Source organism: Sphingomonas sp. G-3-2-10 (genome assembly GCF_012927115.1).
Taxonomy (GTDB): domain Bacteria; phylum Pseudomonadota; class Alphaproteobacteria; order Sphingomonadales; family Sphingomonadaceae; genus Sphingomonas.
This window is the reverse complement of the sequence record NZ_JABBFY010000001.1, coordinates 1,802,935-1,859,735: the sequence shown is the minus strand read 5'-3', so window position 1 is coordinate 1,859,735 and position 56,801 is coordinate 1,802,935. Positions and strand designations below refer to the sequence as shown.

Sequence of the window (56,801 nt, the reverse complement as noted above, 5' to 3'; positions counted from 1 at the left end):
TGTCGAGGCGACCACCGTCAACAAGATGTGCGGCAGCGGCATGATGGCGGCGATGATGGCCGCCGATGCGATCGCAGCGGGTAGCAGCGACATCGTCGTCGCGGGCGGCATGGAGAGCATGTCGAACGCGCCGTATCTCTCGAAGAAGCACCGCAGCGGCGCGCGGATCGGGCACGACACCGTCTATGATCACATGATGATGGACGGTCTCGAGGATGCGTACGAGCCGGGCAAGGCGATGGGCGTGTTCGCCGAAGCGACCGCAGGCGAATATCAGCTGACCCGCGAAGCGCAGGACGATTATGCGATCGAATCGCTGACCCGCGCGCAGAAGGCGCAGTCCTCGGGCGCGTTCGACGGCGAGATCGTCGCGGTGCAGGTGAAGACCCGCAAGGGCTTCGAGACGGTCGACAAGGACGAGCAGCCGCTGAAGGGCGATCCGTCGAAGATCCCCAGCCTGAAGCCCGCCTTCGTCAAGGACGGCACGATCACCGCAGCCAACGCCTCGTCGATCTCGGACGGCGCGGCGGCGCTGGTGCTGGCGCGTGCTTCGGTGGCGGAGGCCAAGGGGCTGAAGCCGGTGGCGACGATCGTCGGTCACACCGCGCATGCCCGTCTGCCCGCGCACTTCACCACCGCGCCGGTCGGCGCGATCGAGAAGCTGCTCAAGCAGACCGGCTGGAGCGTCGGCGATGTCGACCTGTTCGAGATCAACGAAGCCTTTGCCTGCGTCACCATGTTCGCGATGCGCGACCTCGGCATTCCGCACGAGAAGGTCAACATCCACGGCGGTGCGACCGCGATGGGCCACCCGATCGGCGCATCGGGCGCGCGCATCCTCTCGACGCTGATCGCGGCGCTGCAGAAGACCGGTGGCAAGCGGGGAATCGCGGCGTTGTGCATCGGCGGCGGCGAGGCGACGGCGATGGCGGTGGAACTGGTCTGATGAAACTCGGCCGCCTGAACCATGTTGGCGTCGCGACGCCTTCGATCGCGGACTCGATCGCATTCTATCGCGACGTGATGGGCGCGTCGGTCGTCACCGAGCCGTTCGATCTGCCCGCGCAGGGCGTGAAGGTGTGCTTCGTCGATACGCCCAACAGCCAGATCGAACTGATCGAGCCGCTGGGCGAAGGCTCGCCGATCCACGGCTTTCTCGCCAAGAACCCCGCGGGAGGGCAGCATCACCTCTGCTACGAAGTGCCCGATATCCACGAAGCCAAGGCATGGTTCGAGGGCAAGGGCGCCAAGGTTCTCGGCGAGCCGCGCATCGGCGCGCATGGGACGCTGATCTTCTTCGTGCACCCGAAGGATATGGGCGGCGTGCTGACCGAGATCATGGAGACGCCCAAGGGAGAGGGGCATTGATCCTCTTTTCCGTCATCCCTGCGAAGGCAGGGATCCAGAGCCGGGAGCGGCTCGCCTGTGACTCTGGATCCCGGATCAAGTCCGGGATGACGATTGGATTTTGAGATGACCGACAAGCCCAGCCTCGACCAATGGTCCGCCGCTGCCGAGAAGGAAGTGAAGGGCAAGGACCTCACCTGGCGCACGCCGGAGGGGATCGACGTCAAGCCGCTCTACACGGCCGAGGATGTGGCGGGGATCGATCCCGGCCTGCCGGGCTTCGCGCCGTTCACCCGCGGGGTGCGCGCCTCGATGTATGCGGGGCGGCCCTGGACGATCCGGCAATATGCGGGCTTCTCGACCGCCGAGGAATCCAACGCCTTCTACCGGCGCAACCTTGCGGCGGGCCAGAAGGGGCTCAGCGTCGCCTTCGATCTGGCCACGCATCGCGGCTATGACAGCGATCATCCGCGCGTCACCGGCGATGTCGGCAAGGCCGGCGTGGCGATCGACACGATCGAGGACATGAAGATCCTGTTCGACGGGATTCCGCTCGATCAGATGTCGGTCAGCATGACGATGAACGGCGCGGTGATCCCGATCCTCGCCTTCTTCATCGTCGCGGGCGAGGAGCAGGGCGTCGACCGCAAGCTGCTCGACGGGACCATCCAGAACGACATCCTCAAGGAGTTCATGGTCCGCAACACGTATATCTACCCGCCCGAGCCCTCGATGCGGATCATCTCCGACATTTTCGGCTATACCAGCCGCGAGATGCCCAAGTTCAACAGCATCTCGATCAGCGGCTATCACATGCAGGAAGCCGGGGCGACGCAGGTCCAGGAACTGGCCTTCACCATCGCCGACGGCATGGAATATGTGAAATACGGCGTCGCCTCGGGCCTCGACATCGACAAGTTCGCCGGGCGTCTCAGCTTCTTCTTCGCGATCGGCATGAACTTCTTCATGGAGATCGCCAAGCTGCGCGCGGCGCGCGTGCTGTGGCATCGCGTGATGACCAAGCTGGGCGCGCAGGACGAGCGTTCGAAGATGCTGCGCACGCATTGCCAGACGTCGGGCGTCTCGCTGACCGAGCAGGATCCGTACAACAACGTCATGCGCACCACGATCGAGGCGATGGCGGCGATGCTGGGCGGCACCCAGTCGCTCCATACCAACGCGCTGGACGAAGCGATCGCGCTGCCCACCGACTTCTCCGCCCGCATCGCGCGCAATACGCAGATCGTGATCCAGGAAGAGACGGGGATGACCAAGGTCGTCGATCCCCTCGGCGGCTCTTACTATGTCGAGGCGCTGACCCAGGAACTGGTCGACAAGGCATGGGAGATCATCGAGCGCGTCGAGGCCGAAGGGGGCATGGCGAAGGCCGTCGCGGCGGGCTGGCCCAAGGCGATGATCGAGAGTGCCGCCGCCGCCACTGCCGCGCGGATCGACCGGGTCGATCAGGTGATCGTCGGCGTCAACAAGTACAAGCTGGCCAAGGAAGACCCGATCGACATCCTCGACGTGGACAACGTCGCGGTGCGGGAGGCGCAGATCGCGAGGATCAACCGAGTGAAGGCCGAGCGCGACGAAGCGGCCTGCCAGGCGGCGCTCGAAGCGTTGCGGACCGGCGCAGAAGGCAATGCCAATCTGCTCGAGCTGGCAGTGGAATGCGCCCGCAAGCGCGCGACCCTGGGCGAGATCAGCGCGGCGATGGAGGCAGGCTTTGGCCGCTACGGCACGCAGCCGACCCCGGTGCAGGGCATTTATGGCGGCGCCTATGCCGACGATGTGCGCTGGGAACGGCTGAAGGACGGCGTGACTGCCACCGAGCGCCGTCTGGGCCGCAAGCCGCGGATGCTGGTCGCCAAGATGGGGCAGGACGGGCATGACCGGGGCGCGAACCTTGTGTCGTCGGCGTTCGGCGATCTCGGCTTCGAAGTGGTGCCGGGCCCGCTGTTCCAGACGCCGGCCGAGGCCGCGGTGCTGGCGCTGGAGAAGGATGTCGACGTGGTCGGCGCATCGTCGCTGGCGGCAGGGCACAAGACGCTGATCCCCGAGCTGATCCGCGAGCTCAAGGAAGCGGGCAGGGCGGATATCAAGGTGATTGCGGGCGGCGTGATCCCGGCGCAGGATTATGAATTCCTGCGCGAAGCGGGCGTGCAGGCGATCTTCGGACCGGGTACGAACCTGGTGAAGGCGGCCGAGGAAGTGCTTCGGCTGCTGGGGCACAACATGCCCCCGATCGAGGAAGCCGCCGAATGAACGAGGAGGGGGATGGTCCGGCGAAGGGGAGCGAACTGCCGTTCGCCCGCGCCTATGACTATTTCAAACATCTGACCGGGATCGCGCTGATTTCGATCGGCGGCGTCTTCGCGCTGCTGGACGGGGCGGGCGCGAAGCTCGACGTCCGGCGTACCTTCATCGTGCTGGCCGCCCTCGGCGGATCGGGCGTGATCAGCCTGTTGATGGCGGGATCGCTCGCGTCGATCGAGGTCAAGCCGGTGGCGTACGAGAAGACGGCCAGGCAGGTTCGCTACGGCATGATCGCGGCGACCTTCTTCCTTGCCATCGGGCTCGGCTCGTTCATTCAGACCTTTTCATCGGCGATCCTCAAATGAGGACACACTGGACCCGCGACGCGATTGGCGCTCTGCTGGCGGCGGCGCGCCTCGACCCGGTGTATGAGGCGGCATCAACGGAGGCTGTCGAATGATTATCTCCATGTTTGTCGTGGCGTTGCTTGCGCCGCAGAATGCCGAGCAGATGCGTGTCCGCCCCTCGAGCGAAACCGATGCGGTTCGCGAGTTCGAGACGATCTGCGTCAAGGGCCTGAACGATCCCGGCGTGGTCGAGCGCGCGGTGGCGGCATCGTCGCGCGGCTATGTCGTCGATACGTCGCAGGCCGATAACCGCTTCCGCAGCTGGACCTCGCCCTACGGCACCGTCCATTATCTCCAGCGGTTGCCGGGCGAGCGCCGGGCGGCGACACCACAGTGCAGCTTCACGTCATTCACGGCCGCGCCGGTTCACTGGCGCACGCTGAACACCGAGCTCGGTGGCTCGGTGGATCGCGCGACCGACGCTCAGGTCGCCGAGACCAAGACCAGCAACAATATCTCGTGGCGCTGGCAGGGGCGCGATGGGCGCACGGTGATGCTCTATTCGGTGGTGAACCGGAAAACGCCGCAACAGATCACTCTTTCGATTCAGGCAGCAGACTAGAATATGATTCGTACCGACTGGACCCGCGAGGAAATCGCCGCGCTGTTCGACATGCCGTTCCTCGACCTTGTGTACGAGGCGGCGTCGATCCATCGCGCGCATCATCCGCGCAACGAAGTGCAACTCTCGACGCTGCTGTCGATCAAGACCGGCGGCTGCGTCGAGGATTGCGGCTATTGCAACCAGTCGGCCAGCGCGGAAACGGGCCTGAAGGCCACCAAGCTGATGGACGTTCGCGCGGTGCTGCAGGCAGCGGCGCAGGCGAAGGATAACGGATCCTCGCGCTTCTGCATGGGCGCCGCCTGGCGAAGCCCCAAGGACCGCGACATGCCCGCCATCGTCGAGATGGTGAAGGGCGTGCGCCAGATGGGGCTGGAGACCTGCATGACGCTGGGGATGCTCAGCGAGACGCAGGCCGCCCAGCTCGCCGAAGCGGGGCTCGACTACTACAACCACAATATCGATACCTCGCCGGAGAATTACGCGAACGTCATCACGACGCGGACCTTCGAGGATCGCATCGAGACGCTGGAGAATGTCCGCGGCGCGGGGATCAACGTCTGCTCGGGCGGGATCGTCGGCATGGGCGAGAAGCGCGAGGATCGCGTCGGCTTCCTCCATGCGCTGGCGACGATGCCGCATCCCGAAAGCGTGCCGATCAACGCGCTGGTGCCGGTGAAGGGCACAGTACTGGGCGACATGCTGGCGGATACGCCGCTGGCGAAGATCGACGAGATCGAATTCGTGCGGACCGTCGCGGTGGCGCGGATCGTGATGCCGCTGTCGATGGTGCGGCTCTCTGCCGGGCGCGAGAGCATGTCGGACGAGACGCAGGCTTTGTGCTTCATGGCCGGGGCGAATTCGATCTTCACCGGCGACAAGCTGCTGACCACCGGCAATGCGGGCGACGACAAGGACAGCGCGCTGTTTGCGCGGCTGGGCGTCAAGGCGATGGACGTGGCGCCGCACGCGCATCTGGAAGCGGCTGAGTGAAATTCCCCCTTCCGCTTGCGGGAGGGGTTAGAGGAGGGGCTGTCCCTCCGAACGATGACACCGCGCGAGGAAGACAGGCCCTCCCCCGGCCCAGCTTTGGGTGGAAAGCGTCCCACGCTTTCCAGTCTCTGCTGGGAGCAGAGAGGGCCCAAAGCTCGCAAGCGGAAGGGGAGTAGAAGGTTGATCACGAAAATCCTGGTCGCCAATCGCGGCGAGATCGCTTGCCGCGTGATGCGGACCGCCAAGAAGATGGGCATCAAGACCGTCGCGGTCTATTCCGACGCCGATGCGCGCAGCCCGCATGTGTTGATGGCCGACGAGAGCGTGCGGCTCGGGCCGGCGCCGGCGAGCGAATCCTACCTCAAGGCCGAGCTGATCCTGCTTGCCGCCAAGGAAACCGGGGCGGATGCGATCCATCCTGGCTATGGCTTCCTGTCCGAGCGCGAGAGCTTCGCGCGGGCGTGCGCCGAGGCGGGGATCGCCTTTGTCGGGCCGCCGCCGGGCGCGATCGCGGCAATGGGCGACAAGATCGAGTCCAAGAAGCTGGCCAAGGCCGCGGGCGTCAATGTGGTCCCCGGTTTCGTCGGGGTGATCGAGGATACCGAACATGCCGTGCGCATCTCGAACGAGATCGGCTATCCGGTGATGATGAAGGCATCGGCCGGCGGCGGCGGCAAGGGGATGCGCCTCGCTTACTCCGAGAAGGATGTCCGCGAAGGTTTCGAGGCGACCAAGCGCGAGGGTCTTGCCAGCTTCGGCGACGACCGCGTGTTCATCGAGAAGTTCATCGAGAGCCCGCGCCATATCGAGATCCAGGTGCTGGGCGACCAGCATGGCAACATCGTCTATCTGGGCGAGCGCGAATGCTCGATCCAGCGTCGTCACCAGAAGGTGGTCGAAGAAGCTCCGTCGCCCTTCGTCACGCCCGAGATGCGCAAGGCGATGGGCGAGCAGGCCGTCGCCCTTTCCCGCGCTGTAGGCTATTACAGCGCGGGCACGGTCGAACTGATCGTGTCGGGCGCCGACACGACCGGGCAGGGCTTCTACTTCCTCGAGATGAACACCCGGCTGCAGGTGGAGCATCCGGTGACCGAAGCGATCACCGGGCTCGATCTGGTCGAGCAGATGATCCGCGTCGCTTCGGGCGAACCTCTGGCCTTCAGCCAGGACGACGTCACGCTGACCGGCTGGGCGATCGAGAACCGCGTCTATGCCGAGGATCCGTATCGCGGCTTCCTGCCCTCCACGGGGCGGCTGACGCGCTATCATCCGCCGATGGAGACCGTGCCGGGCAGCCCCGGCGCCCATGCCCATGCCGGCTGCTGCGGCCCCGCGCCCGAGCAGACGGGCAAGGGCTATGTCCGCGTCGACGACGGCGTGCGCGAAGGCGGCGAAGTCAGCATGTTCTACGATCCGATGATCGCCAAGCTGATCACCTGGGGCGAGACGCGCGACGAAGCGGCGGACCTGCAGGTGACCGCGCTCGACAAGTTCCAGCTGGAAGGCGTGGGCAACAATCTCGATTTCCTGTCGGCGATCATGCAGCATCCGCGCTTCCGCGAGGGCGCGCTGACCACCGGCTTCATCGCCGAGGAATATCCCGACGGCTTCACCGGCGCACCGCCGGCCGAAGGGTTGACCGCGAAGCTCGCGGCGATCGGGGCGGTCGTCGCCTATCTCGATGCGTCGCGGGCCGGGCAGATCGGCGGGCAGCTGGGCGAACCGCCCGCGATCCCGCTCGAATGGAATGTCTCGATCGGCGAGCACCGGCATTCGGTGATCCTCGATCAGGTGATGGTGGTCGTCGACAACAAGGCGCTGCGGATGGAAATGAGCTACCTGCCGGGCCAGACGCTGGTGGATGCGAAGATCGACGGCGAGCCCCTGGCGGTGAAGGTCGAGCGCAAGCGCGGCCACTGGAAGTTCACTTCGCGCGGGGCCTCGCACAAGGTTCATGCCTATCGTCCCCGCGTGGCCGAGCTGGCGCGGCACATGATCGAGAAGGTGCCGCCCGACATGTCGCGCTTCCTGCTCGCGCCGATGCCGGGGCTGTTGACCCAGCTCCACGTCCAGCCGGGCGACAAGGTCGAGGCGGGCCAGCCGCTCGCGGTGGTCGAGGCGATGAAGATGGAGAATATCCTGCGCGCCGAGAAATCCGCGACCGTGAAGGCCGCGAACTTCGGCCCCGGCGACAGTCTGGCAGTTGACGCGGCGATCCTCGAATTCGAATAAGGGCGGATGATCCGCTTCCTTCCGCTCGTGGCGTTCGCCGCCATCGTTCCCAGCGCCGCACTGGCGCAGGACGAACCCGATGCCGTCACGCCGCAGGACGCGGCGTGGCACAACCGCCAGCAGCTCGCCATTTCGAGCCTGAAGGCAGCGGATGGCTGGGCCCCGCTGCCCGGCAACGGCCGCTGGCGGCGGGTGAAGGGCGACGGTTCGGGCCGGCGCCCGGTCGTGACCGACACGGTGACCCTCCACTATGCCGGGACGCTGATCGACGGCACCGAGTTCGACAGCTCGTTCAAGCGTGGCGAACCGGCCACCTTCCCGCTCAACCGGCTGGTCAAGGGCTGGCAGGTCGCGGTGCCGATGGCCGGGGTGGGCGACACGATCGAAATCGCGATTCCCGCCGACATGGCCTATGGCCCGGCGGGCCGCGGGCCGATCCCGGGCAACGCCACTTTGCTGTTCACGATCCAGCTGATCGACATCAAATAGGGGTTAGGGTCTGGTGCAGCTCCGCTGAACCGGACACTGGTGAAAACCGCTTGCGCTGGTAGCGGTAACACAACAGGATGCCGGCATGATCCGCTGGCTCCTTTCGCTCGCGCTGCTGACCGCCGCGCCCGCCTTCGCCCAGATTCCTCATGTCGAGAAGCGGGGGGAGGTGCGGCAATTGATCGTGGACGGGAAACCGTTCCTGATCCTGGGCGGCGAGCTGGGCAATTCCAGTGCATCCAGCCGCGCGTATCTCGCGCCGCGCTGGAAGCGGCTGAAGGAGATGCGGCTGAACACCGTGCTCGCGCCGATCAGCTGGGAATTGATCGAGCCGGTCGAGGGCAAGTTCGATTTCTCCTCGCTTGAGTGGCTCATCGAAGACGCCCGCGCCAATGATATGCGCCTCGTGCTGCTGTGGTTCGGCACGTGGAAGAATTCGATGTCGAGCTACGTGCCCGATTGGGTGAAGCGCGATGCGAAGCGTTTTCCGCGCACCGTGGACGCCGACGGCAAGTCGCAGGAAATCCTCTCGGCTTTCTCCCCGGCAGTGCGCGATGCCGATGCGCGGGCCTTTGGCGCGCTGATGGCACATCTGCGCAAGATCGACGGCGACCGGCACACGGTGATCATGGTGCAGGTGGAGAATGAGATCGGTTTCCTGCCCACCGTGCGGGAGCGCGGGGCGGTGGCCGATGCGGCCTATGCCAAGGCCGGGGGCAATGAGGAGGTGTTCACCGCCACGGCCTATGCCCGCTTCGTCGAGGTGGTCGCGGGCGCGGGCAAGAAAGCCTATCCGCTGCCGATGTTCGTCAACGGCGCGCAGGGGCGGCCGGGCAAGCTGCCGGGCGAATATCCCAGCGGCGGCCCGCTGGCGCATCTGATGCAGGCTTGGCGCGGCAATGCGCCGTCGATCGATTTCATTGCGCCCGATATCTATTTCCCGAACTTCTCGGGGATCATCGCGGGCTATGTCACGCCCGAAAACCCGCTGTTCGTGCCCGAAGCGAACAATGCCGGCGATCCGCGCGCGGCGGCGAATGCGATGCTGGTGATCGGCAAGCATCGCGGCATGGGGTTCAGCCCGTTCTCGATCGAGAATATCGGCGACGCCGGGGCGGAGCGGCTGGGCGGGCTGTACGCTTTGCTCGAGAGCATGACCCCGGTGATCCTCGACGCCCAGTCGAAGGGGCGGATCGCAGGCTTCGCGCCGCCGGTGACGTTCGACGGCGTCGTCGACGAAGCGCCGCAACGGATCGAATATGGCGGCTATCGCTTCACGGTGAGCTTCGTCGATCCGTGGACGCCGAAGGACAAGCAGCAGCCGTCCGAACATGGCGGGATGATCGTCTGGCTGGGCGGTGAGGAGTTCCTGATCGCCGGGCGCGGCGTGACGGTCACGGTCGAGCCGGCGGACGGCAAGGGCAAAGCGGGGCTGGACGCGGTCGACGAAGGCCGGTTCGAGGGCGGCAAGTGGATCGCCGGACGCCGCCTCAATGGGGACGAGACGCATCAGGGGCGCCATGTCCGCCTCGATCCGGGCCGGTTCCAGGTGCAGCGCGTGAAACTTTATCGCTATCCCTGAACCCCAATCGTTGCTTGAGCGTTCCGATGCCCATGCAACGTCTCTGGTTCATCACCAATCCCAATTCCGGCACCGCCACCCCCGCCAAATGCGAAGCGCTTGAAGCGGTTTTCAAGGAGCGCGGGCTGGAGCTTGCCGGGCGCACCGGCTTTCCCGACGAGCCCATTCCGGATGGGGATGCGCTGACCGCGAAGAAGGTCGATACCGTCGTGCTGTTCGCGGGCGACGGGACGATCAACGCCGCGCTCTGCGCGCTGGCCGAATGGGAAGGGTCGTTCCTGATCCTGCCCGGCGGGACGATGAATTTGCTCGCCAAGGCGCTGCACAGCGAGCTCGATCCGGCGAAGATCATCCACGCGGCGCATGACGAGACCACGCGCGTCAGCCTGCCCTATATCGAAGCGGGTGAGCATCGGGCGTTCGTGGGCCTGATCCTCGGTCCGGCGGCGTCATGGTTCCGCGCGCGCGAAGCGGTGCGCAAGGGGCGGATCGGGCGGCTGTTTCAGGCGGCGAGGGCGGCATGGGCCAACACCTTCGCCCGCAAGGGCATCCGCGTGCGCGGCGCACCGGGATTGCAGCGGCGCTATCAGGCGGTGTTCGTCTTCCCCGACAGCGATGGGCTGGAAGTCACCGGCGTCGATGCGCGCGACTGGAAATCGATCGCGCAGCTCGGCTGGGAATGGCTGACCGGGGACTGGGTCGCGGCCCATGCGGTGACCAAGACGAACACCCCCGAACTGCGGCTGAAGGGCAATCGCAAGGTGCTGGCGCTGTTCGACGGCGAGCCGGTGACGCTCGATCCCGCAACGCGCATCCGGAGCGGAACCAGTCTCAAGGCGTTCATATCCACCCGAGAGGAGTGAGATGATCCGCCTGTTCCATGTCAGCGACATTCATTTCGGCGCCGAAGACAGCGCCGCGCTGGGCTGGTTCGCGGGCGTGGTAAAGGCGGAGCAACCCGATGCGGTGATCGTCACCGGCGACCTGACGATGCGCGCCCGGGCGCGGGAGTTCGCCGCAGCGTCGAAATGGCTGGAAGAGCTGGGGCGGCCGGTGACGGTCGAGGTCGGCAATCACGATTTGCCTTACTTCAACCCGTGGGCGCGCTTCGTGACGCCGTACAAGCGCTATATCGCGCTGGAGCGGATGATCGAGCGGCCGCTGGATATTCCGGGCGTCAGCATCGTGCCGATGAAGACCACGGCGCGGTTCCAGTTCCGGCTCAACTGGTCGAAGGGCTATGTCGGTATCGGCGCGCTGCAACGGGCGCTGGCACTGGTCGAGGCGGCGCCGGCGGACGATCTGAAGTTCGTCGCCTGCCACCACCCGCTGATCGAGGGCGGCACGCGCATGTCGTCGAGCACCCGCGGCGGCAAGCGCGCGCTGGCCGCACTGGCGGCGGCGGGGGTGGATGCGGTGCTGACCGGCCATGTCCATGATCCGTTCGATCTGGTCCATGACGCGGGCGGCCGCGCGGTGCGGATGATCGGCGCGGGAACCTTGTCCGAGCGCATCCGCGCGCATCCGCCCTCTTTCAACGAGATCCGGGTGGAGGGCAGGGCGTTCCGCACCGTCGCGCGGGTGATGGAATAGGCGTCAGAATTTCCGCAGCGCGAAGGTGATGCGCTGCGCCGCCGCGCCATGATCGAACGCGGCGTCGGAGAATTTGGGTTTCACCAGCCCCTTCAGCGCGCCGTTGGAAAAGCCGACATCCTCGGTCGGCAGGCCGATCAGGTTGCGATCGGCTTTCCCATTGGCGTTGCGATCATGATAGGCCAGCGCCGCATATCGCCCGGCCGGTATGCCCGGCACCACCGCGATCGTCGTTCCCGCGCGCGCGGGCACGGTCACGCCGTAGCGGCAGGGCCTGAGGAATTCGCGCTCGGTACAGATCTCGACGCGCACCTGCCCTTCGGAGCTGCGCACCTGTGTGACGACGACGGTGACCGGCGCGGTCGACGGTGGTCTCTCGTCATGGGCCTCGCTCAGGAGCAGCAGCGACAACAGGGGAAATCGGAGCAATACAGGCGCCTCCGCCATTTACGATACATGATGTATCATAGATGGCGGACAGCGGATCAAGCCTCTCCCGCGTTACGGCTGAGCCCGACCGGCATAGATGCCGTAGGTCACGACCAGATAGGGCTGGCGGTTCTCGTGCGCGTGCCCGCCGCCGCCCTCGTCGATCAGTTCGGCGTGCATCGGTTCGGGATTGATCGGCGGCGCGATATAGGCCGTACCCAGCTGGTTGCCGGCGATGATCTGCGAAATCGTGCTGCCCGTTCTGGGCTCGTGATAGACCGAAGCGGGAGTGCCGGCCTGCACATGGGCTGAGTGACGGTGCAGCGGCATCTGATCGACGGTCAGCTTCACTTTCTCGTCGCCGAAATGCTCGCCGATAGAGCGCACGCTCAAGCCTGCTCCGGCACCCGAGCCGACGATTGTCCGCCCGCGCAGATCGGGAACCGCGAAGGACTGTCCGCTGCCGCCATAGGTATATTGGATCATCATATAGAGGCCGCGATAGCTGCGGATCAGCACTTCCTGCCCGTTACATTCCAGCCACTCGGCCGGTACGAACCCGAAGCTGAACGCGCGGATGTCTCCAACCATCGGCATCGCTCAATCCTCCCCGTTGGTGGTGGCGGACGGACTCTTGCCGGACCGCGCAATAATGTAGGTCATCACCAGCCCCGGCATCACATTGCTGTGCGGCACGCCGCCGCCGGTTCTGCTGATCGTGTTGTCCGGCAGTTTGATCATCGGACTGACCCCACCGTAGAAATTCATGTCTTCGCGATAGGGCGTCGCCGGCATCGCTCCGACGGGAGACGTCGTGGTCGCTCGCTTTTGCACGGCGTTCATCATGTGATCGTGGATCGGCAGTGCGGCGAGCGCCAGCGTGACCTTCTCGACGCCGCCGGTGTTACCCGGCATCCGGCGAGTCGTTTCCGGCGTCGCTTCGCCATGTCCGAGCTGGATACGGCCGCTCAGGTTGGGCACGCAGAAGCTGTTGACGCCGTCTCCGCCATAAGTGCCGCGAATGACTCCGAACAGTTCCGGATGATCGATCGAAAGCAGTTCGGAACCGTCGCACAGAAGCCAGCCATCGGGCACGGTCTTGCCGGCGATTGCCTTGATCTCGCCGATATAGGGTTGGTCCATCGTCTCACCTTTCCGTTTGGAGCGACAGGCCTCAGCCGCGCGAGGGATAGATTCCGCTGATGCAGATCCAGTAGCCGGTCGTCTGGAACGGCTGCATGTTTTCGTGCGGGCCCTGTCCGCCATCGCCTGTGCCGATGGTGTCTGCCTCAAGCTTCACCTGCGTGCCGCGATCGGGCGAGGCATAGAGCGGCGCGGGCGTTCCCCGGAAGCTGGCGTCGGCCAGATAATTGGCTCCCGCGGCCGGTCCCGGCGCATTCGCGCGAACCGAAGTGACGGCCCAGTTGTGCCGGTGCGGGGGAAGCTCGCTGGCGGTGAGGAAGACCTTTTCCGATCCGCCCTTCGCGCCGAGCACATAGTCCTCGCCCGGAAATTCGCCGCCGTGCAACTGGCCCTTGCCGACCGGCACGCGGCCGCGCAGGTCCGGCAGGCGGAACGAAACGTCGTCGCCGCCATAGGCATTGCCGATCAGGCCGTAGAGGGCCTGGTTATCCGCGACCTTCAGAGCGCTTCCGTCGCATTCGACCCATCCCTTCAGCCGGCGATCGAACGCGAACGAGCGGATTTCCCCAAGATAGGCCTCGGACATGGCAATCCCCCTCCGTCAGCGGACTGCTTGTGCGGTCCCAATAGGCCATCATTCGGATGTTTCGATGATTCGTCAATAAAATCAAACGACTCTGGACTAATCTTGTCAAATTTTGATCCAGATGGATCGAAGTGCCGCGTGATCAGGGCCGGAAATCATGCTCGGGCAAATGTTGCCCAACGCAAAAGGGCCGCCCCCGAAGGGACGGCCCTCTTGTTTGCTTCAGGCGTCAATCAGAACTTGAACGACAGCGAGCCGCGATAGGCCTGGCTCTTCACGTCGTCACGCTCGAGCGTGGTCTCGGCCGAAACCGAGAAGTCGACGCGGCCGGTGCTGACCGTCAGACCGCCGCTGAGTTCGACCCAGTCGTGATCCTGGCCGTTCAGGGCGAACAGGACGTTGCCGCCCACGCCGCCGACGAAGTTCGCACCGATGACCGCCGGACGATCCGAGAAGTCATGGACGACCGTGCCGTTGAGGAACGGACGGACCTTCGTACCGGTGCCCGCCAGCGTCAGGCCGCCACGGACCTGGATGCTGTTGATCGGTTCGCGGTTGGTCATCAGCGCCATCGGGCCGCCGGTTTCGATCTCACGCGAGAAGCCGATATGGGTCGCGCGGCCGGCAACGCGCGGGGTCACCCGTGCGGCACCGAGATCGAAGTCGTAGCCAAGGCCCACTTCGGTTGCGACGGCCAGCGAACCCTGGTTCGAACGCAGCGTGTAGGGCGTGCCCACGAAGCTGACGACGCGGGTCGTGTCGGTCTCGAGCAGACCGGCCGACAGGATCGTGTCGAGGTTCGCGCCGAGGCCGAGGTTGATCTTACCGTAGATCGAGCCCTGGTAGAGGTTGGCCCGGGCGCTGTTGCCCACCAGCGACGAGGTGCCGTCGAGGCGGGTGTACGAACCGGCGAAGCCGATGGTGGTCTTGTCATCCGACACTTCGATACCGGCGGCTGCATACCAGCCGTCGAAATCGTCACGTCCGCCGATGCCGGTCATCGCGGCGCTGTCGCCGTTCAGATAGCCGCCGGCGAAGAAGGCGCTCATCGTTTCGGGGAGCACATTCTCCTGAACCATCGGCGTATAGGCGTCGCTGCGGACGTCCATCCCGAAGCCCATGCCCGACAGGCCAGCGACGCCACGGGTGGCGGCGCTGGTGCCGGTCAGGTTCGACGCGACTTCGGTGACCGCGCCATAACGGGCGACGGTGCCGCCTGCATTGCCGGCCTCGATGTCGTCGAGACGGCCGCGCAGGAAGCTCGACATATTGTCGACGGCGACGATGCCCAGCGACTGGGCGGTGGTGTCGGCCGCCGGAGCGAGGCCGCCCAGCGTGGTGCGGACATTGGCCTGGCTCGCCAGATCGAGCGGACCATAGAGGCCGTCATAGCGCGAAGCCTGACCGCGGTTGCGGTCGAGCAGCATGCCATAGGCGGTCTGCACCGCATTGGTGCGGTCGATCACATTGCCATACTGGCCGGCGACGATCTGCAGGGTCACCGCATTGGCGGTGTACGACAGGGTCGGGGTCAGGATGGCGCTGATTGCGCCCGGGGTGTTGAAGCGGCCGCTGATCCCGCCCTGCGAGGTGAGGATCGTGTAGCTGTCGCCGTTGCGGATCGCCGTGGGGTTCAGGAAGTTGAACGACAGCGTGCCGCCGACACTGGCGAGACCGGTGCCCGCGCCGTTGGTGTTGACCGCGATGCGATCCGAAACGCCGCTGGCGCCGAGATCGACCAGGTAACGGCTGCCCGAGGTCAGGATCACGTTGCCGCGGAAGGTCAGCGTGCCGGTGGTGCCGGCCGTGCCCGGGGCGACGGTGCCCGCCATGTTGGTGAAGAACGGCGTGGTGATGGTGCCGGTGCCGTTCAGGCCGCCGGTCATCAGCAGATAGTCGCCCGGCGAGGTGAGCGCACCGTTGACCTGCAGCGTGCCGGTCGCCTGCGTGATGTCGATCAGGCTGGTGAGCGAACCGGTCGAGGTGATGTCGAGCCGCGCGCCGCCGCCGGCGATCGCGAAGCGATCGATGGTCACGGCGGAGTTGAGCGTGGTCGTGCCGGTGGCAGCCAGCGTCACGTCGAAATAGCGGCCGATCGTACCCTGGCCGGGATTGGCGTTGATGTTGTTCGGCACGAAATTGGTCGCGCCGGGCAGGCCGTTGGCGATGGTCGCGGCGGGCAGAGCGTTCGGGCTCTGATTCGCCTGCGCTTCGGGCTCGGTCTGCGCGATGCTGAAGACCTGCGCCGATGCGCTGCCGCCATTGTTGTTCAGCGACGAAGCGTCAGCAGTCGCGGCATCGTTGGTCGTGCCTTCGGTGTCGATCGAACGAACCGCGCCGGGCGAATCCGGACGGCCGATCGGACGGGTATCGGTGGTGAAGACGCCGGTGGCATAGTTGTAGCACTCGCTGGTGCCGCCGGATTCGAAGCAGGCTTCGCCGAACTCGCCGCCGCTGTTGGCGATGCCGGTGCCGGGGCTGCCCGGAACGCCGGTGACCACCTGACCATTGGGGCCGATGATCTGATAGTTCGGATCGACATTGGTGACCCAGTGGCTCGCATCGGTCCAGTTCGCGTCACCCGCGAGCGACGAGACATAGCGATACGGGTTGTTGGCCGCGATCCAGTCCCAATAGAGGTACAGCGGCTGGTAGAAGCTCGCGGTGCCATAGCCGTTGGGCGGCGCGCCGTTGAAGAAGCGGGTATAGCCGCCCGAGAGCACGCCGATCACCAGCTGCTTCGCATAGGTGCGATCGAGGATCAGCGGGCCGCCCGAATCGCCGCTGGCGGTGATGCCTTCGTTCGGGGTCGGATTGTCGCGGAACGCGTTGAAGTCACGCGCATCGGCGCCGCCGGTGAAGCGGCGGGGATCGTCGAAATCGATCCAGTAGAGATTCTGCGGCAGCTGGCCGGTGGTGCTGCCGAACAGGAAGCTGGTGAAGTCGTCGAGCGAGACGAGCGCGCCCAGCATGTTCTCGGCCAGACGGCGGCGATAGTCGATGCCGCCGGTCGATCCGGTGGCGCCGGTGCCGTTATTGCCATAGCCGGCGATGTTGACGTGATAGCCGGTGCCGTTCGCGCCGCCCGCGGTCTGCGGCAGCGCCGAGAACAGCATCGCCCAGGTCGGGATGTCCTTCGCAGGGGTGTCGAGCGTCGCGATCGCGACGTCGGCCTGACGGAAGCCGCCCGAGACGCCTGCGGTCGAATCCTGATGCCACGCGACCTGGTTCACATTGTACATGTAGCGGCCGGTGTTGGTCTGATAGGCCGGGCCGCCGGCAACGCCGTTCAGCCAGCCGCCGAACGCGCTGGCACCCGCGACATTGTTGTTGGCCTGGAAACCGAAGCCGATCGCGAAGCCGCCCGACGACGAGGGAGCGCCATAGACGCCGGCAGCGCGCGTGTTCACGCAGTGCGCAGCGAAGATCACGGCGCGCGGGTTGATCAGCGTGCCGGTGCACAGGCCGATCGTGCCGTCCTTGTTGTCGATGATCATCTGGCCGATGCCGGTGACGTTCACCGGATCACGAGCGGTGGTCGGCGTGCCGGGGAAGCCGATCACGATCTGCGGATCGGGCTCCGCAAAGTCGCTGGCAGGACGGGTGTCGCCGGCGGAATGCGGCGCGAGCATGGCATCGCTGATATTGGGACGGTTGATTTCGCCCGCCGGATCGCTCTGCGCCTGTGCCGCGCCGGCGAATACGGTGAGACAGAGACTGGCCGAGGCCAGCAGCGACGCGCGACGCGCGCGAGAGTTACTTACATACTTCATCAGTGGATCCCCCTGATTCGTGGATAGTCGCGTGAGTATCCAGGCCAGGCGGACAGGCTATTGCGCTGCGACGCGCTTCTCAAGCGCGATTTGAACTAATTCCGCTGTAACTTGAAGTTGATGCCCACGCGCCACATTGCGATGCGCATTATTTGATCCAGGTTACCGGATTCGCGTTCCGATCAGCGTTCCCTTGGTGCCGGGATGGATCAGGCTGAATTCGAAATTGGACCAGCGCTTCTTCCATTTCCGTGCGACGACTCGCTCGCCGGGACGTGCGGCGTCGTCGAGCATGATCATGCCGCCCACCGGAATACGGTCGAACAGGCTGTCCGCTGCGCCGCGGACATAGGGATGGATCGCCCAGGGCGGGCCGTCGATGATCAGCAGGTCGATCTCGGACGGCAGTTGCCCGTGATCGTACCACACGCCCGGCCAGCCATTGGGCGAGGGGCGGAACGGGGTCGCGCGCAGATCGGCGTCGACGCCATTGTCGTGCAGCCATTCGCGCGTGGCGTCGACAAAGCCGGCATGCTGGTCGCAGGCGATGTGACGGCCGCCGCCGTTGCGCTGGAGCGCCCGGGCAACGATCAGGCTGGACGCGCCCGCCCCGAATTCGACCACGGTCTGCGGCCGCTTCGCTTCGATGTGATCGACGATCAAATGGAGGAAGCCGGTATCGGCCTTCCAGCTGCCCAGATAGGGCAGGGCGTCGGGCGCAAGGTCGAGCCGTTCGATCAGACGGCGCTTTTCGGCCTTGGTGCCGCCCGACAAGCTCTTGAGCAGCCACGGCCAGCCGATCGCGCCATAGGCCATGACATGCAGCACGTCGGAGAAGGAGCGGCGCACATCGGCAGGCCACGCGCCGTCATCGGCCAGCGGCAGAAACGAAGTCAGTTCACGCGACGTCATCGAATCTCTTTCTTTCGCATCCGGCGAGCGCTCGTTGCCGACGGAGCGAGCAAATCAACGCACGAACAACAATCTGGCAACATCTGGTTGTGTTGAAAGCGCCTGCCCGGCGCGTCAAGCGGCATCTCCTGTCCGCGGTGGCGTGCCCCCGTCGCCGCGTCCTCCAGCGGCACATCGCAGCCAAGTGCGGCCATCAAAAGGCAAATCCGTCGGGCCGGCGCACGGGTGCGTCATCTTGACTTGGGACAAGGAATGTCTCATATTTCTGTTATGACAGAAATTGCAGACAAAACGAACCTCCTGCCTCCGGCCGTGCAGCAATTCGTTCTGCATTGGGGGGAGATGGGCGGGCAATGGGGCGTCAACCGTTCGGTCGCGCAGATTCATGCCTTGCTCTATCTCAGCGACCGCCCGCTCAACGCCGAGGAGATCAGCGACACGCTGCGGATCGCGCGGAGCAACACGTCCAACAGCCTGAAGGAACTGCTCGGCTGGAAGCTGATCCGCCGCGTGCCGGTGATGGGCGACCGGCGCGAGCATTATGAGGCCGAGGTGGACCTGATGCAGATGCTGACCCGCATCGCGCAGGGCCGCAAGGAGCGCGAGATCGATCCCGCCGTCGCCGCGCTGAAGATCTGCCGCGAGGAAGCCGGCGCCGATCCGCGCATTTCCGCCGTCGCGCGCGAGCGGATCGAAGCGATGCACGGCTTCGTGGCGACGCTGGACGACTGGTACGACCAGATGATCGCCATCCCGCCGGGCCGGCTGATGCTGCTGATCCGGATGGGCAAGCGGGTGCTGGCGTTCCTGCCCCGGGGGAAAAGCGAGAAATAGGAGGCGAAGGTGGCGACGCGGGCGATCGAAGTGCAACAATTGCCGGTCCGCGATCTCTATGCGGGCTGGCGGCGCGCGGACGCCGAAGTCGATGCCAGCGGTCCGTTTCGCCGGCTGCTGGGCGAGGATTGGGCGGAGCTGCCGGCCGCGGTGCGCCGCCGCTTCGCGCGCCATATCGGCGAAGACGCTTGCGTGACCTATGCCGGTGAAGTCGTCGAATGCCGGATGAGCGTGGCCGGATGGCTGCTGGCGCAGGCCGCGCGGCTGATCGGTGCGCCGTTGCCGCTAAGCCGGGATACCGGGATCGCCGCGACGGTGAGCGTGACGGGCGATGCGGCCGGACACGGGCAATATTGGATGCGCCAATATGGGCGGCGGAACGGCTTTCCGCAGGTGATCCACAGCGCGAAGCAGTTCGCCGGGCCGACGGGGCTGGAGGAATATCTGGGGCTCGGCATCGGCATCGCGCTGAAGCTGCGCGTCGCGGGCGGCGCGCTGCGGTTCGAAAGCGACCATTATTTTCTGCGGCTGGGCGGGGTCAGGCTCCGGATGCCGTGCGGCGCGATCGGGCAACTGACGATCGGCCATGTCGATCTGGGCGGCGGACGCTTCGCTTTCACGCTCGACCTGATCCACCCCTGGCTGGGCGAGCTGGTGCACCAGACGGCGGTGTTCGCCGACATGGAGAGCGTGGCATGAGCCGGGCCATTATCGTGATCGAGGCTGGTGCGGTCGCGGCCATGTCCGCGGGGGGTATGGCCGCGGCGCTGTTCTGCCTTCTTTCGGGCAGTCCGCTCATTGTTCTCCTGTCGCCGCTGATCGTCGTCGTCGGGACCGCCTATGCGCTGCCGCACGTCGCGCTGCTCGGGCTGCCGATCTATCTCTTGCTAAGCCGCCTCTGGCGGGTCGACTGGTGGAACGCGACAGTGCTGGGCGCACTGATCGGCGGGGTGCCGACAACTCTCCTGCTGTTTGGCGGCATGAGCGAGCCCGCTGCCGAAGGCGAGCTAGCCGCGGGCGCGGCGATCTTCGGATTCTGCGCCGCCTGCGGCACTGCCGCCGGATATGCCTTCTGGCATCGTCTGGCGCGGTCTGAACTGTGGAAGCAGACATGAGCCACCCCGTGATCGTGTTCGATGCGATGTGCGTGCTGTGCTCGGCCAATGCGCAGTTCGTGCTGCGCCACGACCGGCGCGGTCATTTCCGGCTGGCGTCGATGCAAGGCGAGGCGGGGGCGGCGCTCTATCGCCGGTTCGGGATCGATCCCGCCGATCCCGATACGTTGATCGTCGTCGAGGGCGAGCAGGCGCTGCGCGACAGCGATGCGATCTTCGCGATCTGGCGCGGGCTGGGCTGGCCGTGGCGAGCGCTGGCGGGGCTTGCGGTGGTGCCGCGCGGGCTTCGCGATCCGCTGTACCGCTGGGTGGCGCGCAACCGCTACCGGCTGTTCGGGCGGCGCGAGACCTGCTGGATGCCGACGGCGGCGCAGCGGGGGCGGATCTTGTGAGCCGCATCCTCGTTATCGGCGGCTATGGCGGGTTCGGCGCGCGGCTGGTGCGGCGGCTGCACGGGGCGGGGCACGAGATGCTGGTCGCCGGGCGGAGCATGGAGAAGGCGGCGGCGTTCTGCGCCGGGCATGCAGGCACCGAGCCGGTCGAGGCGGACCGGAACAACGGAGTCGGCATGGCGATGGCGCGGCACCGGCCCGATCTGGTGATCGACGCGGCGGGGCCGTTCCAGGCCAGCGGTTACACCGTGCCCGAGGCGTGCATCGCGATGCGCATCCCCTATCTCGATCTGGCCGACGGTCGCGATTTCGTGAGCGGGATCGGCGCGCTGGACAAGGCGGCGAAGGCTGCTGGCGTCGCGGTGATCGCGGGGGCGTCGAGCGTTCCCGCGCTGTCCGGCGCGGTGGCGCGCAAGCTGGCCGAGGGGCTGGACCGGATCGACAGCGTTGAGATGGCGATCAGCGCCTCCAACCGCGCCAGCGCCGGAGCGTCGGTGGCAGAGGCGATCCTCAGCTATGTCGGCCGTCCGGTGGCGCTGTGGCGCGGCAGGCGGCGGGACACGGCCTATGGCTGGCAGGAGATGCGGCGCGAGGATTTCACGGTGGGCGACACGGCACTACGCCGGCGTCTCGTCGCCATCGCCGATGTGCCCGATCACGCGATCGCGCCGGAGCACCTGCCGGGCAGGCCCGCCGTCACCTTCCGCGCCGGGACCGAACTCGATTTCCAGATGCGCGCGCTGTGGCTGATGAGCTGGCCGGTGCGCTGGGGGTGGCTGGAATCGCTGACGCGCGCCTCGCGCTGGCTGATGCCGCTGTACCGGATGACGCTGCGGTTCGGCGGGGACCGTTCGGCGATGCACGTCACCCTGCGCGGCGGCCGGACCGAACGGCGCTGGACGCTGATCGCGACCGAAGGCGATGGGCCGGAAATCCCGGTGCTCGCGGCCGAACTGATCGCGGGGGACATATTGGCCGGGCGGATCGCACCCGGCGCGCGCGATGCCTGGGATGCCCTGACGCTCGACCGGTTCGAGCCGCTGTTCGCCGGGCTTTCGATCCGGCACGGGATGGAGGCGCGGGAATTGCCGCCGCCGCTCTATGCCCGGCTGATGGGCGATCGCTTCGCGGCGCTGCCGCCGATGGTGCGCGCGATGCACCAGAGCGACGGTGCTGCGGGCGAGGGGGTGGTCGAACGCGGCGCCGATCCGCTGGCGAAGCTGCTCGCCGCCATGATGGGGATGCCGCCGGCGGGCCGCTATCCGCTCCATGTCGCCTTCGTCGCCAAGGATGGCGCCGAGACGTGGCGGCGCGATTTCGGCGGGCATCGCTTTCGCAGCACATTGAGCGCGAAGGGCGGGCTGGCGATCGAGCGGTTCGGCCCGCTTCGCTTCGGCTTCGATCTGCCATCCGATGGCGAGGGCCTGCGGATGGTGTTCCGGCGCTGGAGCCTGTTCGGCGTGCCGCTGCCCCGCTTCCTCGCCCCGCGCATCGCCGCGCGGGAGTGGCAGGAGGATGAGCGCTTCCGCTTCGAAGTCGAAGTCGCCGCGCCGCTGATCGGGCGCGTGATCCGCTATTCCGGCTGGCTGGTGCCCGGCTGACGCAACCAGTGCGTCATGGCGGGGAAAGGTGCCCTGCCAAGCGTTGCGGCGTGGCGCGGCTCGGCGGTCATGCCGTAATATTGCAGCATCGGCACGCCGATCCCCGAGCCCCCGGTATAGGAACTCAGGAAGTTCGCGCCACCGCCCTGATAGCCGCCTTCGTGGAAGACGATGGCGGGATCGATGCCGATCTCGACCGCGGCGGCATAGGACCATGCCATTGCCGCCATTTCCTCGCCGACATCCTGCGAGACTTCGGCCAGCGCCTCGCGCTGCGCCGGATCGGTGACCGCGATATGCCCCGCCTCGTGCAGCAGGTCGCCGGGCCAGGGAAGGCTGGCCGGATCGAACAGCAGCGCCCCGTGGCGCACCGTCGCGCCGGGCAGCAGCGTGTCGTCCGCGAGCGGCTCGACGATCACCGGGATGCCGACGCGCTCGAGGAAGCGCGCGATGCGGGCGACGACGGGATCTTCGAAGGTCATGTCCATCGCCTAGCCGACACAGCGGGAACGAAAAAGGGCGGCCCGTTGCCGGACCGCCCCTATTCTGTCGCTGCTCGCGAAGCTTAGCGCTTCGAGAACTGGAAGCTGCGGCGGGCCTTCGCCTTGCCGTACTTCTTACGCTCGACCGCGCGGCTGTCGCGGGTCAGGAAGCCCGCTGCCTTCACCGGCGCGCGCAGGATCGGCTCGAACTTGGTCAGCGCCTGGCTGATGCCATGCTTGACCGCGCCGGCCTGGCCCGAAAGGCCACCGCCCTTGACGGTGCAGACGACGTCATACTGACCTTCGCGGCCGGCGACGCCGAACGGCTGGTTGATGACGAGACGCAGCGTCGGACGTGCGAAATAGGTTTCCTGATCGCGACCGTTGATCGTGATCTTGCCGGTGCCGGGCTTCAGCCAGACGCGGGCAACGGCGTCCTTGCGGCGGCCGGTCGCATAGGCGCGGCCATAGGCGTCGAGTTCCTGCTGGCGCAGCGGCGCGTTCGAGACGGCCGGAGCGGCCGGCGCGTTCAGATACTCGTCGGCGCTGGCCGGAACGGCTTCACCCCCGGCGATGGCGCCGAGATCGGAAAGGGACTGGCGGTTGTCGGACATTATGCGCCCACCTTGTTCTTCCGGCTCATGCCGGCAATGTCGAGGACTTCGGGGTTCTGAGCAGCGTGCGGATGCTCCGAACCGGCGAAGATGCGCAGGTTGCGCATCTGGGCGCGGCCCAGCGGCCCGCGCGGGATCATCCGCTCGACGGCCTTTTCGAGAACGCGCTCGGGGAAGCGGCCGTCGAGCACCTTGCCCGCGGTGATTCCCTTGATGCCGCCCGCATAGCCGGTGTGCTTGTAGTACACCTTCTGCGCCAGCTTCTTGCCGGTGAACTTGATCTTGTCCGCGTTGATGACGATGACATTGTCACCGCAATCGACGTGCGGGGTGAAGCTCGTCTTGTGCTTGCCGCGCAGGACGTTGGCGATCACCACGGCGGCACGGCCGACGATCAGACCTTCGGCGTCGACGATGTGCCACTTCTTTTCCACTTCAGCCGGCTTTACCGACTTGGTGGTCTTCATCAGAGCCTTCATGGCCTGTGACCTTTCGATTTGAAACGCAAGCGCGCCGACCTTTCGGTCAGCGCGGTTGGCGGCCATTTGCAGAAGAGGGCCGATAAAGTCAAGCGAATGCGCGGGTTTCCTGACGGGTATTGGAATACCATGCGGCGGGGCGATGCCTCAATCCGGCCAGACGGCGCCGGGTTCGAGTGACATCGTGACGGTCGAACTGCGCTCGCGGATATCGCTGCCGCGCCTCGTGTGGGTCGTCTCGCGGGTGGCGGTGATCAGCCCGGTATGGGGATCGGTATCGCGCAGGGTCTCGACCGAAATATAAGCGGGTGCGCCGTCCGGGCTGGCGATCTGACCTTCGGCTCGGGTGACGCTGCGCACGAGGCCGCCATTGCGTTCGAAGCTGCGCGTGCCGTCGAGCGAAGCGCTTCCGCCGAAGGGCGAGGTGGCGGGAAGGCGAATCGCGCGCGTGGTGCCGGCGGCTTCGTTGCCATCGCCGCCGATCATGACGGTCACCAGCGAAGCGAGGATCGCCCGTTGCTGTTCCTCGGGCATCGCGCGGAATCGGTCGGCGATCTGGCCGGCGGCTGCCTTGCGTTCGGCGGAAGCATTGTCGGTGTGCTTCGAGGCAAGCGCCGCGAGCCCGTTGCAGAAGGCGTTCCAATGACCGGCAAGGTCGGCGATCGCGGTCACCTTGCCTGCGGCGTCGAGCCGGAACTCGATCGTGCGTCCGGCGAGCCTGGCATAGCCTGCATCGAACATCGATTTGCGGAAATCGCTGGTCTCGGCGGTGGCGGCGATCAGCCGGACTTCGGCGCGATAGCCGGTGCCGTCGCGATGGAAGCGGACGAGCCGCTCCGCGCGATAGATGCCGTCCGATTCGGTGCGCGTGGCGATCACCCGGATCGGCACGTCGAGCGGCGGCGCGAAGATCGCGGCTTGCGCCAGCGCGACGATCGACACGGTGAACATCAGACGCCGGTCTCCCGCGCGATCCAGCCGGTCACCGCCTCCGATGCGGCGGCGGGCCATGCCTCGATCACCGGCAGGTCGTAGCTGTGCAGTTCGGCGATGCGGGCGCGCAGCGCCGTCGCGAGCTGGGGCGTCGTCTTGAACAGGGCGGGGACTTCCTCGCCGCGCTCGACCTTGCCGTCCCAGCGATAGATCGACGTGCAGGCGCCGAGGATGTTGGCGCAGGCGGCAAGCCGCTCGGTCACCACCGTTTCGGCGATACGCTCCGCCTCTGCCCGGTTCGCGAAGGTCGACCAGAGCAGTGCGATATCGCTCAACGGCGGCGGCCGATGACGTGCGCGCCCCAGACGGTGGCGACCAGCAGCAGCGCGCCGACCAGCTGATGGGCGGCGGCCAGAACGATGTTCATGCCCGACATGACCGTGGCGATGCCGAGCAGGATCTGGATACCGAACGCGCTGTGGATCGCGATCGACGCGCGGCGCTCGATCGGCTTCGCGGCGCGGGCAAGGACGATCAGCCCGGCGACGGCCACCCATGCCCACCAGCGATGGACGAAATGGACGATCGCCGGATCGTTGAACAATGCGCCGAAAAAGCCCTGACCGGCCTGGGTGGGGCCGGGGTAGAAGGCGCCGTTCATCAGGGGCCATTGATCGGTGACAAGCCCGGCATTGAGGCCGGCGACCAGCGCGCCGAACAGCAATTGCACGAACAGGATCGCGACGACGCCCGCGCCCAGCCGGGTGACGCGCGCCGGCGGCTCGGCTGAGCTGCGGCTGAGCGCGACCAGATCGAGCGCGACCCAGACGAGCGCGGCGAGGATCGCCAGCGCCATCAGCAGGTGCGTGGCAAGGCGGATATGGCTCACATCGGTCCGCACGCTGAGGCCCGAAGTGACCATCCACCAGCCGACCACGCCCTGCATCCCGCCGGCGGCCAGCAGCAGCACCAGCTTCCAGCCATAGCCGCGCGGGATCGCCTTCTTCACGGCGAACCAGATCAGCGGAAGCGCGAAGGCAAGGCCGATCAGCCGGCCGAGCAGACGATGGAAATATTCCCAGAAAAAGATCGCCTTGAAGCCGGCGAGGGTCATGCCCTGATTGAGCTGCTGATATTCCGGGATGCGCTTGTAGTTATCGAACTCGGCCTGCCACTGGGCGTCGGTCAGCGGCGGGATCGCCCCGCTGATCGGCTTCCATTCGGTGATCGACAGCCCCGACTCGGTCAGCCGCGTAATGCCGCCGACCACGACCATCAGGACGATCAGCGCCGCAACGGCGAACAGCCAGTTGGCGATGGCGCGGGGGCGGGCGGTGGCGGGCAGGGGAGTCATCTGGAGCACGGCCGCCGTTTAGTCCCAGCCGAGGGGGATTGCCAGCCCGGGGAGGCCGGCGCCCCCCCGGACGATCCGGGTACCGGCTCAGGCCCGCGCGCCGCCTTCGGCTGCCGTCTCGTTCCAGCGCAGCGCCTTCAGCACCGTATCGACGATATGCTCCGCGTTCAGCCCGGCTTCGTCATATTGCTTCTGCGGGCTGTCCTGATCCTGGAACATATCCGGCAGGCGCATCGTGCGCAGCTTCAGTCCGGCGTCGATCAGGCCCTGGTCGCTGGCCATCGTCAGCACATGCGCGCCCAGGCCGCCGACCGCGCCTTCCTCGACCGTGACCGCCACTTCGTGCGTGGTCAGCAGGCGGCGAATCAATTCCTCGTCGAGCGGCTTGGCGAAGCGGAGGTCGGCGACGGTGGTCGAGAGGCCGCGCGCCTCGAGTGCATCGGCGGCCTTGAGCGCTTCGGCCAGACGCGTGCCGAGCGAGAAGATCGCCACCTTCTTGCCCTCGCGGACGATGCGGCCCTTGCCGATCTCGAGCCGCTGCGGGATTTCGGGCAGCGCCACCCCGGTGCCGTTGCCGCGCGGATAGCGCAGCGCGATCGGGCCGCTGTCGTGCAGCGCGGCGGTGTGGGTCATATGGACCAGCTCGGCTTCGTCGGCTGCCGCCATCACCACGAAATTGGGGAGCGTCGCCAGATAGGTGACGTCGAAGCTGCCCGCATGGGTCGCGCCATCCGCGCCGACCAGGCCCGCACGGTCGATTGCGAAGCGGACCGGCAGGTTCTGGATCGCGACGTCATGGACGACCTGATCATAGGCGCGCTGGAGGAAGGTCGAGTAGATCGCGCAGAAGGGGCGCATGCCCTGTGCGGCGAGTCCGGCGGCAAAGGTGACTGCGTGCTGTTCGGCGATGCCCACGTCGAACGCGCGAGCCGGGTGCGCCTTGGCGAAGCGGTCGACGCCGGTGCCCGAGGGCATGGCGGCGGTGATCGCGACGATGGTCGGATCGCGATCGGCTTCCTTGACCAGCTGGTCGCCGAAGACGTTCTGATAGGCGGGCGGTCCCGGCGGAGCCTTTACCTGCGCGCCGGTGATGACGTCGAACTTCTGGACGCCGTGATATTTGTCGGCGCTCTTCTCGGCCGGGGCATAGCCCTTGCCCTTCTTGGTCACGACATGGATCAGCACCGGACCATGCTCGCTGTCGCGGACATTCTCGAGCACCGGGATCAGGTGATCGAGATTGTGGCCGTCGATCGGACCGACATAGTAGAAGCCCAGCTCTTCGAAGAGCGTGCCGCCGGTCGCCATGCCGCGCGCGAATTCCTCGGCGCGCTCGGCGACATTATGGACCCGCTTCGAGAATTTGCGGATCGCGCGCTTGGCGAGGCTGCGCAGGCCGAGATATTCGGCCGACGACACCATCCGCGCGAGATAGGCGGAAAGACCGCCCACCGGCGGGGCGATCGACATGTCGTTGTCGTTGAGGATCACGACGAGGCGGTTGCCCGCGGCCTCGGCATTGTTCATCGCCTCATAGGCCATGCCGGCGGACATCGATCCGTCGCCGATCACCGCGATCGCCTTGCCCGGCTTGTTCGCCAGCTTGTTGGCCACCGCGAAGCCGAGCGCGGCCGAGATCGAGGTCGAGGAATGCGCTGCGCCGAACGGGTCGTATTCGCTTTCGCTGCGCTTGGTGAAGCCCGAGAGGCCGCCGCCCATGCGCAGCGTGCGGATGCGGTCGCGCCGCCCGGTCAGGATCTTGTGCGGATAGCATTGATGCCCGACGTCCCAGATCAGACGGTCTTCGGGCGTGTTGAACACATAATGGATCGCGGTGGTCAGCTCGACCACGCCGAGTCCCGAACCGAGATGGCCGCCGGTGGTGCCCACCGCGGAAATCGTCTCGGTGCGCAGCTCGTCGGCAAGCTGGCGGAGCTGTTCGGGCTTCAGCTTGCGAAGGTCGGCCGGGGTATCGACGGTATCGAGCAACGGCGTTCGGGGTAGATCGGACATACCGCCTGATAACCCAGCCGCTTATGCAAGTCGAACATTGTGATTCAGCAGCTTGAGTGCAGAATCTGTGCAGCTTGCCGTAGCGTCAGTCGCAGTCGGCGCATTTGCCGCGGACTTCGATCACCGGGCGGACGGGCGAGAAGCCGGTGCCCTGAGCGGCCGAGCGGACGCTTTTGGTGATCGTATCGTCGTCGATATGCGTGGTCTGGCCGCAACTGTCGCACACCAGGAAGATGCAATCGTGCAGGCAATCCGGATGCGCGTTGGCGACATAGGCGTTGGCGCTTTCGACGCGCCGCGCGAGGTTCGATCCGACGAAAAGGTCGAGAATGCGATAGACGCTGTTGGCCGCGACCCGGCGCCCTTCCACCTTCGAGACCGCCTCGGCGATATCGTAAGCGGAAGCCGGCTTGTCGAACCCGGCCAGCGCCTCGAACACGCGTTCGCGCATCGTCGTCCATTGCTCGCCGGACTTTTCCAGCGTGGTCTGGGCGGCGCGGGTGAGGTCGGTGCCCTCGTGCTCGTGGTGATGATGGTGGGCCATGACTGGAATCTAGGCGCGCGGTGCCTCGCCCGCAAGCGGGTCAGTATGTCGCGCGGCGGTTCAGGTCGTGGCCCAGCGCGACCAGCGATACGCCGATCAGGGTCCACACGATCTCATATTCGCCATGCGGCAGCGACAGCGCGCCGGCCATGATGCCGATTCCGAACGCACCGACCACGGCCGGCATCATATAGCCATGCATATAGATGCCGCGGCCGAGCGCGATGATGCCGAACACGATCGCCAGCACCAGGCCGAATTCGTGGATCGCCGGGTGCAGCATCCCGCCAGCAGCCGAGAACAGGGCGAGCAATACGGTCGTCGCAAGGCAATGCGCCAGGCACAGCCCGCTCAGCCCGATCGCGATGCGATCGATGCGGGTGTCGAGACCGTGCCAGAATCGCGAAAGGGAAAGAGTCGTCGGCATTTGCGGGCGATATAGACCCGTGCGGGCCAAGTTACAACATATCATCGCGCCGAAATCGGGGCGGTTTCCACCCGGTGCCGTCAGCCCAGCAGGCCGTGCCGCTTCGCAAAGGCCAGGAACAGGTCCGGCCATGCTTCCACCGGCTTGCCCGGGGTGAAGCGCAGGCCGAAGCCGTGGCCGCCTTCCTCGAACAGATGCGTGTCCGCCGGCACGCCCGCCGCCCGGAGCGCGGCGCGCAGGCGCAGGGTGAAATCGACCGGCAGGGTCGCGTCGTCCTCGGCATGGCACAGGAAACAGGGCGGCACGTCCTTCGTCACCTGCGCGTCGAGCATCGTCCAGCCGTCGCCGCTGCTGGCATAGGGACCGGTGACGGCGGACGGCGTGAGGAACGGGTCCATCGCGATCGCAGGATAGATCGGCGCGGCGACAATCGGCTTCGCGTCGAGCGCGTCGGCGGCGTCGACCGGGGAATAGACTTTGGCGGCATGGCGCGTGGCGAGGTCGCCGCACAGATGCCCGCCCGCCGAATAGCCGAGCGCCGCAACACGCTTCGGATCGACCTTCCACTCGGCGGCGCGATGGCGGATCAGCCGCATCGCGCGCTGCGCATCGGCCAGCGATACGTTGCGCGGATTCTCCCATCCCTGTCCGGGGAGGCGATAGAAACAGACAAAGGCAGTCACGCCGCGCTCGGCGAGCCAGGCGGCGAGTTCATAGCCTTCCTTGTCGATCACCACGCGATGATAGGCCCCGCCCGGCGTGATCAGCACCGCAGCGCCATTGGGGTTCTTCGCCGGAAACACATCCATGCGCGGCGTGCGCACCTTCACCATCGCTCGGTCGCGGATCGCGGGGTCCTTGCTGCGCTCGAGCACTTCGTCCTTCAGCGAAGGATCCTTCAGGCCGGGCGCTTCGCCGGGCCACAGCTTCACGCTGAAGGCCGGCTCGGGAAAGTCAGGGGCTTCGGCTGCGCGAGCAGCGGCGGGAAGGAGCGGGGCGGCCAGGGCGGCTCCGATCAGGGTGCGGCGATCTACCGGGGTCATCCCGGCAATCTGCGACGATTTCGAATGCAGGGCAATCGCGTCGTTTCGCGCCGCGTCTTCCCCGACTAGAGTTCGCGGGAATCACGGGGAGCGGCGTGGCGGCGGACACAATCGATATCGGCGAAGCCCAGCGGATCGTCGCGGAGGCGCTGCGCCTGTGCCGGAGCGGGGACGGGGCGGCGGGCATGGCCCGCTATCGCAGCGCTGCGAGCCCGCAATTGCTGGCGAAGCTGCCGATCGGATTGCATGTCCATTTGCTCGACGAAGCAGGGTGCATGGCCGAGGCCGCCGAGCTTCGGCGCATCGCGGTGCGCCGCGGGGGCGACCTGGCGTGGCGCGCGGCGCGGGCCAGCGCGTCACCGGGCGAAATCGCCGCGGAATATGAAACATTGTTCGCGGCGGGCCATGCCAATCCGCTGATGGTCGGGCGTTATATTGGCGTGCTCACCGCACTGGGGCGGGCGGCGGAGGTTGCGGCGCTGTTCGCCCCCGGATTGTTGTTGCGCAAGGTTCGGCTGGAGGCGGGGCTGGCCGAGGCGGTGGCGGCGGCGATGCTGGCCGAAGAGGCGCTGCTGGATCGCGGATCGCGGCTGTCGGTCCGCGAAATGCGCGAGATCCCGGGAGTCCATCGCAGGCCGGCGTTCGCCGCGCTGATGGCGGCCTGCCGGAGCGAGACCGCGCGCTATCTGGCGGACTGGGCGGCGAGCGATCATCCGCTGGCGCGCCATGTGCCGGAAGCGTTCGTCCTGAACGCCTGGGGCCTGATCTCGCGTGGAGAAGGCTATAATACCCGGCACCAGCATACGCTGGGCTGGGCCACGGGCGTCTTCTATCCGGTGGGGATATCGGACGAATTCGCGGGCGGCGCGCTGCGGATCGGGGGATGGGGGGCGGAAACGCCGCCGGGATGGCCGGAACTGGCGATCCGGCCGGAAGCCGGAATGCTGGTGCTGATGCCGTCTTCCTATGTCCATTGGACCGATCCGCTCGGCGCGCCCGGGCTGCGCATGTCGGTTGCGTTCGATGCGATTCCGGAGACGGGACCGGACGAGGATGGCGTGGGAGAAGGGTAGGCCGGATGAAACGCTCTAGGGTACGCTCACCCGGCCATGCCCGCATCGTTCAATATAGGTCGTTTCACCTCCGTTGCTATTGGAACCGCGATGATCCGGTGTCGTAGCGCGATGGCCCGAGATCAGGCCGCGCTGGCGCCGAGATAGTGAGACTGCGCCGCTTCGGTCGCGTTGACCGCCAGCAGCGAGCGGGCCTCGCCCGCATTCCTCGGCCGGCCGCTGCGATCGGAAGCGGCGTCGAGGACGCGGTCGAGCAACTGCTGGCCTTCCTCCCACCAGCCGATGCCGCTGGCGGCGTTGATATGACCCTGCGGCCCGGCGTCGACGAAATGGCTGCCCCATGATGCGGCGAGGCTGCGGGCGCGGTCGATTTCGATCCACGGATCGTCGGTGCTGGCGACGAGGATCGAGGGGAAGGGCAGCGGCCTGGCCGGCGTCGGACGGAAGGCCGCCAGCTCGGGCGCTTCGCTGCGATCGACATCGGCCGGGGCGACCAGCAGCGCGCCCGCCACCGGGTAGCCGAAGGTCTGTCCGGCAAGCTCGGCCCACCATGCGACGGCGAGGCAGCCGAGCGAGTGCGCGGCCAGCACCACCGGCGCCTGCGCCTGACGGATCGCCTGATCCAGCTTGGTCACCCAGGCGTTGCGATGCGGCGTGTTCCACATGCCCAGCTCGACGCGGCTCGTGTCGGGCCGCGACTGCTCCCACAGGGTCTGCCAGTGCGAGGGCCCCGATCCGCCAAGGCCCGGGACGGTGAGGATGAGCGGCGAGCCGCTCTCGATGGGGGTAAAGATACTCATGTCCGTTCTCCCGATCAGGAAGTGGCCGGACCCTTTGAGTAATTCCCATTGATTTAGTAGGCAATAGACCTTGCGACGAAATGCGGGGCAGTTGCGCCGGGCCGAGAAGGCCCCCTAAAGGGAGGGCATGGCCAAGCAGCGCGCAGACCAGATGCTCGTCGATCGCGGGCTGGCGGAAAGCCGGACCCGTGCGCAGGCGCTGATCATGGCGGGGCTGGTCTTCGCTGGCGAGCGCAAGATCGACAAGGCGGGGCAAATGCTCGCCGAGGACGCCGTGCTCGATGTGCGCGGGCGCGATCATCCCTGGGTGTCGCGCGGCGGGATCAAGCTGGCGCATGGGCTCGATCATTTCGGATGGGACGTCACCGGCGCCGTGGCGATCGACGTCGGCTCGTCGACCGGCGGTTTCACCGACGTGATGCTCAGCAAGGGCGCGGCGCGCGTCTATGCCGTCGATTCGGGGACCAACCAGCTGGCGTGGAAGCTGCGGCAGGACCCGCGCGTGATCGTTCACGAACAGACCAGCGCGCGCATCCTCATCGCGGCGCATATCCCCGAACCCGTCGATCTGATCGTGTGCGACGCCAGCTTCATCGGTCTTGCCAAGGTGCTCGACGTACCGCTGGGATTCGCCGCGCCCGACGCGCGGCTGCTTGCGCTGATCAAGCCGCAGTTCGAGGCGGGGCGCGAGGAAGTGGGGAAGGGCGGCGTGGTGCGCGATCCCGAAATCCACGCCCGCGTGTGCCGCGAAGTCGCCGACTGGGTGGCCTCGAAAGGCTGGACGGTCGACGGCGTCGTCGAAAGCCCGATTAAGGGTCCGGAAGGCAATGTCGAATATCTCATCGCGGCCCGCCGTTAATCCGTCATTCAGCGGCTGAGCGTGTTATTACAGTAATGCAATCGCGCAATATGTACCGAAGGGGAGTCGGGCATGGTGAGGGGAATCGCGGGGCTTTGCGCCGCCGCAATCGCATTGGTCGTCGCGGCGCCCGCCTTGGCGCAGCGGACCGATGACAATGCGGTGGCCGAGGCCGAGGACGCGTTCGGCACCAGTGTCGGCGACGATTCGATCGGCATCTACAATGCCTATAATGTCCGCGCCTTCTCGCCCGTCGATGCCGGCAACGTCCGGATCGAAGGGCTGTATTTCGACCAGCAGACCTATCTCACCAGCCGCGTTGCGGGCGGATCGACCATCCGCGTCGGCATTTCGGCGCAAAGCTATCCCTTTCCTGCGCCGACCGGCATCGCCGATTTCTCGCTGCGCAAGCCGGGCGGATCGCCGCTGGCGTCGGTGGGCGTCGGCTTCGGGCCGTGGAACGGCGGCTATGGCGAAGTGGATATCGAGCTGCCGATCGACGGCGAGCGGCTGGGGATCGCGGCGGGCGCGGGCATCTACCGCAACGGCCAGCCCTTCGGCGGCAGCCCGCAGGACGTCTCGCTGGGCGCGGTCGCGCGCTATGCGCCGCGGCGCGGGATCGAGATCATGTCGTTCTGGAGCCGGATCGAGACGAAGGACAGCGAAGCGCAGCCGCTGATCTTCACTAGTGGTGCCTTCCTGCCGAAGCGATTCAAGCGCAACGAGTTCTATGGCCAGGAATGGGCCGATTTCGGCGCGGAGCAGATCAATTACGGCATGGTCGCGCGCGCCGATCCGGCAGGCTTCGACGTGCGGCTGGGCGTGTTCCGCTCGGTCAGCAACGTCGATCGCTCGGCGGCCGATATCCTGTTCAACACCACCGCCGACGGTCTGGTCGGGCGCCGCATCGTCGTGATCGAACGCGAGGCGCGCGCGGCCTCGACGTCGGGCGAGCTGCGCGTGTCGCGGCATTTCGACGAGGGGCCGCGCCGGCACACGCTGATCGCGTCGCTGCGCGGCCGCGCGCAGGATCGCCGCTATGGCGGGGCGGCGCTGATCGATCTCGGCCCCAGCACCAGCCTCGGCCCCGATTTCCGTCCCGAGCCGAGCTACGGACAGGGGCCGAAAACGCTCGATCGCGTGCGTCAGACCACCTTCGGTCTCGGCTATCAGGGCCGATGGAAGGGCATCGGCGAACTGAGCGTCGGGGTCCAGAAGAGCAACTATTCCAAGGCGATCACCGATCCCGACCCGATGGTGATCTTTCCCGAAACCAGGGATTCGCCGACTCTATTCAGCGCCAACGCCGCAATCTACGCCACGCCGAAGCTGGCATTCTATGGCGGCTACACCACCGGGCTCGAGGAAAGCCCGGTTGCGCCGGGTGAAGCGGTGAACCTCAACGAAGCGCCCCCCGCGATCCACACGCGGCAGATCGACGGCGGCGTGCGCTGGTCGGTCGGCAAGGTGACGGCGGTGGTCGGCCTGTTCGATGTCGAGAAGCCCTATTTCAACCTCGATGGCGGCCTGCGCTTCCGCCAGCTCGGCATCGTCCGCCATCGCGGGGTCGAGATTTCGGTCGCGGGCCAGCTCCTTCCGGGCCTGAACGTCGTCGCTGGCACCGTCTTCCTCGACGCGAAGGTCTCGGGCGAGGAAGTGAATAACGGCTCGATCGGTCCCAAGCCGGTCGGCAGCATCGGCCGTCACACGATCGTCAGCTTCGATTACCGCCTGCCGAGCTACCCCGCCTTGTCGTTCGACATCTATGCCGAGGGGACCAGCGACCGCACCGCGAACGCGGCCAACACGCTGATCATTCCCGCGCGCGCGATCCTCAATCTGGGCACGCGCTACAGATTCAATCTCGGCGACACCAAATTGATGTTCCGCGCGCAGGTGGCGAACGTCACCAACACCTTCGGGTGGAACAATGGCAGCAGTGGGTTCTTTGTGCCAAACGGCGCGCGGCGCTTCTCGCTGAGCCTCGCCGCCGACATTTAGCAGACATCATCCCGTGAAAGGGAGCGGTGTCGGACCGCTTCGAAGGTGATGATCGAGATTTATGCAGATTTGCCTTTGCGTTTCCTGCCTTGCGAGCATAGCCGCTAGGGCTTGATGCGAATCTCTCTCATTATGATCGCGCTCGCCGTCTCGCTTTCGGGGTGTGGCGAGAAGGCCAAGAGCAACGGCGCGGGGCGTGAAGCCCCGCTCGTGCGCGCGACAGCGGTGACAAGCGCGCGCTTCATCGACCGGATCGACGCGGTGGGCACTGCCGTGGCCAACGAGCAGGTGACTCTCTCCGCCCCGGTGACCGAACGGATCGTCCGGCTCAATTTCGATGACGGCGCCTTCATCACGCGCGGACAGGTGGTCGCGGTGCTGGCGTCGGGCCAGGAAAGCGCCCAGCTCGCCCAGGCCGATGCGCGGGCACGCGAGGCGCGGCAGCAGCTCGACCGGCTCAATGCGTTGAAGGCGCGCGGCTTCGCCACCAACAGCGCGGTCGATGCGCAAGTTGCGCTGGCCGGGCAGGCGAATGGCCAGGCCGCCGAGGCGCGCGCGTCGATCGGCGATCGCGTGATCCGTGCGCCGTTCTCGGGCTGGGTGTCGCTGCGGAACATCTCCAGCGGGGCGGTGGTCAACGCCGGAACGCCGATCGCGACGATCAGCGACATCTCGCAGATCAAGCTCGATTTCGCCGTGCCCGAAACCCTCCTGTCCCAGATCCGCGTCGGCCAGCCGATCGAGGCGCGCGCCGCCGCTTATCCGGACCAGCCTTTCCGCGGCACGATCGCCAGCATCGATCCGGTGCTCAATCCGCAGACTCGCGCGGTGACGGTCCGCGCGATCCTGCCCAACGGCGACAAAAGGCTGAAGCCGGGCATGTTGCTGACCGTCACGATCGAGGCACAGGCGCGTGATTCCGCCGCGGTGCCCGAACTGGCCGTCGTTGGCGATGGCGACCAGACCTATGTCTTCGTGAACGACAAGGGCAAGGCGAAGCGGATCAATGTCCAGACCGGCATCCGCCAGAACGGCATGGTCGAGATCCTGTCGGGCATCCAGCCGGGCCAGCGCGTCATCACCGAAGGGGTGGTGAAGATCACCGACGGGCAGAAGATCCGCCTGCAGGGCGAAGAGAACGCGGCGCCCAAGGGCAAGAAGTAGCATGCAGCTTTCGGACCTTTCCGTCCGCCGCCCCGTCTTCGCGGCGGTGCTGTCGATGCTGCTCACCATCGTCGGCATCGTGGCTTATCTGAACCTGTCGGTGCGCGAATATCCCGACACCGATCCGCCGATCGTATCGGTGCAGACCAACTATACCGGCGCTGCGGCGAGCGTGATCGAAGCGCGCATTACCCAGCCGCTGGAAGACGCGCTGTCGGGCATCGAAGGCATCGAAACGATCACCTCGCGATCGCGCGACGGCGCATCGGATATCTCGATCGAATTCCGGCCGGGCCGCAACATCGACGAAGCGGCCAACGACGTGCGCGACCGCGTCGGCGGCGCCGTCAGCAACCTGCCGGAAGACGTGCTCGCCCCGCAGATCCGCAAGGTCGATGCGGATGCTTCGCCGATCATGTTCATCACGGTGCGCCGTCCGGGCTGGTCGCAGCTCGAACTGGCCGACTGGGTCGATCGCAACCTGACCGACCGGTTCGCGACGATCGACGGCGTCGCGCGGGTGTTCGTCGGCGGCGATGCCCGCCCGTCGATGCGCGTCTGGCTACAGCCGGCCAAGCTCGCTGCGTTCCAGCTGACTCCGGCCGATGTCGAAGCCGCGCTGCGCCGCCAGAATGTCGAGCTGCCTGCCGGCCGCATCGAATCGCAGCAGCAGAATGTCACGCTGCGCGTCGATCGCCAGTTCCAGTCGCCGGAGAGCTTCGCGACTTTGGTCGTCGGGCGCGGGCCGGACGGCTATCAGGTCAAGCTGGGCGATGTCGCCCGTGTCGAGCGCGGCGCGGAAAATCCCTATACCCGCTTCCGGGTGAACGGGGCGCAGGCAGTGGGTCTGGGCATCGTCCGCCAGTCGGGTGCGAACACGCTGGCGGTGGCCGATGCCGCGAAGGCGATGATGGCCGAATTGCAGCCGACCATGCCCTCGGGGCTGGTGCTCGACGTGGGCAGCGACGATTCGCTGTTCATCGGCCGCGCGATCGAAGGCGTGTGGCATACGCTGGGCGAAGCCGCGGTGCTGGTGGTCGCGGTGATCTTCCTGTTCCTGGGATCGTGGCGCGCAACGTTGATCCCGGCGGTGACGGTGCCGATCTGCCTTCTCGGCAGCTTCGCGGTGCTGTGGTTCTTCGGCTTCTCGATCAACTTGCTGACGCTGCTGGCGCTGGTGCTTGCGATCGGCCTGGTGGTCGACGACGCGATCGTGGTGCTCGAGAATGTCTATCACCGGATCGAGGAAGGCGAACCTCCGCTGGTCGCGGCGTACAAGGGGACGCGGCAGGTGGGCTTCGCGGTCATCTCGACCACGCTGGTCGTCTGCGCGGTGTTCGTGCCGGTCTGCTTCCTCGCCGGCCAGACGGGATTGCTGTTCCGCGAACTGGCCGTGGCGATGATTGGCGCGATCGCCTTTTCGGGCTTCCTCGCGCTCAGCCTCACGCCGATGCTCTGCTCCAAGATGCTGCGGCACGAGCAGCGCGGCCGCTTCACCGGCTGGGTCGACGACAAGTTCCAGAGGCTCGAAGCCTTTTATGGCCGACGTCTCGACGGGGCGCTGCGCAAGCCGCTGCTGCCGCTCGTCGGCGTCGCGGCGTTTCTCGGCCTTGCGGGCTTCGCCTTCACCATGCTGCAATCCGAACTCGTCCCGGCCGAGGATCAGGGGCAGGCGCAGGTCCAGATTTCCGCGCCAGAAGGCACCGGCTTCGCGCAGATGGACCGCTACATGCTCGATCTGCAGAAGAAGCTGCTGCCGCTGCTCGATCAGGGCGCGATGCGCGCGCTGATCACGCGCACGCCGGGCGGCTTCGGGTCGAGCGACGATTTCAACAGCGGCAATTTCGTCGTCTTCCTTAAGCCGTGGGAAGAACGCGACAAGACCACCCAGCAGGTCGTGCAGCAGATCAACCGCATCCTTGCGCAGGAGCCGGCGGTGCGCGGCAACGCCTCGGTTCGCTCGGCGCTGGGTCGCGGACGCGGCCAGCCGATCGGCTTCGTGATCGCGGGCAACACCTATGAGGAGCTGGCTCGCGCCCGCGATCGCATCCTTCAGGCTGCGGCGAACAATCCCGGGATCGTCAACCTCGACAGCGATTACAAGGAAACCAAGCCGCAGATACGCATCGACGTGAACAGCGCGCGGGCAGGCGATCTGGGCGTTTCGGTCGAGGCGGTCAGTCAGGCGCTGCAGACGCTGCTCGGGTCGCGCCGTGTCTCGACCTATGTCGATCGCGGCGAGGAATATCGCGTGATCGTGCAGGCCGAGGACGCCGACCGCGCCAGCCTGTCCAACCTTGCCAACATCTATGTCCGCGCCCGCGACAACAGCCTCGTGCCCCTGTCGAGCGTGGTGACCACCCGGCAGGTCGCCGGGCCGCGCGATCTGGGTCGGTTCAACAAGCTGCGCGCGATCACTTTGTCGGGCGCGCTGGCGCCGGGCTATTCGCTGGGCGAGGCGCTGACCTTCCTTCAGGATCAGGCGCGCGCGTCGCCGGAGATCATCGCGGTGGGCTATCGCGGCGAAAGTCAGGCGTTCGTCGAAACGGGCGGGTCGATCCTCATGGTGTTCGGGATCACCATCCTGATCGTTTATCTGATCCTTGCCGCCCAGTTCGAAAGTTTCGTCCATCCCGCGGTGATCATCACCACCGTGCCGCTGGCGGTGGGCGGCGGCCTGCTCGGACTGATGATCATGGGCCAGTCGCTCAACCTCTACAGCCAGATCGGCATCGTCATGCTGGTGGGGCTGGCGGCGAAGAACGGCATCCTGATCGTCGAGTTCGCCAACCAGCTGCGCGACGAAGGCGCGGAGATCGCCGATGCGATCCGTCAGGCGGCGTCGCGGCGCCTGCGCGCGATCCTGATGACGTCGATCGCGACCATCGCCGGCGCCATCCCGCTGGTGATCGGCGGCGGGGCAGGCGGGGCGGCGCGGGCCTCGATCGGCGTGGTGATCGTGTTCGGCGTAGCGCTTGCGACGCTTATCACCCTTTTCCTGATCCCAATTCTCTATAGTAGATTGGCGAAGCGGACGAGTTCGCCCGACGCCGTCGGTCGCGAGCTTGACGCAGCACTAGGTTCGGAGGCACCTCAGCCGGCCGAATAATGGAGGTCGCGAGGTTGCGGGAGATTGCATCGAAGGGGCAGTTGCGCCTCGCCTATCTGCGATGGGCGGTCGTCACCGTGCCGTTTATCCTGCTGCTCGGCTTCACTTCGGCCCGCCTCGTTCCCTCGGGCGCGCAGAATCCGTGGTATGTCGCGCTGATCAAGCCGGAGAACATGCCGCCGGAGATCGCGTTCCCGATCGCCTGGACCGCCATCTATGTGCTGGCCGGTCTCGCGCTGGCGATGATCATCAATGCGCGCGGATCGACGCTGCGCGGGCCCGCGCTGGTCCTGTTCGCCGTCCAGATGGGCGTGAACCTCGCCTGGTCGCCGGTATTCTTCGGCATGCACCAGGTGAAGACCGCCTTCATCCTGCTGTGCGTGCTGGGCGTGCTGGTGGCGCTGACGATCATCCTGTTCGGCCGGATCCGGGTCGGCGCGGCGGTGCTGCTGCTGCCCTATCTCGTCTGGGTTTGCTACGCGGGCTTCCTGCTCAACCAGATCGACCGGCTGAATCCGAACGCCGGGGGCCTTGTGCCGTCGCGGTCGAGTGACCAAGTGATACTCGACGCCCCGGCCGACAATGGCGCGAGCGGCGAAGTGTTCGAGGTCGATAGCAATGCAAACTGACAACCGCCTGTTCGACGATTTCGTCAAGTTCGTGAACGGCGCTGCCGGCACCTTTGCGGGCATGGCGCGCGAAGGCGGCGAATCCGCCCGCGAACGCGCCAAGGAATGGATCGGCGGCCTCGATTTCGTCAGCCGCGACGAATTCGAAGTGGTGAAGGCGATGGCCGTTGCCGCGCGCGACGAAGCCGACGCGCTCAAGCTGCGTATCGCTGCGCTCGAAGCCCAGCTTGGCGCCGCGCCGGCTGCCGCCAAGCCCGCGCCGAAGCCGAAGGCGCCGAAAAAGCCGCAGGGATAAGCTTGCGCGGCTTTTCCACAGCTTTTCGACAGGCTTCCCCACGCCGCGCTTGTGCGGTTCATGAATGGACCGTTAGTTCTGCTCCAGCGTTTCTGGGGTGGAGGTTGTGATGCTCGACGAAGCCGAGTTCGATCGCGACGACGCCGCGCCGATCGATATGCTCGAAAACTATTATGCCGCGCATGGCTGGTCGCACGAGCGCGAGGACGACGAGATCGTCGCCAAGGTAAAGGGCAGCTGGACCGAGTACGAACTCCGCGCGATCTGGCGCGAGGAGGACGGGGTCCTGCAGTTCCTCGCCTTTCCCGACATCAAGGTGCCCGACGAACGCCGCCTGTCGCTGTACGAGACTATCGGGCTGGTCAACGAACAGCTGTGGATCGGCCATTTCGAACTGTGGTCGGCCAGCGGCATCCTGTTGTTCCGCCACGCCGCGATGGTCGATGGCGAGGAACCGACGCTCAGCCTCGGCCAGGCCGAACTGCTGATCGAAAGCGCGATCGACGAGTGCGAGCGCTTCTATCCGGTATTCCAGTTCGTGCTTTGGGGCGGGAAGACGCCCGCCGACGCGCTGGCTTCCGCGCTGATCGAGACGCAGGGCGAAGCTTGATGGGTTCAGAGGCGTGAGCACGCCCGCCAGCATCTGGCTGGTCGGATGCGGGAATATGGGCGGGGCGATGCTCCGCCGCTGGATCGAAAGCGGCGTGGAGGCTTCGTCCGTCACCGTCATCGATCCCTATACGCCGAAGGTACCGCGCGGCGTCCGGCTGGTTGCCGACATTCCCCAGGGGGTGCCCGACGTGCTGGTGCTGGCAATCAAGCCGCAGCAGCTCGACAGCCTGCCGAAGCTGAAGGCGAAGCTGCTCATCTCGATCCTTGCCGGGGTCGAGGAAGCCACGCTGGCCGGACGGTTCGACGTGGGGACCGTCGTTCGCGCGATGCCCAACCTGCCGGTCGATATCGCGAAGGGCGTGGTCGCGCTCCACACCGAAAGCAGCGATGCAGACGCGCGCGGTGTGGCGCACGCGCTGATGGCCCCGCTGGGGCTGGTCGAATGGATCGAGACCGAAGGCCTGTTCGACGTGGTCACCGCGCTTTCGGGCAGCGGGCCGGGGTTCGTCTATCGCATCATCGAAGCGCTGGCCGATGCTGGTACCGCGCTGGGCCTGCCCGCGGATCAGGCCCAGCGCTTTGCGATCGCTACGGTCGAGGGATCGGCGGCGCTGGCCGAGAAATCGGACGCGAGCCCGGCGACGCTGGCCGATCGCGTCGCCAGCCCGGGCGGCACCACACGCGCGGGCCTCAACGTGCTCGATCACGACAATGCGCTGAAGCGGCTGATCCACGATACGCTGGCCGCAGCCGCGCATCGCAGCGCCGAACTGGCGACCGCCGCGCGGAAGTAGGGCGGAACGTCAGCCGCCGCGGCGGGTTTTGTCCTCCGATACCCAATCCACGGAGGCGAACATGACGACCACCGAAGCGACACGCGACAACAAGGGCCGGTTCACCGGCAGCAAGGCCGTGAAGAACGGCAATGGCAAGAGCCTCGGCATGCTGGCCGGCGCTGCGGCGGGCGGCGTCGCGGTGGGCCTGCTGGCGCTGTTCGGGCGCAAGGCGATCGTGCAGGCGCCGAGCGCGCTGGCGCATGACTGGGTCGAAGCGCTGATCGGCGAGCATCGCGCGGTAGCGAAGATCTTCGACGCGATCGAAGCGACCGACGAAAGCGCGACCCTGCGCCGCTCGCTGCTGCTCGCGCAGCTCAAGCATGCGCTGACCAAGCACGCGATCGAGGAAGAGAATGTCATCTACCCCGCGCTGCGCGACGCGGGGAACAAGGACGCGGCCGACCTGCTCGTGAAGGAGCATGGCTATGTGAAGCAATATCTCTACGAGCTCGCCAACACGCCGAGCACCACGCCCGAATGGATGCAGATCGTGAGCCGCTTCCGCGCCGATCTGGAGGATCACGTCGCGGAGGAGGAGAACAACCTGTTCCCGATGCTCCGCGCCACGCTGAGCGAGGAAAAGAACAAGGCGCTGGCGGTGGCGATGAACAAGGAAGGCTTCAAGGTCGCTTAGCGGTACCGTTGCCGGGGTGAGGGACGGTGCTTCGCGCGTCGTTCCAGCCCTTGCAATGTTGGATTTGGCTTGCTTGGCTCGGAGGGCTTCGGCCGCTCTTTGAAAAGGGTCAAAACCCGGTTTCGCCTCGATTTTCGTGGGGAAGGGTTTTTCGCAATATAGGCGTCAACCGTGTCAACCACGCCGCATCGCCACGCAGGGATTTATCGTCCCAATTGCGCCACCCGGTCGCGCTCGGCCTCGGGAACCAGACCTTCCAGCACTGCCCAGAAGCCGCCCACAGCTTCGCGATCCGCGCGCGAATAGGCCGCGGAAAGTTTCTCGCGCAGCGCTTCGAACAGATCGGCTTCGAGCGCGGCACCCTTGGGCGTCAGGCGCAGCAGGCGCTGGCGGCGATCCTTCTCCCCGGTCCGCGTTTCGACCAGCTCGCGCTCGGCCAGTTCGCTCAGCACGCGGCCCAGCGATTGTTTGGTGATCGCCAGCAGCGCGAGCAACTCGCTCACCGTAAGGTCCGGCTTGCGCGCGATGAAATAGAGCGCCCGGTGATGCGCCCGGCCCAGGCCCTGTTCGGCCAGCCCCGCGTCAATCGATCGGGTCAGATGCGAATAGCCGAAATAGAGCAGCTCCACGCCGCGCCGAATCTCCGGCTCGCGCAGGAACAAAGGAGAGGCAGGAATTGGGGCAGCCATGTTGACCATTCTTGCCACCGGGCCTAGTCCTCCGCAACCCAAGACGAACGACCGGACACAGCCAATGGAAGACGCGACGATCCTGGATTTCGAGTTCGAGGCGCATGCCAGCCCGGTCGCCGTGGCCGATCGTGAGGCGCTCCTCCAGAATCCCGGCTTCGGCAAGGTCTTCACCGATCACATGGTCGTGATCAAATATTCGGTCGAAAAGGGGTGGCACGATGCCCGTGTCCAACCGCGCGGCCCGATCCAGATCGATCCCGCCTGCGCCGTGCTCCACTACGCGCAGGAAATTTTCGAGGGGATGAAGGCCTATCGCATGCCCGATGGCGGCGCCGCGCTGTTCCGTCCCGAAGCGAATGCCAAGCGCTTCCGCGACTCGGCCGAGCGCATGGCGATGGTGCCGTTGCCCGAGGAACTGTTCCTGAGTTCGGTCCGCGAACTGGTCCGCATCGACAGGGACTGGATCCCGAACAGCGAGGGCGGCTCGCTCTATCTGCGCCCCTTCATGTTCGCCAGCGAGACCTTCCTGGGCGTGAAGCCCGCGTCCGAATATCTCTACATGGTGATCGCATCGCCCGCCGGCGCCTATTTCAAGGGCGGCGCGCCCTCGGTCACGCTGTGGATTTCCGAGCACTATACCCGCGCGGCGCCGGGCGGCACGGGTGCGGCCAAGTGCGGCGGCAACTATGCCAGCAGCCTGATCGCGCAGGCCGAGGCGATCCGCAACGAATGCGACCAGGTGGTCTTCCTCGACGCTGTCGAGAACAAATGGGTCGAGGAACTGGGCGGCATGAACACCTTCTTCGTGTTCGAGGACGGCTCGATCCAGACCCCGCCGCTGGGCGGCACGATCCTGCCCGGCATCACTCGCGAATCGCTGCTCACGCTGGCGCGCGACGCCGGGATCACGGTGCGCGAGGAACGCTACAGCATCGATCAGTGGGAAGCCGACGCCCGCAGCGGCAAGCTGCGCGAAGCGTTCGCCTGCGGCACCGCGGCGGTGGTCACGCCGATCGGCCGCGTGCGCGGGCGCGAGACCGATTTCACCATCGGCAATGGCGGCCCGGGCATTCTGACCGAGAAGCTGCGCGCCGATCTGGTCGCGATCCAGCGCGGCGAGGCGCCCGATCCGCATGGCTGGCTGAAGCGCCTGTTTTAACCGGTCTTAGCCTCTTCCATCCACGGCGCGCGGCTCTATAAGCCGCGTTCCCGTTGGGGCGTCGCCAAGTGGTAAGGCAGCGGCTTTTGATGCCGCCATTCGCAGGTTCGAATCCTGCCGCCCCAGCCAATCCTTCCGGCCGGGTGAATCGCTCGACCGGCGGATCAAGCTACAACTCGCATCGATCGAACGCGCCTTTGGTTTGGACCGGGGGGCGGGCGGCACCTATTCATCATGGGAACAACGGCCCCTCGCGACATGAGGCAGGCCGCACAGACCCGAAGGATGAGGATGATGACGAGCATGAGCCCCGATCAGATGGCTGCCCAGCTGGGTGGTGGCCTCCTGTCCTTCCCGGTCACGCATTTCGATGCGGATGGCGCATTCGTCGAGGACGCCTATCGCGCGCATTGCGGCTGGATGCTCGAACATGAGCTGGCCGGCCTGTTCGCCGCCGGCGGCACCGGTGAATTCTTCTCGCTGACTCCGGACGAAGTCGCCCGCGTCGTCGCGGCGGCGGTGGCCGAAGCCAATGGCCGCCTGCCGGTGATCTCGGGCTGCGGTTACGGCACCGCGATCGCTACCGGCATCGCCCGCGACGCCGAAAAGGCCGGCGCCGACGGGATCCTGCTCCTGCCGCCCTATCTCATGGGATCGAAGCAGGAAGGCCTCGCCGCCCATGTCGAGGCCGTGTGCAAGGCGACCGGTCTGGGCGTGATCGTCTATAATCGCGACAATGCGATTCTCAACGACGAGACCCTCGCCGGTCTGTGCGAACGCAACCCCAACCTTGTCGGCTTCAAGGACGGCGTCGGCGATATCGAGCTGATGACCCGCATCTATGCGCGGATGGGCGATCGCCTGACCTATATCGGCGGTCTCCCCACCGCCGAGACCTTCGCCACGCCGTATCTGACGATGGGCGTCACCACCTATTCCTCGGCGATCTTCAACTTCATGCCCGAATGGGCGCTGGCCTTCTACAAGTCGGTCCGCGCCGGCGACCAGGCGGAAGTGATGAAGCAGCTCCGCGATTTCGTGCTGCCCTACATCACCCTGCGCAATCAGGGCCGCGGCTATGCCGTGTCGATCGTAAAGGCAGGGATGCGCATGATCGGCCGCGATGCCGGTCCGGTGCGCACGCCGCTGACCGATCTGTCGCCCGCCGAGGACGCGCAGCTGCGCACGCTGATCGAGCGGGTCAGCCCCAAGGCTCTGGCCGACGCTGCGTGACGGGATGAGCGGAGCGGAGTAAGCTGGCATGATGTTCGAACTCAGCCAGCTTCGCTGCTTCGTCGCCGCCGCCGAGGAGCTTCATTTCGGCCGCGCCGCCCAGCGGCTGAACATGACCCAGTCGCCGCTCAGCCGGCAGATCCAGCTCCTCGAGCGTATCCTCGACGTCACCTTGCTCGAACGCACCAGCCGGCAGGTCAGCCTGACCCCGGCTGGCCGCGTCTTCCTGATCGAAGCGCGCCGCATCGTCCGGCTGGCGGAGAGCGCCCAGCTTTCCGCCCGGCGCGTGGCGAAGGGCGATGCGGGCAAGGTCGCGATCGGTTTCACCGCCGTTTCCGGCTACAGCCTCGTGCCGCAGATCGTGGCGCAGGCGCGCGCCAGCCTGCCCAATATCGATCTCGAACTGCGCGAGATGGTGACCAGCGAGCAGGTCGACGCGCTGCTGACCGGCCTGATCGACATCGGCTTCGTCCGCCCCCCGCTCGACCGGCAGGAATTCGACTCGATCTGCGTGCTGCACGAGCCACTGCTGGTCGCGCTGCCCGCCGGCGATCCGCGCCAGAGCGAAGCCGAACTCGATCTCGACTCGTTCGATGGCCAGCCGCTGATCATGTATGCGCGGCAGGGCGCGGGCTATTTCCACGACATGCTGGTGCGCCTCTTCGACGAAGCCGGCGTCTCGCCCAATTATGTGCAGCATGTGACCCAGATCCATTCGATGCTGGGGCTGGTGCAGGCGGGCCTTGCGGCGGCGATCGTCCCGCAATCGGCGGCAGGGCTGCACATGATGGATGTCCAGTTCCGCGCGCTGAAGACCGAGCCGGAAAAGCCGGTCGAACTGCACATGGTGTGGCGGCGCGACAACCATAATCCGGCGCTGGAGCCGATGCGTCAGCTGTGCGCACAGACTGCGGTTTCGTGATCGGCCGCCGCGCCGTCGTCGCCGGGCTGGCGGCGCTGCCGGTCGCGGCGCCTGCGATGGCGAGCGGGCGGAAGGACCCGGTTGCCGCCACGCGATACGGCCGGGTGCGGGGCAGGGCGGAGGGCGGCGTGCTCGTCTTTCGCGGGGTGCGCTATGGCGCGGATACCGCCACGCGGCGGTTCCAGCGGGCGGTGCCGCCAAAACCCTGGACCGGCATCGCCGATGCGTTCGCGTACGGAGCCGCGGCGCCGCAGACGCGAGCCGACGAGCCGACCAGCGAGGATTGCCTGTTCCTCAACATCTGGACGCCGGGGCTGGACGCCGGGAAGCGTCCGGTGATGGTCTATCTCCACGGCGGCGCGCATGCGCATGGATCGGGTTCGGACCCGCTCTATGACGGCGGCAACCTCGTCCGGCGCGGCGACGTGGTGGTGGTGACGCTCAATCACCGGCTGGCCGGAATGGGCTATGCCTATCTCGCGCAGCTCGGCGGACCGGCGGAGTCGGGCAATGCCGGCAATCTCGACATCGTCCTCGCGCTGCAATGGGTGCGCGACAATATCGCGGGCTTCGGCGGTGATCCGGGCCGCGTCATGCTTTTCGGCCAGTCGGGCGGCGGGGCCAAGGCGATCACGCTGATGGCGATGCCCGAGGCGCGGCCGCTGTTCCATTCGGTCGCCACGATGAGCGGGCAGCACGTCACCGCCGCCGGGCCCAACCACGCCACCGAACGCGCCCGCGCATGGATGGCGAAAGCCGGTGCGGCGGACGTCGCGGCGCTGATGGCGATGCCGGTCGACCGGCTGGTCGAAGCGATGGCGATGACCGATCCGCTGGAGGACAAGGGCGAGATCAGCTTTGTCTCCACGCTCGATCACGGCGTTCTCCCGCGCCACCCCTTCGTCCCCGATGCTCCGCGCGAGGCCGCGCATATCCCGCTGATCGTCGGCAATACGCATGACGAGACCGGTGGCTGGATCGCGGACTGGCTCAAGGCGGGCGACACGACGTGGGACAATCTGCCCCAGCGCCTGCTGAGCCAGATGACCAAGGACATCGCGCCCGATCATGTGATCCGGCGCTACCGCGAGATCTATCCGCACAAGTCGCCCGGACAGATCCTGCTCGCCGCGTCCACCGCCGGCCGCTCATGGCCCGGCCATCTGATCCAGGCCGAGGAGCGCGCGAAGATCGGCGCGCCGACCTGGATGTATCAGCTCGATTATCCTTCGCCCGAGGCGGGTGGTGTGCTCGGCGCGTTCCACACGCTCGATATTCCTCTGGTGTTCGACAATGTCGCGGCGAAGGGATCGCGCACTGGCGACGGTCCCGACGCCAGGCTGCTCGCGGGGCGCATGGCGGATGCGTTCATTTCGCTCGCTCGCACCGGCAATCCCAATTGCGCCGGCGTACCCGCGTGGCCGCACTATGACCTGAAGCGCCGCGCGACGATGATCTTCGACCGACAGCTCCGCGTCGAAGACGACCCCCGCCGCGAGGAACGCCTGCTGTTCGCGGTCGCGCCGTACATCAAGCCCGGCGGGTAGAGCCGCGTCCGCCGCGATGCTAGAGCGCGGCAATGTTGAGCCATCGCCCCTATCTGCCCGCCGATCGCGCCGCGTGCCTTGCGCTGTTCGACAGCAATGTACCGCGCTTCTTCGACGTCGCGGAACGTCCCGGATTTGCGCAGTATCTGGATCATGCGGGCATGCGCTGGCCCTATCTCGTCGTGGAGCATGACGAGCGGATCGTCGGCTGCGGCGGCCATGCGGTCGAACCCGATGGTGTCAGCGTCGCCTTGTGCTGGGGCATGATCGACAATGCGCTGCACGGGCAGGGGCTGGGCCGTTTCCTGACCGAAGCGAGGCTGGCCGCGGCGCGCGTGGTTCCGGGTGCCACCCGCGTCGTGCTCAACACCAGCCAGCATACGCAGGGCTTCTATGCCGGCTTCGGCTTCGTGCCGGAGGCGGTCACGCCCGACGGCTATGCGCCGGGTATCGACCGGTGGGACATGGTGCTGTCTCTGGACTGAGGCTCAGCTGCGATCCCACGGAAATGCCAGCGTGGGCCGGTTGGCGTAACGCTTCATCGCCAGCGACAGCCGCGCGCCGCAGCCGGGTTCCAGCCGCAGGGTAAAGGCCGCCGCGCCGACATCCATCGGCGCGCCGTTCAGCGTCACGCTTTGGATCCGGTGCTCGGCATAGGCACCGCCCTGAATGGTGACGGTGCGGGGCAGGGTGCCCATGTTCACCAGCGTCACTTCGGTCGAACGGTCGCCCAGCGCGTGGACCAGCGCCCCGACATCCTCGGGCACGCCGGCGCGGCGCTTCTCGGCATCGAAATAGCGCAGCCGGCAATGCAGCGGCACGCCGCCCTGCGGCGCCGAAGTCGGCGACCATGAGGGGCGGGCGATGTGCAGCCCGCCGGTCATCAGCTGGATCAGGCTGGTGACGCTTGCGGGATTGATGTCGAGCGGCCAGTCGGCCAGCCGCGTGTCAGGCGTGGTCGGATCGTCCTCGCGCCGCTTGACGCGCTCGGCCACCCGCTTGAGATCCGCTTCCAGCGCGGTCACCGGATAATCGGCATTGCCGCCCTCGAGGAACGAGACCCAGGGATGCGATCCCGCCGCGGTGCGATCGGCCGGGTCCTGCGTCACATACCAGATTTCGAACCCGTTGGTCCGGTACGGGCCGGGCTTGAAGCTGTACCAGCCCTCCGGGCCGTACATGGTCGGGGCGTGGAGCTTGCCGTCGATGGTCTTGGACTGGGCGTTGATCGCGGCGGTCTGGCGCTTCCACACATCGATATAGGCCGGATCGCCGGTCAGCAGCGTGCCGTTCATGAAGGCGGTGATCGAACGCGGCACGCGGTTGCGATCCTCGCGCTTGCCGGTGTGCGGCACGATGGGGGAGAAGCCCCAGCCATAGACGCCGTCCCACCACCGGGCATCGGCCCTGCCGTCCGCGCCGACCTTGCTCGGCAGGATATCATTGTTGGCCTTCGCGCGGTCGATCCACGCATCGAGATAGTCGAGCGACCAGCGGCGGAACCGCTCGCCCGCGCCCAGTGCATATGCATTGAGCCCCAGCGTGGTCGCCTGAAGGTTCAGCGGGCTGTCGCACACCACGTCGCCATAATCGGCATAGTGATCGAGCGTCTCCTGATAGGTCGACTCGCCATGCTCCATATGGAAGCGCTCGCCTGCCTCGAACGGATCGCCCGCCCAATCTAGCGGGGTCGCGTTGCGCAGCATCGGGCCACGGCTGCCGTTCATCATGCTGCGCATGATGCGGTGCCGGGGATCATAGTTCGGCGCGGAGGGATCGCGCCCGGTGTAGAAATCGGCGTAGCGGCGGGTGCGATCAATCAGCTTTCGGTCGCGCGGGATCGACAGGCCCATGCGGTTGAAGGTCGTCAGCCCCTCGCTGTTGTGCTGCCAGTCCATCTGGACCGGGAATTCACGGTGATACATGCCGCGCCGCGCGATCGGCACGTCCACCGTATGCGCCGCGGCATATTGCTTGAGATGCCCTTCCCAGAAGCGCCGGGTGAGGTCGAGGATGCGGTCCGGCGCGCCCAGCGCGTGGAGGAGCATCCAGTCGTTGGTCGCCTCCGCCGCATCGTCCGGCCCGTCATTGGCGCCCCAGCGCGCGAAGACCTTCAGCCAGTCCCGCGAGTCGACATATTTGGCGTAATAGGCCTCGCACGCATCGGCATTGGCCTTGAGCAAATGGCGCTGGAGCACGGCCCAGCGCGGCGCGGCCATCGGCGTGCGGACGATGAGCGTGCCAGGCGCAGCGCGCGCGGCGGCGGGGAGAAGGGCGAGGGCCGTCGCGCCCTGAAGCAGTTGCCGCCGGTCGAGTCTCACGCCTTCAGCTCCACGCGCCGGATTGGCCCGGCAATCACAAGATACGCAAAGATCGTGATCACGCAGTGCACACCGACGAACACGAGCGCGAGATCGAACGATCCGGTTCCAGCAACGATGTAACCCACCGCGATCGGCGTGACGATGCCGGCGATGTTGCCGAACATGTTGAACACGCCGCCCGAAAGCCCCGCGAGCTGCTTCGGCGCGACATCGGCCATCACGGCCCAGCCCAGCGACGCGACGCCCTTGCCGAAGAATGCGACCGACATCAGCACGACCACCAGCCATTCGGCCTCGACCCAGACGCAGGCGATGATCATCGTCGCCAGCACCATGCCGACGACTAGCGGCCCCTTGCGCGCCCAGTCGAGCGAGCCGGTCTTCTTCAGGATGAAGTCCGAAGCATAGCCGCCCGCCAGCCCGCCGATGAATCCGCACATTGCGGGTGCGGCGGCGGCGATGCCGGCTTCGAGGATGTTCAGCCCGCGCTCCTTGACCAGATAGATCGGGAACCAGGTGACGAAGAAATAGGTCAGCACGTTGATGCAATATTGACCCAGATAGATGCCGATCAGCATCCGGTTCGCCAGCAGCTGGCGGATATTGTTCCAAGTGAAGGTCGGGGTCTTCGCCGCGCTCCCGCCATCCTCCATGTTCACCAGTCCGCCGCCGGCCTCGATATGCGCGAGCTCTGCAGCGTTGATGCCGGGGTGCCTCGCGGGCGAGTGGATGAAGCGCAGGAAGACGAGCGTCGCGAGCAGGCCGAGCGCGCCCATCACCCAGAAGACACTGCGCCAGCCAAAACTGTGGACCAACCAGCCCATCAGCGGAGCGAAGGCCACCAGCGAGAAATACTGGGCGGAGTTGAAGATCGCCGAAGCGGTGCCGCGCTCGGCGCCGGGAAACCATGCCGCGACCAGCCGGGCGTTGCCGGGGAAAGACGGGGCTTCGGCCAGCCCGACCATGAAGCGCAGCGCGAACAGCATCGCGACCGCCGAGAAAACCGGGACCAGCCCGACAAAGCCCTGCATCGCCGTGAACAGCGACCAGAGCGCGATTGCGCCGGCATAGATGCGCTTGGTGCCGAACCGGTCGAGCAGCGCGCCGCCGGGCACCTGCGCCAGCACATAGGCCCAGGCGAAGGCAGAAAGAATGAAACCGGTCTGAACCGTCGAAAGGCCGAGTTCGGCGGAAGCCGAGCTGCCCGCGATCGAGAAGGTGGCGCGATCGGCATAGTTGATCGTGGTGATCAGGAAGATCAGCGCGATGACGCCGTAGCGCACATGAGTCGGTCTGGCGTGCGCGTCGGTCATCATCGCTCTCCTGCGGATCTGCGGGCGTCCTTGGACGGGGCCGTTTCGATGCGATCCTTGCATCCGATCCTATCGATCGAGGGTCATCCGGTCCAAGTCGGATTCCGCGATGATCCAGCCACAGCTTGGCTTGATAACGCTCGCGCGCGTGCGGAGCGCGCGTGAAAGGCTGTCGGCGGATCAGTGCAGGCGACGCAATGATCGATGTCGTATTGAGGTTGGCTTGTCGCGATGCCCCCGCGCTATCGAACAATCGTCAACCCGGCTCGCAACGAAGCCGGTCCATAACGCGGCGTGGCCGCGAATAGGGGAGTCTGAGGCAATGTCCCGCATTCACAAGTTCAAGACCCTGCTGACCGTTTCGAGCGCGCTGGTCGCGTTCGCGGCTGCACCCGCTTTCGCTCAGGACGCCGCTGCGCCGGATGAAGCCGTCACCCAGGAAGAACCTGCTCAGGAAGGTGAGACGATCGTCGTCACCGGCTTCCGCGCCAGCCTGAACAGCGCGCTTGGCATCAAGCGCAACGAAACCGCGGCGGTCGACGTGATCAAGGCCGAGGACATCGCCGAATTCCCCGATCTGAACCTGGCCGAGTCGCTCCAGCGTATCCCGGGCGTCGCGATCAGCCGCGTCAACGGCGAAGGCCGCAACATCTCGGTTCGCGGTCTCGGCGCCGAATATACCCGCGTCCGCATCAACGGCATGGAAGCGATCGGCACCACCGGCGGCACCGACAATTCGGGCGGCGTGAACCGTGGCCGCGGTTTCGATTTCAACATCTTCTCTTCGGACCTGTTCAACAGTCTCGCCGTGCGCAAGACCGCGACCGCCGACATCGAGGAAGGCTCGCTGGGCGGCACGGTCGATCTGCAGACTTCGCGTCCGTTCGACTATAAGAAGCCAACGGCCGTCCTCTCGGTCGGCGGCAGCTACAACGACCTCAAGCAGAGCGTGACGCCGCGCATTTCGGGCCTGGTCACCACCAGCACCGAGGATGGCCGCTTCGGCGTGCTGCTGTCGTTCGCCTATGAAGAGCGCCAGTTGAAGGAAGAAGGCGCGAACATCACGCGCTGGACCTATGGCGGGTTCAACGGCGGGTTCAACGCGGCCTCGACCCTGAACGGCTATACGATCGCGCAGATCAACAACGCCGATCCCAATATCGCGCTGTTCCACCCGCGCATTCCGGGCCTTGTCAGCTATGACATCAAGCAGCAGCGCATCGGCGCGGCCGGATCGGTCCAGTTCCGCCCGACCGAACAGACGTTGATCTCGATTGACGGCCTCTATTCGCGCCTCGACGGCACGCGTCAGGAAGCGCAGTTCCAGGCGATCAGCTTCAGCCGCTCGGGCACCGGCAAGCCGCAGACGATCATCCGCAGCGGCACGGTGGATTCGAACAACAACATCATCAGCGGCACGTTCGACGCCGTCGATCTGCGCGTCCAGGCCCGCTACGACGAGCTCGAGACCGATTTCTATCAGGTCACCGCGAACCTCGACCAGAAGTTCGGCCAGTCGTTCAGGATCGGCCTCTCGGCGGGCTATGCCAATTCCTCGTTCAGCAACCCGGTCCAGACCACGGTGACGCTGGACGCCGCCAATACCAACGGCTTCTTCTACGATTTCTCGACCCGTTTCCCGACGATCCGTCCGGGCGTGGACATCGCCAACCCGGCGACCTTCGCGTTCAACAACGGCACGTCGGAAGTCCGCATCCGTCCGCAGACCGTCGACAACAGCTTCACCAGCTACAAGGGCTTCGCCGAATGGACCGTCAGCCCGGCGCTGACGCTCAAGGCCGGTGTCGACTGGCGCCAGTTCGACTACAGCTCGACCGAGGCGCGCCGCCTGCAAGGTGAAACCGTCGTTCAGACGCTGACCCCGGCGCAGATCGCCGCCGGCACCAATGTGTTCTCCGGCTTCGGCAAGGGCCTGACCATCCCGACCGGCACCCCGACCAGCTGGGTCGTGCCCGATCTGAACAAGTTCGCCGATCTCTACGGCATCTATTCCAACCCACTCTACGCAACCGGCGGTATCGAGAATGCCACCGCGCGCGGATCGTTCATCACCGTGCGCGAGCAGGATCTCGGCGCATGGGGCATGGCCGAATTCAACCTGAAGGACGCGGGCATCCCCGTCCGCGGCAATATCGGTGTGCGCTACGTCAAGACCGATCAGTTCTCGACCGGCTATGCCAGCCAGGGTGCGACGGTGAATCTCGTTTCGGCGGACCGCAGCTATGATCGCTGGCTGCCCTCGCTGAACCTCGTCGTCGACGTCACCGACACGCTGATGCTGCGCTTCGGCGCGGCCAAGACGATCGCCCGTGCGGGCATCGCGTCGATCACGCCGGGCGGCAACCTGAACGTTTCGGGTGGCAACCGCACCTTCAGCTCGGGCAACCCGAACCTGAACCCGACCACCTCGGACAATCTCGATTTCTCGGTCGAATGGTATCCGACGCGCGGCGCCATCTACGCGGTTTCGCTGTTCCAGAAGGATATCGGCACCTTCGTCCAGACGCTGAGTGTCTCGGCGCCCTTCAGCAGCCTCGGTCTGCCGGCGTCGCTGCTCAACGGCACCACCGCGCTGCCCACCGATACCTTCATCGTCAGCCAGCCGGTCAATTCGAGCGGCGGCCTGCTGCGCGGGTTCGAAGTCAATGTGCAGCAGCCCTTCAGCTTCCTGCCGGGCTTCCTCGCCAACTTCGGCGTGCTGGCGAACTATACCTATGTCGACTCGAACATCAGCTACCTGCTGACCGCGAACGGCAGCTCGACGGTGACCGCGCCGCTTGTCGGTCTGTCCAAGCACGCCGCCAACGGCACGCTGTATTACGAGACCAAGAAGTTCTCGATCCGCGGTTCGGTGGCCTACCGCTCCAGCTATCTGACCGCGGTGCCCGGCACCGAGGGCAATGCGTGGAACGGCACCAACGGCACCACCAATGTCGACGCGCAGATCTCGTACAATGTCACCGACAATTTCAAGCTGAGCCTCGAGATGATCAACCTGACCGATGCGCGGAACGATCAGTTCGTGGACGAGACCAATCGCCTCAACGTGCTGACCCATAGCGGTCGCCAGTTCCTTGCGGGTGCGCGCTTCGCGTTCTGAGCCTCCCCTGGCCAAAGCCCCGCCGATGCCCGCCACCCCATGCCCGGGGTGGCGGGCACTTTTTATTACGTCGCCTTCAATGTAGTTCGGGGCAGGCGGTGCGGACGTCGGTGCGGATCCAGTCGATGAACGCCTGCACCGGCGGACGCAGCGTGCGGCCGCGCGGGCGCGAGATCCAATAGGCCGAACGCACCGGGGTGCGATCGCCGAACAGCTGGACCAGCCGGCCGGAGATGATGTCGGGCGTGGCGAGGATGCGCTTGGCCAGCGCCGCGCCGCGGCCCGAAACCGCTTGATCGATCAGCAGCCCGGGGTGGTCGAAGCGCGATCCGCGCGTGCTTTCCAGCGGCGAAGCGATGCCGTGCGCCTGGAACCATGCCGGCCAGTCGGGGAAGGACGGGTCGATCTTGTCGCTGACATAATGGAGCAGGGGGGCCGCGATCAATCCGGTCGGGCCGTTGCCAAGGCCATAACGTTCGACGAACTCGGGCGAGGCGACCGGCACCACTTCGTCATGGACCAGCGGCTCGGCGATGCTCTCGTCACCCGCGTCGAGACCGTAGCGGATATAGACGTCCGACTGGGCCTTCCCGCCGCGCGGCCCCTGCGCATCGACCGAGACCCATACGTCGAACTCGGGATAATCGCGGCGAAAGCCGTCGAGCCGGGTCAGCAGCCATTTCGCCGCGAAGGTCGGCGGCGCCACGACGTTGACGACATGCGCCTGCTCGTCCTCGAACCTTAACAGGCCAGCGCCTTGGCTGATCTGTCCGAAGCCCTCCGTCAGCAGCGGTAGCGCAGCTTCGGCCTTGGTGGTGAGCAGCACCGACCGGCCGGTGCGCCGGAACAGCGGCGTTCCCGCCCAGAGCTCGAGCGCGCGAATATGCTGGGTGACGGCGCCCGGCGTGATCCCCAGTTCGTCGGCCGCGCGCGTGAAGCTGCGGTTGCGCGCGCAACTGGCGAAGACCTTCAGGGCCGTGAGGGAGGGCAGAGCCTCATTCATCCTCGCAATTGATAGGAATTAAATCCGAAACGGAAGATAGTTTTGGTTCGCGGGCCGAAACCCGTGCGATTTACGCGATGGATGGCGTGAGCGGTTGTGGCCGTTCGCGTGCGACGGCCTGTGCCGGCAGCGTCCAGATCAGCCCGCCGACCGCCGCCATCGCGACTCCCAGCGTCAGGAACGCGATCTGATAGGTCCCGGTCACGTCATAGACCCAGCCGGCATAGACGCTGCCGAGCGACCCGATCGCCGATCCTGCCACCATGATCGTCGCGTCGATGATGGTGAACTGCCGCCGGCCGAACAGCTTCGCCACGAACACCGGGAACAGCACCAGAGGCGCCGAATAGGTGAGGCCGTAAAGCGGCACGAACAGCTGGAGCGCGATCGTGTTGCCGCCGGAGAGATAGACGAACAGCAGGGCCAGCGCGGCCGAGGCGAGGACAAGGCTGGCGACCAGCGCGATGCGGACATCGGCGCGATCGGAGAGCCAGCCGAACAGCAGCTTGGTCGCCGCAGCCAGCAGGAACAGCACGCTCATGATCAGCGTCGCTTCCTTCAGCCCATAACCCATCCCGAGCACCGCCGGGATGAAGTGGAGGAAATAGGCGTTGGTCGATGCCCAGAAGAGGACATAGCCGAGCAGCACGGTCCAATAGGCGCGGGTGGCGAGGGCTTCGCGCAGCGTCACGCCCTCTGCCTGCGCCGGTGTCTGCCCGCCGGTGGCGAGCGCTTCGGGCGGCCGCGTGCGGACGACCAGCACGGTCGCCAGCGGCACGATCAGCAGCATCGCCGCGCCCAGCGCGAGATAGCCGCTGCGCCAGCCCCAATGCTCGACCGCGAAGCCCAGCAAGGGATTGAACAGCACCCCGCTGGTCGTGGTGCCGGACAACGCGATACCGATGGCGAGGCCACGCTGCCTCTCGAACCAGTTGGAGAGGACGAAGGGCGTCACCACCAGGCTGATCCCCCCACCCGACATCAGCATATAGGCGACCAGCAATTGCGGATAGCTTTGCGCCGTTCCGGCGACGAGGAAGCCGAAGCCGATGATCGCGCCCAGTACCGCGATGAAGCTCTCCGCCCGCACCCGGCGGAGCATCAGCCAGCCGCCAATCAACGATACCACACCGGCAACCGCGACATTGGCGCTGAGCAGCGTCGCGCCCGCCGCGTGGCTCAGGTCGAACTCCTCGAGCAGCGAGGGGAAGAACACGCCCTTGGAGGCGCTGATCGTCCCGCAGAACGCGCAGATCAGGTGGAGGACGATGACGATCCCCCAGCGGCGGCTGGGCAACAGGGTCATGCAGGCACCTCTTCGAGCAAGGGAACATCGG

The 56,801-nt window shown here is 66.3% G+C and carries 55 protein-coding genes and 1 tRNA gene (2 of these 56 only partly in view); 33 read left to right on the top strand and 23 right to left on the bottom strand.

What is annotated here, in order from left to right; genetic code table 11:
- The 11 genes from HHL13_RS09170 to HHL13_RS09120 form a co-directional block, all read left to right on the top strand.
- Window positions 1-946, top strand: partial view of an acetyl-CoA C-acyltransferase gene (locus HHL13_RS09170; protein WP_169555371.1) — the 3' portion only. The gene continues 236 nt to the left of window position 1, outside the view; 946 of the gene's 1,182 nt are visible here — the last part of the coding sequence; its start codon lies beyond the left edge, outside the window; the stop codon is at window positions 944-946.
- Window positions 946-1,368 carry a methylmalonyl-CoA epimerase gene (mce, locus tag HHL13_RS09165; RefSeq protein ID WP_169555370.1) on the top strand — a complete coding sequence of 141 codons (423 nt, stop codon included), beginning with the start codon at window positions 946-948 and terminating at the stop codon, window positions 1,366-1,368. Before HHL13_RS09170 ends, mce begins: the two co-directional genes overlap by 1 nt.
- Before the next feature lie 105 nt (window positions 1,369-1,473).
- On the top strand, window positions 1,474-3,615 hold the full coding sequence (gene scpA, locus HHL13_RS09160) for a methylmalonyl-CoA mutase (RefSeq protein WP_169555369.1): 2,142 nt from the start codon (window positions 1,474-1,476) through the stop codon (window positions 3,613-3,615).
- Window positions 3,612-3,971, top strand: a complete 360-nt coding sequence (locus tag HHL13_RS09155; protein ID WP_169555368.1) for a hypothetical protein — start codon at window positions 3,612-3,614, stop codon at window positions 3,969-3,971. Before scpA ends, HHL13_RS09155 begins: the two co-directional genes overlap by 4 nt.
- Before the next feature lie 91 nt (window positions 3,972-4,062).
- The gene (locus HHL13_RS09150) at window positions 4,063-4,575 is read left to right on the top strand and encodes a hypothetical protein (protein WP_169555367.1); all 513 of its coding nucleotides are present in this window, start codon (window positions 4,063-4,065) and stop codon (window positions 4,573-4,575) included.
- Between the two features lie 3 nt (window positions 4,576-4,578).
- The gene (bioB, locus tag HHL13_RS09145; protein ID WP_169555366.1) at window positions 4,579-5,568 is read left to right on the top strand and encodes a biotin synthase BioB; all 990 of its coding nucleotides are present in this window, start codon (window positions 4,579-4,581) and stop codon (window positions 5,566-5,568) included.
- 180 nt (window positions 5,569-5,748) lie between these two features.
- Window positions 5,749-7,800 carry an acetyl/propionyl/methylcrotonyl-CoA carboxylase subunit alpha gene (locus tag HHL13_RS09140; protein WP_169555365.1) on the top strand — a complete coding sequence of 684 codons (2,052 nt, stop codon included), beginning with the start codon at window positions 5,749-5,751 and terminating at the stop codon, window positions 7,798-7,800.
- Between the two features lie 6 nt (window positions 7,801-7,806).
- Entirely contained in the window at window positions 7,807-8,289 is a 483-nt protein-coding gene (locus HHL13_RS09135; protein ID WP_169555364.1) for an FKBP-type peptidyl-prolyl cis-trans isomerase, read from the top strand.
- A gap of 85 nt (window positions 8,290-8,374) precedes the next feature.
- Window positions 8,375-9,871 carry a DUF5597 domain-containing protein gene (locus HHL13_RS09130; RefSeq protein ID WP_169555363.1) on the top strand — a complete coding sequence of 499 codons (1,497 nt, stop codon included), beginning with the start codon at window positions 8,375-8,377 and terminating at the stop codon, window positions 9,869-9,871.
- Window positions 9,872-9,897: 26 nt separating this feature from the next.
- A complete protein-coding gene (locus tag HHL13_RS09125; protein WP_240953667.1) occupies window positions 9,898-10,734 on the top strand; it encodes a diacylglycerol kinase family protein in 837 nt (278 codons plus the stop codon).
- A gap of 1 nt (window position 10,735) precedes the next feature.
- Window positions 10,736-11,464: a metallophosphoesterase gene (locus HHL13_RS09120; RefSeq protein WP_169555362.1), complete on the top strand. Its 729-nt coding sequence runs from the start codon at window positions 10,736-10,738 to the stop codon at window positions 11,462-11,464.
- A 3-nt stretch (window positions 11,465-11,467) separates the two neighbouring features.
- Here the strand turns inward: HHL13_RS09120 and HHL13_RS09115 are convergent, their stop codons facing one another.
- The 6 genes from HHL13_RS09115 to HHL13_RS09090 form a co-directional block, all read right to left on the bottom strand.
- Entirely contained in the window at window positions 11,468-11,875 is a 408-nt protein-coding gene (locus tag HHL13_RS09115) for a DUF2141 domain-containing protein (protein WP_240953666.1), read from the bottom strand.
- Window positions 11,876-11,965: 90 nt separating this feature from the next.
- Window positions 11,966-12,490, bottom strand: coding sequence for a tail fiber protein (locus HHL13_RS09110; RefSeq protein ID WP_169555360.1), 525 nt, complete (start codon window positions 12,488-12,490; stop codon window positions 11,966-11,968).
- A gap of 3 nt (window positions 12,491-12,493) precedes the next feature.
- Window positions 12,494-13,036, bottom strand: coding sequence for a tail fiber protein (locus HHL13_RS09105; protein WP_169555359.1), 543 nt, complete (start codon window positions 13,034-13,036; stop codon window positions 12,494-12,496).
- Window positions 13,037-13,067: 31 nt separating this feature from the next.
- Entirely contained in the window at window positions 13,068-13,622 is a 555-nt protein-coding gene (locus HHL13_RS09100) for a tail fiber protein (protein ID WP_169555358.1), read from the bottom strand.
- A gap of 233 nt (window positions 13,623-13,855) precedes the next feature.
- The gene (locus HHL13_RS09095; protein ID WP_240953664.1) at window positions 13,856-17,395 is read right to left on the bottom strand and encodes an autotransporter outer membrane beta-barrel domain-containing protein; all 3,540 of its coding nucleotides are present in this window, start codon (window positions 17,393-17,395) and stop codon (window positions 13,856-13,858) included.
- 162 nt (window positions 17,396-17,557) lie between these two features.
- Window positions 17,558-18,307 (bottom strand): class I SAM-dependent methyltransferase, encoded by a 750-nt coding sequence (locus tag HHL13_RS09090; RefSeq protein ID WP_169555357.1) that lies wholly within the window; start codon window positions 18,305-18,307, stop codon window positions 17,558-17,560.
- Window positions 18,308-18,619: 312 nt separating this feature from the next.
- Here HHL13_RS09090 and HHL13_RS09085 point away from each other — a divergent pair, with 312 nt between their 5' ends.
- Genes HHL13_RS09085 through HHL13_RS09065 form a run of 5 tightly spaced genes read left to right on the top strand, consistent with a single transcriptional unit; the run spans window position 18,620 to window position 22,249 of the window.
- Window positions 18,620-19,141 carry a MarR family transcriptional regulator gene (locus HHL13_RS09085; RefSeq protein ID WP_346775530.1) on the top strand — a complete coding sequence of 174 codons (522 nt, stop codon included), beginning with the start codon at window positions 18,620-18,622 and terminating at the stop codon, window positions 19,139-19,141.
- Window positions 19,142-19,150: 9 nt separating this feature from the next.
- Complete coding sequence (locus HHL13_RS09080) at window positions 19,151-19,840, top strand: DUF4166 domain-containing protein (RefSeq protein ID WP_346775529.1); 690 nt, start codon at window positions 19,151-19,153, stop codon at window positions 19,838-19,840.
- Window positions 19,837-20,256, top strand: coding sequence for a hypothetical protein (locus HHL13_RS09075; protein WP_169555355.1), 420 nt, complete (start codon window positions 19,837-19,839; stop codon window positions 20,254-20,256). Before HHL13_RS09080 ends, HHL13_RS09075 begins: the two co-directional genes overlap by 4 nt.
- Entirely contained in the window at window positions 20,253-20,648 is a 396-nt protein-coding gene (locus HHL13_RS09070; protein ID WP_169555354.1) for a thiol-disulfide oxidoreductase DCC family protein, read from the top strand. The genes HHL13_RS09075 and HHL13_RS09070 overlap by 4 nt, the downstream gene beginning before the upstream one ends.
- Window positions 20,645-22,249 carry an SDR family oxidoreductase gene (locus HHL13_RS09065; RefSeq protein WP_169555353.1) on the top strand — a complete coding sequence of 535 codons (1,605 nt, stop codon included), beginning with the start codon at window positions 20,645-20,647 and terminating at the stop codon, window positions 22,247-22,249. The genes HHL13_RS09070 and HHL13_RS09065 overlap by 4 nt, the downstream gene beginning before the upstream one ends.
- Here the strand turns inward: HHL13_RS09065 and HHL13_RS09060 are convergent.
- From HHL13_RS09060 to HHL13_RS09015, 10 genes are all read right to left on the bottom strand, one after another.
- Window positions 22,222-22,731, bottom strand: coding sequence for a hypothetical protein (locus HHL13_RS09060; protein ID WP_169555352.1), 510 nt, complete (start codon window positions 22,729-22,731; stop codon window positions 22,222-22,224). The two genes, HHL13_RS09065 and HHL13_RS09060, sit on opposite strands and share 28 nt — an antisense overlap.
- A gap of 83 nt (window positions 22,732-22,814) precedes the next feature.
- Window positions 22,815-23,345, bottom strand: a complete 531-nt coding sequence (gene rpsI / locus HHL13_RS09055; RefSeq protein WP_169555351.1) for a 30S ribosomal protein S9 — start codon at window positions 23,343-23,345, stop codon at window positions 22,815-22,817.
- On the bottom strand, window positions 23,345-23,824 hold the full coding sequence (gene rplM / locus HHL13_RS09050) for a 50S ribosomal protein L13 (RefSeq protein WP_169555350.1): 480 nt from the start codon (window positions 23,822-23,824) through the stop codon (window positions 23,345-23,347). Before rplM ends, rpsI begins: the two co-directional genes overlap by 1 nt.
- Before the next feature lie 147 nt (window positions 23,825-23,971).
- Complete coding sequence (locus tag HHL13_RS09045) at window positions 23,972-24,775, bottom strand: hypothetical protein (RefSeq protein ID WP_169555349.1); 804 nt, start codon at window positions 24,773-24,775, stop codon at window positions 23,972-23,974.
- On the bottom strand, window positions 24,775-25,092 hold the full coding sequence (gene cutA / locus HHL13_RS09040) for a divalent-cation tolerance protein CutA (protein WP_169555348.1): 318 nt from the start codon (window positions 25,090-25,092) through the stop codon (window positions 24,775-24,777). Before cutA ends, HHL13_RS09045 begins: the two co-directional genes overlap by 1 nt.
- The gene (locus tag HHL13_RS09035) at window positions 25,089-26,111 is read right to left on the bottom strand and encodes a COX15/CtaA family protein (protein ID WP_169556868.1); all 1,023 of its coding nucleotides are present in this window, start codon (window positions 26,109-26,111) and stop codon (window positions 25,089-25,091) included. Before HHL13_RS09035 ends, cutA begins: the two co-directional genes overlap by 4 nt.
- 87 nt (window positions 26,112-26,198) lie before the next feature.
- Window positions 26,199-28,124, bottom strand: a complete 1,926-nt coding sequence (gene dxs / locus HHL13_RS09030) for a 1-deoxy-D-xylulose-5-phosphate synthase (RefSeq protein ID WP_169555347.1) — start codon at window positions 28,122-28,124, stop codon at window positions 26,199-26,201.
- Window positions 28,125-28,209: 85 nt separating this feature from the next.
- On the bottom strand, window positions 28,210-28,668 hold the full coding sequence (locus tag HHL13_RS09025) for a transcriptional repressor (protein ID WP_169555346.1): 459 nt from the start codon (window positions 28,666-28,668) through the stop codon (window positions 28,210-28,212).
- Between the two features lie 40 nt (window positions 28,669-28,708).
- Window positions 28,709-29,095 carry a MerC domain-containing protein gene (locus tag HHL13_RS09020; RefSeq protein WP_169555345.1) on the bottom strand — a complete coding sequence of 129 codons (387 nt, stop codon included), beginning with the start codon at window positions 29,093-29,095 and terminating at the stop codon, window positions 28,709-28,711.
- 80 nt (window positions 29,096-29,175) lie between these two features.
- On the bottom strand, window positions 29,176-30,138 hold the full coding sequence (locus HHL13_RS09015; protein ID WP_169555344.1) for an alpha/beta hydrolase: 963 nt from the start codon (window positions 30,136-30,138) through the stop codon (window positions 29,176-29,178).
- A 95-nt stretch (window positions 30,139-30,233) separates the two neighbouring features.
- Between HHL13_RS09015 and HHL13_RS22840 the strand changes: the two genes are divergently transcribed.
- Complete coding sequence (locus HHL13_RS22840) at window positions 30,234-31,211, top strand: putative 2OG-Fe(II) oxygenase (protein ID WP_169555343.1); 978 nt, start codon at window positions 30,234-30,236, stop codon at window positions 31,209-31,211.
- A gap of 122 nt (window positions 31,212-31,333) precedes the next feature.
- On the opposite strand, the gene HHL13_RS09005 is transcribed toward HHL13_RS22840, so the two are convergent.
- Window positions 31,334-32,011, bottom strand: coding sequence for an alpha/beta hydrolase (locus HHL13_RS09005; RefSeq protein ID WP_169555342.1), 678 nt, complete (start codon window positions 32,009-32,011; stop codon window positions 31,334-31,336).
- 127 nt (window positions 32,012-32,138) lie between these two features.
- Between HHL13_RS09005 and HHL13_RS09000 the strand changes: the two genes are divergently transcribed.
- The 9 genes from HHL13_RS09000 (at window position 32,139) to HHL13_RS08960 (ending at window position 42,150) form a co-directional block, all read left to right on the top strand.
- Window positions 32,139-32,870: a TlyA family RNA methyltransferase gene (locus HHL13_RS09000; protein WP_169555341.1), complete on the top strand. Its 732-nt coding sequence runs from the start codon at window positions 32,139-32,141 to the stop codon at window positions 32,868-32,870.
- 72 nt (window positions 32,871-32,942) lie between these two features.
- Window positions 32,943-34,871, top strand: coding sequence for a TonB-dependent receptor (locus HHL13_RS08995; protein ID WP_169555340.1), 1,929 nt, complete (start codon window positions 32,943-32,945; stop codon window positions 34,869-34,871).
- Window positions 34,872-34,985: 114 nt separating this feature from the next.
- The gene (locus HHL13_RS08990) at window positions 34,986-36,035 is read left to right on the top strand and encodes an efflux RND transporter periplasmic adaptor subunit (RefSeq protein ID WP_169555339.1); all 1,050 of its coding nucleotides are present in this window, start codon (window positions 34,986-34,988) and stop codon (window positions 36,033-36,035) included.
- Between the two features lies 1 nt (window position 36,036).
- Window positions 36,037-39,144, top strand: coding sequence for an efflux RND transporter permease subunit (locus tag HHL13_RS08985; RefSeq protein ID WP_169555338.1), 3,108 nt, complete (start codon window positions 36,037-36,039; stop codon window positions 39,142-39,144).
- A gap of 14 nt (window positions 39,145-39,158) precedes the next feature.
- On the top strand, window positions 39,159-39,773 hold the full coding sequence (locus tag HHL13_RS08980; RefSeq protein ID WP_169555337.1) for a TspO/MBR family protein: 615 nt from the start codon (window positions 39,159-39,161) through the stop codon (window positions 39,771-39,773).
- Window positions 39,763-40,068 carry an accessory factor UbiK family protein gene (locus tag HHL13_RS08975; protein WP_169555336.1) on the top strand — a complete coding sequence of 102 codons (306 nt, stop codon included), beginning with the start codon at window positions 39,763-39,765 and terminating at the stop codon, window positions 40,066-40,068. The genes HHL13_RS08980 and HHL13_RS08975 overlap by 11 nt, the downstream gene beginning before the upstream one ends.
- Before the next feature lie 109 nt (window positions 40,069-40,177).
- Entirely contained in the window at window positions 40,178-40,678 is a 501-nt protein-coding gene (locus HHL13_RS08970) for a YbjN domain-containing protein (protein WP_169555335.1), read from the top strand.
- A gap of 13 nt (window positions 40,679-40,691) precedes the next feature.
- A complete protein-coding gene (proC, locus tag HHL13_RS08965; protein WP_346775528.1) occupies window positions 40,692-41,474 on the top strand; it encodes a pyrroline-5-carboxylate reductase in 783 nt (260 codons plus the stop codon).
- 61 nt (window positions 41,475-41,535) lie between these two features.
- On the top strand, window positions 41,536-42,150 hold the full coding sequence (locus HHL13_RS08960; protein ID WP_169555334.1) for a hemerythrin domain-containing protein: 615 nt from the start codon (window positions 41,536-41,538) through the stop codon (window positions 42,148-42,150).
- Between the two features lie 203 nt (window positions 42,151-42,353).
- Here the strand turns inward: HHL13_RS08960 and HHL13_RS08955 are convergent, their stop codons facing one another.
- A complete protein-coding gene (locus tag HHL13_RS08955; protein ID WP_169555333.1) occupies window positions 42,354-42,839 on the bottom strand; it encodes a MarR family transcriptional regulator in 486 nt (161 codons plus the stop codon).
- 64 nt (window positions 42,840-42,903) lie between these two features.
- On the opposite strand from HHL13_RS08955, the gene HHL13_RS08950 reads away from it, so the two are divergent.
- The 6 genes from HHL13_RS08950 (at window position 42,904) to HHL13_RS08925 (ending at window position 48,188) form a co-directional block, all read left to right on the top strand.
- Complete coding sequence (locus HHL13_RS08950) at window positions 42,904-44,001, top strand: branched-chain amino acid aminotransferase (RefSeq protein WP_169555332.1); 1,098 nt, start codon at window positions 42,904-42,906, stop codon at window positions 43,999-44,001.
- A gap of 54 nt (window positions 44,002-44,055) precedes the next feature.
- Window positions 44,056-44,130, top strand: a tRNA-Gln gene (locus HHL13_RS08945).
- A gap of 165 nt (window positions 44,131-44,295) precedes the next feature.
- Entirely contained in the window at window positions 44,296-45,234 is a 939-nt protein-coding gene (gene kdgD / locus HHL13_RS08940; protein WP_169555331.1) for a 5-dehydro-4-deoxyglucarate dehydratase, read from the top strand.
- 28 nt (window positions 45,235-45,262) lie between these two features.
- Entirely contained in the window at window positions 45,263-46,156 is an 894-nt protein-coding gene (locus tag HHL13_RS08935; RefSeq protein ID WP_240953663.1) for a LysR substrate-binding domain-containing protein, read from the top strand.
- Window positions 46,132-47,703 carry a carboxylesterase/lipase family protein gene (locus tag HHL13_RS08930; RefSeq protein WP_346775527.1) on the top strand — a complete coding sequence of 524 codons (1,572 nt, stop codon included), beginning with the start codon at window positions 46,132-46,134 and terminating at the stop codon, window positions 47,701-47,703. The genes HHL13_RS08935 and HHL13_RS08930 overlap by 25 nt, the downstream gene beginning before the upstream one ends.
- 32 nt (window positions 47,704-47,735) lie before the next feature.
- Window positions 47,736-48,188 carry a GNAT family N-acetyltransferase gene (locus HHL13_RS08925; RefSeq protein WP_169555330.1) on the top strand — a complete coding sequence of 151 codons (453 nt, stop codon included), beginning with the start codon at window positions 47,736-47,738 and terminating at the stop codon, window positions 48,186-48,188.
- A gap of 3 nt (window positions 48,189-48,191) precedes the next feature.
- Here HHL13_RS08925 and HHL13_RS08920 read toward each other — a convergent pair whose 3' ends face one another.
- Together HHL13_RS08920 and HHL13_RS08915 are read right to left on the bottom strand one after the other, a co-directional pair.
- Window positions 48,192-50,024, bottom strand: a complete 1,833-nt coding sequence (locus tag HHL13_RS08920; protein WP_169555329.1) for a hypothetical protein — start codon at window positions 50,022-50,024, stop codon at window positions 48,192-48,194.
- The gene (locus HHL13_RS08915) at window positions 50,021-51,340 is read right to left on the bottom strand and encodes an MFS transporter (protein WP_169555328.1); all 1,320 of its coding nucleotides are present in this window, start codon (window positions 51,338-51,340) and stop codon (window positions 50,021-50,023) included. Before HHL13_RS08915 ends, HHL13_RS08920 begins: the two co-directional genes overlap by 4 nt.
- 322 nt (window positions 51,341-51,662) lie before the next feature.
- On the opposite strand from HHL13_RS08915, the gene HHL13_RS08910 reads away from it, so the two are divergent.
- Entirely contained in the window at window positions 51,663-54,461 is a 2,799-nt protein-coding gene (locus HHL13_RS08910) for a TonB-dependent receptor (RefSeq protein ID WP_169555327.1), read from the top strand.
- A gap of 76 nt (window positions 54,462-54,537) precedes the next feature.
- On the opposite strand, the gene HHL13_RS08905 is transcribed toward HHL13_RS08910, so the two are convergent.
- The 3 genes from HHL13_RS08905 to HHL13_RS08895 form a co-directional block, all read right to left on the bottom strand.
- A complete protein-coding gene (locus tag HHL13_RS08905; protein WP_169555326.1) occupies window positions 54,538-55,464 on the bottom strand; it encodes a LysR substrate-binding domain-containing protein in 927 nt (308 codons plus the stop codon).
- 70 nt (window positions 55,465-55,534) lie between these two features.
- Entirely contained in the window at window positions 55,535-56,770 is a 1,236-nt protein-coding gene (locus HHL13_RS08900; protein ID WP_169555325.1) for an MFS transporter, read from the bottom strand.
- A protein-coding gene (locus tag HHL13_RS08895; RefSeq protein WP_169555324.1) for an oxidoreductase crosses the window boundary here: on the bottom strand, window positions 56,767-56,801 show its 3' portion. 814 nt of this gene lie beyond the right edge of the window; 35 of the gene's 849 nt are visible here — the last part of the coding sequence; its start codon lies off the right edge, out of view; its stop codon occupies window positions 56,767-56,769. The genes HHL13_RS08900 and HHL13_RS08895 overlap by 4 nt, the downstream gene beginning before the upstream one ends.

Bases quoted from the DNA above. Each gene is read 5' to 3' on its own strand.
- mce (WP_169555370.1), top strand. From the start codon at position 946: ATGAAACTCGGCCGCCTGAACCATGTTGGCGTCGCGACGCCTTCGATC.
- scpA (WP_169555369.1), top strand. From the start codon at position 1,474: ATGACCGACAAGCCCAGCCTCGACCAATGGTCCGCCGCTGCCGAGAAG.
- HHL13_RS09155 (WP_169555368.1), top strand. From the start codon at position 3,612: ATGAACGAGGAGGGGGATGGTCCGGCGAAGGGGAGCGAACTGCCGTTC.
- HHL13_RS09150 (WP_169555367.1), top strand. From the start codon at position 4,063: ATGATTATCTCCATGTTTGTCGTGGCGTTGCTTGCGCCGCAGAATGCC.
- bioB (WP_169555366.1), top strand. From the start codon at position 4,579: ATGATTCGTACCGACTGGACCCGCGAGGAAATCGCCGCGCTGTTCGAC.
- HHL13_RS09135 (WP_169555364.1), top strand. From the start codon at position 7,807: ATGATCCGCTTCCTTCCGCTCGTGGCGTTCGCCGCCATCGTTCCCAGC.
- HHL13_RS09130 (WP_169555363.1), top strand. From the start codon at position 8,375: ATGATCCGCTGGCTCCTTTCGCTCGCGCTGCTGACCGCCGCGCCCGCC.
- HHL13_RS09125 (WP_240953667.1), top strand. From the start codon at position 9,898: ATGCCCATGCAACGTCTCTGGTTCATCACCAATCCCAATTCCGGCACC.
- HHL13_RS09120 (WP_169555362.1), top strand. From the start codon at position 10,736: ATGATCCGCCTGTTCCATGTCAGCGACATTCATTTCGGCGCCGAAGAC.
- HHL13_RS09110 (WP_169555360.1), bottom strand. From the start codon at position 12,490: ATGCCGATGGTTGGAGACATCCGCGCGTTCAGCTTCGGGTTCGTACCG.
- HHL13_RS09105 (WP_169555359.1), bottom strand. From the start codon at position 13,036: ATGGACCAACCCTATATCGGCGAGATCAAGGCAATCGCCGGCAAGACC.
- HHL13_RS09100 (WP_169555358.1), bottom strand. From the start codon at position 13,622: ATGTCCGAGGCCTATCTTGGGGAAATCCGCTCGTTCGCGTTCGATCGC.
- HHL13_RS09095 (WP_240953664.1), bottom strand. From the start codon at position 17,395: ATGAAGTATGTAAGTAACTCTCGCGCGCGTCGCGCGTCGCTGCTGGCC.
- HHL13_RS09090 (WP_169555357.1), bottom strand. From the start codon at position 18,307: ATGACGTCGCGTGAACTGACTTCGTTTCTGCCGCTGGCCGATGACGGC.
- HHL13_RS09075 (WP_169555355.1), top strand. From the start codon at position 19,837: ATGAGCCGGGCCATTATCGTGATCGAGGCTGGTGCGGTCGCGGCCATG.
- HHL13_RS09070 (WP_169555354.1), top strand. From the start codon at position 20,253: ATGAGCCACCCCGTGATCGTGTTCGATGCGATGTGCGTGCTGTGCTCG.
- HHL13_RS09060 (WP_169555352.1), bottom strand. From the start codon at position 22,731: ATGACCTTCGAAGATCCCGTCGTCGCCCGCATCGCGCGCTTCCTCGAG.
- rpsI (WP_169555351.1), bottom strand. From the start codon at position 23,345: ATGTCCGACAACCGCCAGTCCCTTTCCGATCTCGGCGCCATCGCCGGG.
- rplM (WP_169555350.1), bottom strand. From the start codon at position 23,824: ATGAAGGCTCTGATGAAGACCACCAAGTCGGTAAAGCCGGCTGAAGTG.
- HHL13_RS09045 (WP_169555349.1), bottom strand. From the start codon at position 24,775: ATGTTCACCGTGTCGATCGTCGCGCTGGCGCAAGCCGCGATCTTCGCG.
- HHL13_RS09035 (WP_169556868.1), bottom strand. From the start codon at position 26,111: ATGACTCCCCTGCCCGCCACCGCCCGCCCCCGCGCCATCGCCAACTGG.
- dxs (WP_169555347.1), bottom strand. From the start codon at position 28,124: ATGTCCGATCTACCCCGAACGCCGTTGCTCGATACCGTCGATACCCCG.
- HHL13_RS09025 (WP_169555346.1), bottom strand. From the start codon at position 28,668: ATGGCCCACCATCATCACCACGAGCACGAGGGCACCGACCTCACCCGC.
- HHL13_RS09020 (WP_169555345.1), bottom strand. From the start codon at position 29,095: ATGCCGACGACTCTTTCCCTTTCGCGATTCTGGCACGGTCTCGACACC.
- HHL13_RS09015 (WP_169555344.1), bottom strand. From the start codon at position 30,138: ATGACCCCGGTAGATCGCCGCACCCTGATCGGAGCCGCCCTGGCCGCC.
- HHL13_RS09005 (WP_169555342.1), bottom strand. From the start codon at position 32,011: ATGAGTATCTTTACCCCCATCGAGAGCGGCTCGCCGCTCATCCTCACC.
- HHL13_RS09000 (WP_169555341.1), top strand. From the start codon at position 32,139: ATGGCCAAGCAGCGCGCAGACCAGATGCTCGTCGATCGCGGGCTGGCG.
- HHL13_RS08995 (WP_169555340.1), top strand. From the start codon at position 32,943: ATGGTGAGGGGAATCGCGGGGCTTTGCGCCGCCGCAATCGCATTGGTC.
- HHL13_RS08990 (WP_169555339.1), top strand. From the start codon at position 34,986: ATGCGAATCTCTCTCATTATGATCGCGCTCGCCGTCTCGCTTTCGGGG.
- HHL13_RS08985 (WP_169555338.1), top strand. From the start codon at position 36,037: ATGCAGCTTTCGGACCTTTCCGTCCGCCGCCCCGTCTTCGCGGCGGTG.
- HHL13_RS08975 (WP_169555336.1), top strand. From the start codon at position 39,763: ATGCAAACTGACAACCGCCTGTTCGACGATTTCGTCAAGTTCGTGAAC.
- HHL13_RS08970 (WP_169555335.1), top strand. From the start codon at position 40,178: ATGCTCGACGAAGCCGAGTTCGATCGCGACGACGCCGCGCCGATCGAT.
- HHL13_RS08960 (WP_169555334.1), top strand. From the start codon at position 41,536: ATGACGACCACCGAAGCGACACGCGACAACAAGGGCCGGTTCACCGGC.
- HHL13_RS08955 (WP_169555333.1), bottom strand. From the start codon at position 42,839: ATGGCTGCCCCAATTCCTGCCTCTCCTTTGTTCCTGCGCGAGCCGGAG.
- HHL13_RS08950 (WP_169555332.1), top strand. From the start codon at position 42,904: ATGGAAGACGCGACGATCCTGGATTTCGAGTTCGAGGCGCATGCCAGC.
- kdgD (WP_169555331.1), top strand. From the start codon at position 44,296: ATGACGAGCATGAGCCCCGATCAGATGGCTGCCCAGCTGGGTGGTGGC.
- HHL13_RS08935 (WP_240953663.1), top strand. From the start codon at position 45,263: ATGATGTTCGAACTCAGCCAGCTTCGCTGCTTCGTCGCCGCCGCCGAG.
- HHL13_RS08925 (WP_169555330.1), top strand. From the start codon at position 47,736: ATGTTGAGCCATCGCCCCTATCTGCCCGCCGATCGCGCCGCGTGCCTT.
- HHL13_RS08915 (WP_169555328.1), bottom strand. From the start codon at position 51,340: ATGACCGACGCGCACGCCAGACCGACTCATGTGCGCTACGGCGTCATC.
- HHL13_RS08910 (WP_169555327.1), top strand. From the start codon at position 51,663: ATGTCCCGCATTCACAAGTTCAAGACCCTGCTGACCGTTTCGAGCGCG.
- HHL13_RS08905 (WP_169555326.1), bottom strand. From the start codon at position 55,464: ATGAATGAGGCTCTGCCCTCCCTCACGGCCCTGAAGGTCTTCGCCAGT.
- HHL13_RS08900 (WP_169555325.1), bottom strand. From the start codon at position 56,770: ATGACCCTGTTGCCCAGCCGCCGCTGGGGGATCGTCATCGTCCTCCAC.